A 55378-nucleotide genomic window follows, 5' to 3' on the forward strand; every position below is an offset into this window, starting at 1 on the left:
AGGACCTCAGCGGGTGGTGGTGGAACCGCCCGCGGCCACGATCTTCTGCTCGGCGGAGGCCGAGAACTTGTCGGCGGTCAGGTTGACCGCCACAGTGATCTCGCCGGTGCCCAGCACCTTGACGGGCTGGCCCTTGCGCACCAGACCGGCCTCGACCAGGGAGTCGACGGTGACGTCGCCGCCCTGCGGGAAGTGCGTGGCGATCTGGTCCACGTTCACGACCTGGTAGGTCACCTTGAACGGGTTCTTGAAGCCACGGAGCTTCGGCAGACGCATGTGCATCGGCGTCTGGCCACCCTCGAACCGCTCGGGCACCTGGTAACGAGCCTTCGTTCCCTTGGTACCGCGACCGGCGGTCTTGCCCTTCGAGGCCTCACCACGACCCACGCGGGTCTTGGCCTTCTTGGCACCGGGGGCCGGACGGAGGTCGTGGACCTTCAGCGGCGACTCGGTCGCCTCGGTGGTCTCCACCTCGACAGTGTTCTTGTCGGCCATCGTCAGTTCACCTCCTCCATCGTCACCAGGTGGGTGACGCTCTTGACCATGCCACGGATCTCCGGGCGGTCCTGCTTCTCGACCGTGTGGCCGATCCGCTTCAGGCCCAGGCTGCGCAGCGTCTCACGGTGCTGCGGCTTGGCGCCGATGGCGGAACGGACCTGGGTCACCTTGAGCGTGGCCATCAGGCCCCCTCTCCGGCAGCCGCGGCGCGGGCGCGCAGCAGGGCCGCGGGAGCGACGTCCTCGAGCGGCAGGCCACGGCGCGCGGCCACGGCCTCCGGCTGCTCGAGCTGCTTCAGCGCCTGCACCGTGGCGTGCACGATGTTGATCTGGTTGTCCGAACCCAGCGACTTGGTCAGCACGTCGTGGATGCCGGCGCACTCCAGCACGGCGCGGACCGGGCCACCGGCGATCACACCGGTACCGGGCGCGGCCGGGCGCAGCATGACGATGCCGGCGGCGTCCTCACCCTGGGTCGGGTGCGGGATGGTGCCACCGATGCGCGGGACGCGGAAGAAGTTCTTCTTCGCCTCCTCGACGCCCTTGGAGATCGCCAGCGGCACCTCCTTGGCCTTGCCGTAGCCGACGCCGACGTTGCCGTCGCCGTCACCCACCACGACCAGGGCGGTGAAGCTGAAGCGACGACCACCCTTCACGACCTTGGCGACACGGTTGATGGTGACGACGCGCTCGAGGTACTGGTTGCCCTCGTCGCGACCGCCGTCGCGGCCACCGCGCCCGCGGCCGCCGTCACGGCCACCACGGTCGTTGCGACCCTGACCGCGGCCACCGCGGTTGTTGCGGTCGTTGGACCGCTCGTTGGTGCGGTCACCGGCGGTGGTCTTCTGGGCCTCCGCGCCGGTGAGCTCGCCTCCCTGCTGAGTCTCAGCCATCAGAGGTCCTTTCCCTGGGTTGCACGGGTGTTCTCGGTCATCACAGCGTCAGACCACCCTCACGGGCACCGTCCGCGACGGCGGCGATTCGACCGGCGTAGCGGTTGCCACCACGGTCGAACACGACGGCCTCGACACCAGCGGCCTTGGCACGCTCGGCGACGAGCTCGCCGACCTTGCGGGCCTTGGCGGACTTGTCCATCTCGGCGCCACGCAGCTCGGTCTCCATGGTGGAGGCCGACGCCAGGGTCTTGCCCTGCACGTCGTCGATCACCTGGACGAACATGTGGCGGCTCGAGCGGTGCACGGCCAGGCGCGGACGCTCGGCGGTGCCGGAGACCTTCTTGCGCAGGCGGGCGTGGCGACGGTCGCGCGAGGCGACGGAGCCCTTGGGGCGCTTCACGATCTTTGCCATGGCTTACTTACCAGCCTTTCCGACCTTGCGGCGGATGTGCTCGCCCTCGTAGCGCACACCCTTGGCCTTGTACGGGTCGGGCTTGCGCAGCTTGCGGATGTTGGCGGCGACCTCACCCACGAGCTGCTTGTCGATACCGCTCACGGAGAACTTGGTGGGGCTCTCCACGGCGAAGGTGATGCCCTCGGGGGCCTTCACCAGGATCGGGTGCGAGTAGCCGAGCGCGAACTCCAGGTCCGAGCCCTTGGCCACCACGCGGTAACCGGTGCCGTTGATCTCGAGGGTCTTGGAGTAGCCCTCGGTCACGCCGGTCACCATGTTCTGCACCAGGCTGCGGCTCAGACCGTGACGGGCGCGGGAGTCGCGCTCGTCGTCCGGGCGGGACAGCTCCACAGCACCCTCGTCGTTCTTCGCGGCCGTGATCGGCGCAGGGATCGTGGTGGTCAGCTCGCCCTTCGGGCCCTTGACCTTCACGTCCTGGCCGTCGATGGTCACGTCGACACCACTGGGCACAGTGACGGGAAGACGTCCAATACGAGACATTCTCTAGTTCCTTCCTCGTCCTGGGCTCACCAGACGTAGGCGAGGACTTCCCCGCCCACGCCCTTGGCTGCAGCCTGCTTGTCGGTCAGAAGGCCCGAGGAGGTCGACAGGATCGCGATGCCCAGGCCACCCAGGACCTTCGGCAGGTTCGTCGACTTGGCGTACACACGGAGACCGGGCTTGGACACCCGGCGCACACCCGCGATGGAACGCTCACGGTTCGGGCCGTACTTCAGGGAGATGACGAGGGTCTTGCCGACCTCCGCCTCCTCCTCGCTCCACTCGCCGATGTAACCCTCGGTCTTGAGGATGTCGGCGATGTGGGCCTTCAGCTTCGAGAACGGCATGCGGACCTCGTCGTGCTGCGCCGAGTTGGCGTTGCGCACGCGGGTCAGCATGTCCGCGATCGGATCAGTCATGGTCATGGGCAGTCGCGCCCTTCCTCATCCTGGTTTCGCCGGGTGGAACGGGGGTCCGTTCCCGCGGCGCCGCAGCGCACCCGGGGACCTGTGATGGAGTGGAGTGGATTCAGAACGTGGTCACCAAGAGGACTTGGTGACGCCCGGGAGCTGGCCGGCGTGGGCCATCTCGCGCAGGCAGATGCGGCACAGGCCGAACTTGCGGTACACGGAGTGCGGACGGCCGCACCGCTGGCACCGCGTGTAGGCACGCACGGCGAACTTCTGCTTCTTCGCGGCCTTGTTCTTCAGAGCGGTCTTCGCCACGTCAGTTCTCCTTGAACGGGAAGCCCAGAGCGCGCAGCAGCGCACGGCCCTCGTCGTCGGTCTCGGCGGTGGTCACGACCGTGATGTCCATGCCGCGGACGCGGTCGATCTTGTCCTGGTCGATCTCGTGGAACATGGACTGCTCCGTGAGACCGAAGGTGTAGTTGCCCTTGCCGTCGAACTGCTTCGGGGAGAGGCCGCGGAAGTCACGGATACGGGGCAGGGCCACCGACACCAGACGGTCCAGGAACTCCCACATGCGGTCGCCACGCAGGGTGACGTTCGCACCGATCGGCATGCCCTCACGCAGCTTGAACTGCGCGATGGACTTCTTGGCACGGTTCACGCGCGGCTTCTGACCGGTGATGGTGGTCAGGTCGCGGATGGCGCCGTCGATGAGCTTGGAGTCGCGGGCGGCCTCGCCCACGCCCATGTTCACGACGACCTTGGTGACGCCGGGGATCTGCATCACGTTGGCGTAGCCGAACTCGGACTTCAGCGCGTCGCGGATCTCGGAGCGGTAGCGCTCCTTCAGACGGGGCGCCGGGCGCTCGGCCGCGGTCTGCTCGGTCATCTCGGTGGTCTCACTCATGCCAGGTCCTTGCCCGAGCGCACGGACACGCGGGTCCGGGTGGCCTTGGTGCGGCCGTTGCGCTCGACGTTCTCGACACGCGTGCGGACGCGGGTCGGGGTGTTGGTCTCCGGGTCCACCAGCGCCACGTTGGACACGTGGATGGGGGCCTCGACGGTCTGGATGCCGCCGGCGCCGCCGCCCACACCGGCCTTGGTGTGCTTGGTGACGCGGTTGATGCCCTCCACGAGCACGCGGTTGCGCTCGGGGTAGACCTCGATCACGCGACCGGTCTTGCCGCGGTCACCGCCGTTCTCCTGCTTGCGGCCGGTCACCACCTGGACCAGGTCGTTCTTCTTGATCTTCATCTTCGCCAAGGCTCAGATCACCTCCGGGGCCAGCGACACGATGCGCATGAACTGGTTGTCACGCAGCTCGCGTCCGACCGGACCGAAGATGCGGGTGCCGCGGGGCTCCCCGTCGGCCTTGAGGATGACGGCAGCGTTCTCGTCGAAGGAGATGTAGCTGCCGTCGGGACGACGGCGCTCCTTCGTCGTGCGGACGATGACCGCCTTGACGACATCACCCTTCTTCACGTTGCCGCCGGGAATGGCGTCCTTCACCGACGCGACGATCGTGTCGCCGATGCCGGCGTAGCGACGGCCCGAACCGCCGAGAACACGGATGCAAAGGAGCTCCTTCGCACCGGTGTTGTCGGCGACGCGCAGTCGCGACTCCTGCTGGATCACTGCAAACTCCTGTCGTCGAGCAGGTTCTCACCCCGCCGTACGGGGGTGAGCCTTGCCGAACCGGATGGGCTGAAGGTGGGGCTGGGACCCGAGGTCCCACCGGCCTGGGGCCGGGCGGGACCTCGGGATCGGTCCCCACCATCGATGGGTCTTACTTGGCCTTCTCCACGACCTCGACCAGGCGCCAGCGCTTGGTCGCGGAGGTCGGGCGGGTCTCGGCGATGCGGACGAGATCGCCGACGCCGGCGGTGTTGTTCTCGTCGTGCGCCTTGACCTTCTTGGTCTTGCGGATGACCTTGCCGTACAGCGCGTGCTTCACGTGCTCCTCGAGGGCGACGGTGATGGTCTTCTCCATCTTGTCGCTCACGACGTAGCCGCGACGCTCCTTGCGGAACTGACGGCCACCGGGAGCCAGCAGCTTGCCGGACTCGGACACCTCGGGGGTGGTCTGCTCGGACATCAGGCCTCCTGGGCGGCGCGGCCGATGTTGAGCTCGCGCTCGCGCATCTCGGTGTAGATACGGGCGATGTCCTTGCGCACCGCGCGGAGGCGGCTGCTGTTGGACAGCTGACCCGTGGCGGACTGGAAACGCAGGTTGAACAGCTCCTGCTTCGCCTCGGCCAGGGCGTCACGCAGGGCCTGGTCGTCCAGGCCGCGCAGGTCGGTCATCGTCTTGTCGTCGGAGCCGAGCGCCATCAGGCGTCACCACCCTCACGTGCCACGATGCGGCACTTCATCGGAAGCTTGTGCATGGCCAGGCGGAGCGCCTCGCGAGCGACCTCGTCGCTCACACCCGAGAGCTCGAACATAATGCGGCCCGGCTTGACGTTGGCGACCCAGAACTCGACCGAACCCTTACCGGAACCCATGCGGACCTCGGCAGGCTTCTTGGTCAGCGGACGGTCGGGGTAGATGTTGATCCACACCTTTCCGCCTCGCTTGATGTAACGGGTCATCGCGATACGCGCGGACTCGATCTGGCGGTTGGTGACGTAGGCCGGCGTCAGGCACTGGATGCCGTACTCACCGAAGGCCAGCTGGGTGCCGCCCTTGGACGCGCCACCACGCTTGGGGTGGTGCTGCTTGCGGTGCTTCACACGACGCGGGATCAGCATCAGTTCTCGCCTCCCTCGGGCGCCTTGGTCTCAGCGGCCGGCGCGGACTGCGGGGCGTCGCGACGCGGGCCACGACCGCGGCCACGACCCGGACGGTCGCCACGGCCACGGCGCTGCTGCGGGGCGTTGGCCTGCTCGCGAGCGAGCTCCTTGTCGGTCATGTCGCCCTGGTAGATCCAGACCTTCACGCCGATGCGGCCGAACGTGGTGCGGGCCTCGTAGAAGCCGTAGTCGATGTTCGCGCGGAGGGTGTGCAGCGGCACGCGGCCCTCGCGGTAGAACTCGGTGCGGGACATCTCGGCGCCACCCAGGCGGCCGGAGCACTGGACACGGATGCCCTTGGCGCCGGCGCGCTGCGCGGACTGGATGCCCTTCTTCATGGCGCGACGGGTCGACACACGAGCAGAGAGCTGCTCGGCGATGCCCTGGGCCACGAGCTGGGCCACGGCCTCGGGGTTCTTCACCTCGAGGATGTTGAGCTGCACCTGCTTGCCGGTCAGCTTCTCCAGCTGGCCGCGCAGGCGGTCCGCCTCGGCGCCACGGCGACCGATGACGATGCCCGGGCGAGCGGTGTGGATGTCCACACGCACGCGGTCACGGGTGCGCTCGATCTCGACCTTGGCGATGCCCGCGCGCTCCATGCCGGTGGACAGCAGCCGACGGATGGCCACGTCCTCCTTCACGAAGTCTGCGTAGCGCTGGCCCTCGGCGGTCGAGTCGGCGAACCAACGGGTCTTGTGGTCGGTGGTGATGCCCAGACGGAAGCCGTGCGGGTTGATCTTCTGACCCATCAGCGGGTCCCTCCCTTGGCGTTCTCGTCGGTCTTCTGCGACACGAGCACGGTGATGTGGCTCGTGCGCTTCAGGATCTTGCTCGCCCGCCCCTGCGCACGGGGGCGGAAACGCTTCATGCTCGGACCCTCGTCGACGAAGGCCTCGCTGACGTACAGCGAGTTCTCGTCGAAGGCGGTCGCGTCGCGGTCGGCCATGAAACGGGCGTTCGCAATAGCGCTCTGCAGCACCTTCATCACCGGCTCGCTCGCACCCTGGGGGGCGAACTGCAGCACGGCCAGGGCCTCAGAGGCCTGCTTGCCACGGATCAGGTCCACGACGCGGCGAGCCTTCATGGGCGTCACGCGGACGTACCGCGCCTGCGCCTTGGCTTCCATGTCAGTCCCTCTTCAGTCGTTCTGGTGGTAAGTGGTGTGATCGCCGGTGGCGGTCACGGTGCTGTGGATCAGCGACGGGCCTTGCGGTCGTCCTTGACGTGACCACGGAAGGTCTTCGTCGGGGCGAACTCGCCGAGCTTGTGGCCGACCATCGACTCGGTCACGAAGACCGGGACGTGCTTGCGACCGTCGTGCACGGCCAGGGTGTGACCGAGCATGTCCGGGGTGATCATCGACCGGCGGGACCAGGTCTTGATCACGTTCTTGGTGCCGGCTTCGTTCTGGGCGTCCACCTTCTTGGCAAGGTGGTCGTCGACGAAGGGGCCCTTCTTGAGGCTACGAGGCATCTCAGGTGCTCCTATCAGCGCTTCTTGCCGGTGCGGCGACGGCGGACGATCATCTTGTCGCTGGCCTTGCCCTTCTGGCGGGTGCGGCCCTCCGGCTTGCCCCAGGGGCTGACCGGGTGGCGACCACCAGAGGTGCGTCCCTCACCACCACCGTGCGGGTGGTCGACCGGGTTCATGACCACACCACGCACGGTCGGGCGCTTGCCCTTCCAGCGCATGCGGCCGGCCTTGCCCCAGTTGATGTTGGACTGCTCGGCGTTGCCGACCTCACCGATGGAGGCGCGGCAGCGGGCGTCGACATTGCGGATCTCGCCGGACGGCATGCGCAGCTGCGCGTAGGGGCCGTCCTTGGCGACGAGCTGCACGCGGGTACCCGCCGAACGCGCGATCTTGGCGCCGCCGCCGGGGCGGAGCTCGATCGCGTGGACGACGGTACCGACGGGGATGTTGCGCAGCGGCAGGTTGTTACCCGGCTTGATGTCGGCCGTCGGGCCGGACTCCACCAGGGCGCCCTGCGCCAGGTTCTTCGGCGCGATGATGTAGCGCTTCTCACCGTCGGCGTAGTGCAGCAGCGCGATGCGCGCGGTGCGGTTGGGGTCGTACTCGATGTGGGCGACCTTCGCCGGCACGCCGTCCTTGTCCGCACGACGGAAGTCGATCAGACGGTAGGCGCGCTTGTGGCCACCACCGATGTGGCGGGTGGTGATACGACCGGAGGCGTTGCGGCCACCGGACTTGGTCAGCGGGCGCACCAGGGACTTCTCCGGGGTGCTGCGCGTGACCTCGACGAAGTCCGCGGCGCTCGAGCCGCGGCGGCCCGGGGTCGTGGGCTTGTGCTTGCGGATTGCCATGTTGGGGTCCTAGCTCCGTACTCGTGTCTCGTGTCGACTTCTCAGCGGCTCAGTTGCCCGCGCCGAAGATGTCGATCGAGCCTTCCTTGAGCGTGACGATGGCGCGCTTGGTGTCCTTGCGACGGCCGATGCCGAAGCGAGTACGACGGGCCTTGCCCGGGCGGTTCATCGTGTGGACCGAGTCGACCTTGACGTCGAAGACCTTCTCGACGGCCAGCTTGATCTCGGTCTTGTTGGCACGCGGGTCGACCAGGAAGGTGTACTTGCCCTCGTCCAGCAGGGCATAGGACTTCTCGGAGACGACCGGCGCGAGGAGGACGTCGCGCGGGTCCTTGGCGACCTGGGTGCTCGACTGGTTCATCGGGGTGCTCACTGGGCAACCTCCTGCGTCGCAGCGTTCGTGTCGGCGGTGGCCTTCTGGCCACCGGCGATGAAGGCGTCCAGCGCACCAGCGGTGAAGAACACGTCGTCGGCGCACATGACGTCGTAGGTGTTCAGCTGGTCGGCGAAGAGCACGTGCACGTTCTGCAGGTTGCGCAGGCTGAGCAGGCCCAGCTCGTCGCCGCGCTGCAGCACGACCAGCAGGTTGCGACGGTCGGTGAGACCGCGCAGCAGGCCGTTGACCGCCTTGCTGGAGGGCTTGTCACCCTCGAGCACGGCGCTCAGCACGTGGATGCGGCCGTGACGCGCACGGTCGGACAGCGCACCGCGCAGGGCGGCGGCCTTCATCTTCTTGGGGGTCCGCTGGGCGTAGTCGCGCGGCTGCGGGCCGTGCACGACGCCACCACCGGCGAACTGCGGGGCGCGGGTCGAACCCTGGCGGGCGCGGCCGGTGCCCTTCTGGCGGTAGGGCTTGCGGCCACCACCGCGCACGTCGGCGCGGGTCTTGGTGGCGTGCGTGCCCTGGCGCGCAGCGGCCAACTGGGCCACCACGACCTGGTGGATCAGCGGCACGTTGGCGTCCACGTCGAAGATCTCGGCGGGCAGCTCGACGGAACCGTCGGCCTTGCCAGCGGGGCTGATGATGTCGATCGTCGGCATGTCAGGCTCCCTTCGCGGCGGAGCGGACGAGGACCAGACCGCCACGGGCGCCGGGGACGGCACCCTTGATCAGCAGCAGACCCTTGTCGGCGTCCACGGCGTGGATGGTGAGGTTCTGGGTGGTCTGACGCTCGCCGCCCATGCGACCCGCCATGCGGGTGCCGCGGAAGACGCGACCGGGGGTGGCGCAGCCACCGATGGAACCGGGCTTGCGGTGGTTGCGGTGGGCACCGTGGGAGGCGCTCACACCGGCGAAGCCGTGACGCTTCATGACGCCCGCGAAGCCCTTGCCCTTGGTGGTGCCGGTGACGTCCACGACGGCGCCGGCCTCGAAGGTCTCCACGGTGAGCTCCTGGCCCAGCTCGTAGGAGGCCGCGTCAGCGGTGCGCAGCTCGGTCACGTGACGACGCGGGGTGACCCCGGCCTTCTCGAAGTGACCGCGCAGGGGCTTGCTGACCTTGCGGGGGTCGATGTCGCCGGTGGCGATCTGCACGGCCCCGTAGCCGTCGGTGTCCTGGGTGCGGACCTGCGTCACCACGTTCGGGGCGATCTGCACGACGGTCACCGGAACGAGGCGGTTCTCCGCGTCCCAGACCTGGGTCATGCCGAGCTTGGTGCCCAGAACGCCGGCGACGGTGCGCTGCATGGTGTTCTCAGTCATGGTGGCGCTCACAGCTTGATCTCGATGTTCACGTCAGCCGGCAGGTCGAGACGCATCAGGGAGTCCACGGCCTTGGGGGTCGGGTCCACGATGTCGATCAGACGCTTGTGCGTCCGCATCTCGAAGTGCTCTCGGCTGTCCTTGTACTTGTGCGGGGACCGGATGACGCAGAAGACATTCTTCTCCGTCGGCAGGGGCACAGGGCCCACAACGGTCGCGCCCGCACGGGTCACGGTGTCCACGATCTTCCGCGCCGAGGAGTCGATGACCTCGTGGTCATACGACTTCAGCCGGATGCGGATCTTCTGTCCCGCCATCGGTTCGTTGACTCTCTCTCGTCGTACCGCTAATGGTCTTGGCGGTCATTCCCCGACCCACGCACTCGGGTGTGTCGCCCTTGCGGGCCGCACCACGGCTGCGTCAGCCGTTCCTGGGAGGGGGACCGGAGTTCCGTTCCCCGCATGACCGGGTTCGTGCTCCGGACGGGCAGTGACCTCCACACCGGGTGTGGAAGTGGAGCACGACTCCACGGTCGGACCTGCCTCGTCCAGAAAGGCGATGTCCTGCGTCCGCGTCGGCGTCCCGCGGTTCCGGAGACCCGGCCTGGGGGACACTCGGTGGGGACACGCAGTGCCATCGCCCAACAAGCAACTTCCCAAGTGTGGCACACAGTGCCCCGGCAGCCAAATCGGCTCAGTCGGCCGCCAGCAGCCAGGCCCCCACCGGGGTCAGCACGAGGGCCGGCAGCAGGTCACCGACCGGCAGGCTCCGGATGCGCAGGAGGCCCAGCGCGATGCCCACGAGGAGCAGTCCGCCCACCGCCGTCATCGCGTCCACGGCGTAGACGGGGACCACTTCCCCGAGGGTCGCCCCCAGCAGGGTCAGCAGGCCCTGCACCACCAGCACCGAGACCGCCGAGAGCAGCACCCCCACCCCGAACGCCGACGCGAGGGCGAGGGCGGCAAAGAGGTCGAGCGCCGACGTCAGGGCCAGCTGGTCGATGCCGTTGCCCAAGCCGTCGTTCAACGGCCCCGGGCCTCCCCCGTGCCCACGCGCCTGCCGGGCCTGCATCCCCCCCGGCCAGCACCTCGAGCCGCGCCTCGAGGCGCAACAGGGAGCCCGATACGCCCCCGAGGAGCAGGGCCCCCAGCACCAGCAGGATCGGCACCCCCTCCCCCACGGCTGCCTCCAGCGCGCTCGACCCGACGGCGACCGCGGAGAGTCCCGCCATGAGCAGCGTCACCAGACCGAGCGCGTCGGTGACCAGGTCGTGCACGCGTTGCGGCAGCCGCGCCCCGAAGGCCATGCCGCAGGTCGCCCCCACGAGCACGGCCACGACGTTGATGAGGGTGCCCGCGCCCGGGAAGAGTCCATCCACGCGCAGAGGACACGTCCCCGTCGACGACTGCCCCGGCACGCACGAGACCCCCTGGTCCCGGTGGGGATCAGGGGGTCTCGGTGACGTGGCGGGCCACGTCGGCGATCAGTGCCCGAGTGGGCGCTGGATCAGTCCAGGATCTTGGTGACCTGGCCGGCGCCGACGGTGCGACCACCCTCACGGATGGCGAACTTCAGGCCCTCCTCCATGGCGACGGGCTGGATCAGCTCGACGCTCATCTCGGTGTTGTCACCAGGCATGACCATCTCGGTGCCCTCCGGCAGGTTCACCACACCGGTCACGTCGGTGGTGCGGAAGTAGAACTGCGGACGGTAGTTGTCGTAGAACGGGGTGTGACGGCCGCCCTCGTCCTTGGACAGGATGTAGACCGAGCCCTCGAACTTCTTGTGCGGGGTGATGGAGCCCGGCTTGCAGATGACCTGGCCGCGCTCGATGTCCTCGCGCTTGGTACCACGGAGCAGCAGACCGACGTTCTCACCGGCGCGGCCCTCGTCGAGCAGCTTGCGGAACATCTCGATGCCGGTGACGGTGGTCGTCTGCTTGTCGTCGCGGATACCGACGATCTCGACCTCGTCGTTCACGGCAAGCACACCGCGCTCGATGCGGCCGGTGGCCACGGTGCCGCGACCGGTGATGGTGAAGACGTCCTCCACCGGCATCAGGAACGGCTTGTCGATGTCGCGCTCCGGGTCCGGGATGGCCTCGTCGACGGCGGACATGAGCTCCATGAGCTTGTCGCCCCACTCCTGGTCGCCCTCGAGCGCCTTGAGAGCGGACACCTGGACCACCGGCACGTCGTCGCCAGGGAAGTCGTAGGAGGACAGCAGCTCGCGGACCTCCATCTCGACGAGCTCCATGATCTCCTCGTCGTCCACCATGTCGGCCTTGTTCAGGGCCACCACGATGTAGGGCACGCCGACCTGGCGGGCCAGGAGCACGTGCTCCTTGGTCTGCGGCATCGGACCGTCGGTCGCCGCGACCACGAGGATGGCGCCGTCCATCTGGGCAGCACCGGTGATCATGTTCTTCACGTAGTCAGCGTGACCGGGGCAGTCGACGTGGGCGTAGTGACGCGCCTCCGTCTGGTACTCGATGTGCGCGATCGAGATGGTGATACCGCGCTGCTTCTCCTCGGGCGCCTTGTCGATGGTGTCGAACGGCGACGCCTCGTTCAGCTCCGGGAAACGGTCGTGCAGAACCTTGGAGATGGCAGCCGTCAGCGTGGTCTTTCCGTGGTCGATGTGACCGATGGTGCCGATGTTGACGTGCGGCTTGCTCCGCTCGAACTTTGCCTTCGCCACTGGGGTCCTCCTGTTGGACTGTGGTGTTGTCACGCTGGGGTCACCGCGGGATTGCGGTGGTCAGTGCGTGAGTATTGCTGATTTTAGGGAACTGTTGCGAATCAGGCTGGAAGAGTCTACCCGCGAGGGTCACTCACCACGAACCTTCTTCACGATCTCCTCGGCGACGTTCTTGGGAACCTCACCGTAGGAGTCGAACTGCATCGAGTAGTTGGCGCGACCCTGGGTCTTGGACCGCAGGTCACCCACGTACCCGAACATCTCCGACAGCGGCACGGTGCCGCGGACGACCTTGGAGCCCGAGACGTCCTCCATGGACTGGATGGTGCCTCGACGCGAGTTGATGTCGCCGATGACGTCGCCCATGTACTCCTCGGGCGTACGCACCTCGACGGCCATCATCGGCTCGAGCAGGACCGGGTCGGCCTTGCGGACGGCCTCCTTGAGCGCCATCGAACCGGCGATCTTGAACGCCATCTCGCTGGAGTCGACGTCGTGGTAGGCGCCGTCCAGCAGCGTGGCCTTGATGCCCACCAGCGGGTAGCCGGCGAGCACACCCAGCTGCATGGCCTCCTGGATGCCCTGGTCCACGGACGGGATGTACTCCTTGGGCACGCGACCACCGGTGACGGCGTTCTCGAACTCGTAGAGCGCGGCCTCGCCGTCCTCGTCGGTGCCGGTCAGCGGCTCGAAGGACAGCTGCACCTTGGCGAACTGACCCGAACCACCGGTCTGCTTCTTGTGGGTGTAGTCGAGCTTCTCCACCGGGCGGCGGATGGTCTCGCGGTAGGCCACCTGCGGGGCGCCGACGTTGGCCTCGACCTTGAACTCGCGCTTCATGCGGTCCACGAGGATGTCCAGGTGGAGCTCGCCCATGCCGCCGATGACGGTCTGGCCGGTCTCCTCGTCCAGGTTGACCGTGAAGGTGGGGTCCTCCTCGGCCAGCTTCTGGATGGCGGTGGACAGCTTCTCCTGGTCGCCCTTGGTCTTCGGCTCGATGGCCACGTGGATCACCGGCGCCGGGAAGGTCATGGACTCCAGCACGACCGGGGACTCCGGCGCGCACAGGGTGTCACCGGTGGTGGTGTCCTTGAGGCCGATCACGGCGTAGATGTGACCAGCGGTCACCTTCTCCACCGGGTTCTCCTTGTTGGCGTGCATCTGGAACAGCTTGCCCAGACGCTCCTTCTTGCCCTTGGTGGCGTTCAGGACGGCAGCACCGGAGGCGATCTCACCGGAGTACACGCGGATGTAGGTCAGCGTGCCGAAGAAGGGGTGCGTGGCGATCTTGAAGGCCAGGGCCGCGAAGGGCTCGTCGGCCGACGGCGCGCGGGAGACGGTGGTCTCCTCGTCGTTCGGCAGGTGGCCATCGATCGGGGGCAGGTCCACCGGGGACGGCAGGTAGGCCACGATCGCGTCGAGCAGGGGCTGCACACCCTTGTTCTTGAACGCGGTACCGCAGAACACCGGGTTCACCTCGCCCGCGAGGGTCAGGGTGCGCACGCCGGCGTGGATCTCGTCCTCGGTCAGCTCCTCGCCACCCAGGTACTTCTCCATGAGCTCCTCGGAGCTCTCGGCGACGGTCTCGATGAGCTGGGTGCGGTACTCCTCGGCCTTGTCCTGCAGGTCGGCCGGGATCTCCTCGATCTCGTAGGCCTCGCCCAGCGGGGTCTCCTTGGACCAGGTGAAGGCCTTCATGGTGACCAGGTCGACCATGCCGATGAAGTCGGACTCGGCACCGATGGGCAGCTGCATGACCAGCGGGGTCGCGCCGAGGCGGTCCACCATGGTCTGCACGGAGTAGTAGAAGTCCGCGCCCATCTTGTCCATCTTGTTGATGAAGCACATGCGCGGGACGCCGTACTTGTCGGCCTGGCGCCACACGGTCTCGGACTGCGGCTCCACACCCTCCTTGCCGTCGAAGACGGCGACGGCGCCGTCCAGGACGCGGAGGTTGCGCTCGACCTCGACCGTGAAGTCGACGTGGCCGGGCGTGTCGATCAGGTTGATCTGGGTGCCCTTCCAGAAGGAGGTCACGGCGGCGGAGGTGATGGTGATACCACGCTCCTTCTCCTGCTCCATCCAGTCGGTCGTCGACGCACCGTCGTGGGTCTCACCCATCTTGTGGTTCACACCCGTGTAGAACAGGATGCGCTCGGTGGTCGTGGTCTTGCCGGCATCGATGTGCGCCATGATGCCGATGTTGCGGACCTGCTTGAGGTCCGTGAGGACGTCCTGTGCCACGGTCTCTCTTCTCGCTCGAGGGTGTGCTCTTCAGGGTGTGCTGCGGGTACCTGCCGGAACGGCAGACGGTCACCGATGGTGGCATGGGGCCACCACCGGTGACCAGTACATCACCAGCGGTAGTGGGCGAACGCCTTGTTGGCCTCGGCCATCTTGTGGGTGTCCTCGCGGCGCTTCACCGCGGCACCCAGGCCGTTGGAGGCGTCGAGGATCTCGTTCATGAGGCGCTCGGTCATGGTCTTCTCACGACGCTGGCGGGCGTAGCCCACGAGCCAGCGCAGGGAGAGGGTGGTCGCGCGGGCCGGCTTGACCTCGATCGGCACCTGGTAGGTCGCGCCACCGACACGGCGGGACTTGACCTCGAGGGCCGGACGGATGTTGTCCAGCGCACGCTTGAGGGTCTGGACGGGGTCGGTGCCGGTCTTCTCCTGGACGCCCTCGAGGGCGCCGTAGACGATGGACTCGGCGACGGACTTCTTGCCGTCCAGCAGGATCTTGTTCACCAGCTGGGTCACCAGCTGCGACCCGTGCACCGGGTCGACGGCCAGGGGGCGCTTGGGAGCGGGGCCCTTACGAGGCATTACTTCTTCTCCTTCTTGGCGCCGTAGTGGGAACGAGCCTGGTTGCGGTCCTTGACGCCCTGGGCGTCGAGGGCACCGCGGATGATCTTGTAGCGGACACCGGGGAGGTCCTTCACGCCGCCGCCACGCACGAGCACGATGGAGTGCTCCTGCAGGTTGTGGCCGACGCCGGGGATGTACGCGGTGACCTCGATGCCGCTGGTCAGGCGCACACGCGCGACCTTGCGGAGGGCCGAGTTCGGCTTCTTGGGGGTGGTGGTGTACACGCGGGTGCACACGCCACGACGCTGGGGCGAGCCCTTGAGGGCCGGGGCGTCAAACTTCTTGACCTTGTCCCGGCGGCCCTTGCGGACCAGCTGGTTGATGGTAGGCACTGATGAAACTCCGTGTTTCGTCGTTGTCGCCGCGGTGGCGGCTCCTGGATGAGTCGCGTGGCCCGTCCCGGGACCCGGCGGGGTGGGAACCCCCGCGGAGCCGGCGGCCGATGGCCACACGCTCCCCCACCTGCACTTCCGATCCACACCCGTGGCCGACTGCCGGCATCGATGGGATGTCGAGCACCGCCGGCGGCCTCGTGGAGGTCGACTGCCCGGTGGAGGGCGGCGCGGGCGAGCCCACGCCAATCGGCAACTTTATGGCAGATGCGGCGTGGCTCCAAATCCAGAAGGGGCGGACGGGGTACGGAACGCAGCGAGGGCCCCTCCCGGCGGGAGGGGCCCTCGCAGGACCGCACCGGTCACGGGGACCGGGTCAGCAGGTCACCAGCGGTACTCGCCGGTGTCCACCTCGTCGAGGGGCACGGCCTGGCCGGTGCCCTCGCCGAACTGGGCGAAGTCGAAGCCCTCGAAGTCGGTCATGGCGTACGCGGCCGCCTTGGCCTCCTCGGTGGGCTCCACCGTCACGTTGCGGTAGCGCTGCAGCCCGGTACCGGCCGGGATGAGCTTTCCGAGGATGACGTTCTCCTTGAGGCCCAGCAGCGGGTCGCCCTTGCCGTGCATCGCGGCCTCGGTGAGGACGCGGGTCGTCTCCTGGAAGGAGGCGGCCGACAGCCAGGACTCCGTGGCCAGCGAGGCCTTGGTGATGCCCATCAGCTCGGGACGACCGGAGGCGGGCTTGCTGCCCTCGGCCACCACACGGCGGTTCTCGGTCTCGAAACGGGAACGCTCCACCAGGTCACCGGCCAGGAGGGAGGTGTCCCCCTCCTCGATGATCGTGATGCGGCGCAGCATCTGCCGCACGATGACCTCGATGTGCTTCTGGTGGATGGACACACCCTGCTGGCGGTACACGCCCTGCACCTCGTCCACGAGGTGCTGCTGCACCGCGCGCGGGCCGAGGATGCGCAGGACCTGCTTGGGGTCGACGGCGCCGACCACGAGCTGCTCACCGGCCGGGACCGACTGGCCCTCCTCGACGAGCAGGCGCGTGCGCTTGCCGACCAGGTAGGCGTGCTCCTCCGTGCCGTCGTCCGGCACCAGGATGATGCGGCGCTGCTTGTCCGCGTCCTCGATGCGGATGCGGCCGGCGGCCTCGGCGATCGGGGCCACACCCTTGGGGGTGCGGGCCTCGAACAGCTCGACCACACGCGGCAGACCCTGCGTGATGTCGTCACCGGCCACACCACCGGTGTGGAAGGTACGCATCGTCAGCTGGGTACCGGGCTCACCGATCGACTGCGCGGCGACGATGCCGACGGCCTCGCCGATGTCGACCAGCTGGCCGGTGGCCAGCGAGCGGCCGTAGCACTTGGCGCAGGTGCCGACCGAGGACTCGCAGGTGAGCACGGAGCGCACCTTGACGGTCTCGACACCGGCGGCCACGAGCTCCTCGATGAGCACGTCACCCAGGTCGTCACCCGCGGTGGCGACCGTGGTGCCGTCCACGACGACGTCCTCGGCCACGGTGCGGGCGTAGGCGCTGGACTCGACCTCGTCGTCCACGACCACGGTGCCGTCGGCGCCGCGCTGGCCGATGGTGACCTTCACGCCACGACCGGTGCCGCAGTCGGACTCGCGGACGATGACGTCCTGCGACACGTCCACCAGACGACGGGTCAGGTAACCCGAGTCGGCGGTACGCAGGGCGGTGTCGGCCAGACCCTTGCGGGCACCGTGCGTCGAGATGAAGAACTCCAGCACCGTCAGGCCCTCGCGGAACGAGGCCTTGATCGGGCGCGGGATGATCTCGCCCTTCGGGTTGGCCATGAGGCCACGCATGCCGGCGATCTGACGCAGCTGGAACCAGTTACCACGGGCACCGGAGGTGACCATGCGGTAGATCGGGTTGTCGGCCGGGAAGTTGGCCTCCATCGCCTTGGCGACCTCGTTGGTGGCCTGCGTCCAGATCTCGATGAGCTCCTGACGGCGCTCGTCGTCGGTGATCAGACCGCGCTCGTACTGCACCTGGACCTTGGCGGCCTTGCTCTCGTAGGCCTCGAGCAGCTCGGACTTGTTGTCCGGCACCACCACGTCGGAGATGGCCACCGTGGTGCCCGAGCGGGACGCCCAGTAGAAGCCGTTCTCCTTCAGCGCGTCCAGCGAGGCGGCGACGTCGACCTTGTCGTAGCGCTCGGCCAGGGCGTTGATGATGTTGGACAGGACCTTCTTGTCCACCGGGTTGTTGACGAACGGGAAGTTCTCCGGCAGGGACTCGTTGAAGATCGCCCGACCCAGCGTGGTCTGCAGCGTGAGCACCGGGGCGTAGCCCTTCTCGTCGAGCTCCACCTCGCCCTCGAAGTCGGCCGGCGGCACGACGTGCGGCAGGCGCATGACGACGGGGGTGCCCAGCTTGATCTCACCGCGGTCGAAGGCCATGCGGGCCTCGGCCTGGCTGGTGAAGTGGCGCATCTCCTCCACCGGCGTGTCCTCGGTGCCGAGCACCTGGGAGGTCAGGTGGTACAGGCCGATGATCATGTCCTGGGTGGGCATGGTCACCGGGCGACCGTCCGCCGGCTTGAGGATGTTGTTGCTCGAGAGCATCAGGATGCGCGCCTCGGCCTGGGCCTCGGCGGACAGCGGCACGTGCACGGCCATCTGGTCACCGTCGAAGTCGGCGTTGAAGGCGGTGCAGACCAGCGGGTGGATCTGGATGGCCTTGCCCTCGACGAGCTGCGGCTCGAAGGCCTGGATGCCCAGACGGTGCAGCGTGGGTGCACGGTTCAGCAGCACCGGGTGCTCGGTGATGACCTCCTCGAGCACGTCCCACACCATCGGGTTGTGGCGCTCGACCATGCGCTTGGCCGACTTGATGTTCTGCGCGTGGTCGAGGTCGACCAGGCGCTTCATCACGAACGGCTTGAAGAGCTCCAGGGCCATCTGCTTGGGCAGACCGCACTGGTGCAGCTTGAGGGTCGGGCCGACCACGATGACCGAACGGCCCGAGTAGTCGACGCGCTTGCCGAGCAGGTTCTGGCGGAAGCGACCCTGCTTGCCCTTGAGCATGTCGGAGAGCGACTTCAGCGGGCGGTTGCCCGGACCGGTGACCGGACGACCGCGACGACCGTTGTCGAACAGGGAGTCCACGGACTCCTGCAGCATGCGCTTCTCGTTGTTGATGATGATCTCGGGGGCACCGAGGTCGAGCAGGCGCTTGAGGCGGTTGTTGCGGTTGATGACGCGGCGGTACAGGTCGTTGAGGTCGGAGGTCGCGAAGCGGCCACCGTCCAGCTGCACCATCGGACGCAGGTCCGGCGGGATCACCGGGACGGCATCCAGGACCATGCCCTGCGGCTCGTTGTCGGTGGTCAGGAAGGCCGTGACCACCTTGAGGCGCTTGAGGGCACGGGTCTTCTTCTGGCCCTTGCCGGTGGCGATGATCTCGCGGAGCTTCTCGGCCTCGGCCTCGAGGTCGAAGTCCTGCAGCAGCTTCTGCAGGGCCGCGGCACCCATGCCGCCCTCGAAGTACATGCCGAAGCGGTCGCGCATCTCGCGGAACAGCATCTCGTCGCCCTCGAGGTCCTGGACCTTGAGGTTCTTGAAGCGGTCCCACACCTGCTCCACGCGCTCGACCTGCTGGTCGGCACGCTTGCGGATCTGGTTCATCTCGCGCTCGGCGGAGTCGCGGACCTTGCGCTTGGCGTCGGACTTGGCGCCCTCGGCCTCGAGCGCGGCGATGTCCTGCTCCAGCTTCTTGGCGCGGGCCTCCACGTCGGCGTCGCGACGGTTCTCGGTGGCCTTGATCTCGGACTGGATCTCGGCCTCGAGGGACGGCAGGTCGTTGTGGCGACCCTCCTCGTCCACCGAGGTGATGACGTACGCGGCGAAGTAGATGACCTTCTCGAGGTCCTTCGGCGCCAGGTCCAGCAGGTAGCCCAGACGGCTGGGCACGCCCTTGAAGTACCAGATGTGCGTCACCGGGGCGGCCAGCTCGATGTGGCCCATGCGCTCACGGCGCACGGCCGAGCGGGTCACCTCGACGCCGCAGCGCTCACAGATGATGCCCTTGAAGCGCACGCGCTTGTACTTGCCGCAGTAGCACTCCCAGTCGCGGGTCGGACCGAAGATCTTCTCGCAGAAGAGTCCGTCCTTCTCGGGCTTCAGGGTGCGGTAGTTGATGGTCTCCGGCTTCTTGACCTCGCCGTGGCTCCACTGGCGGATGTCGTCGGCCGTGGCCTGGCCGATGCGAAGCTCGTCGAAGAAGTTGACGTCGAGCACAGGTGTCCTTCTCTCGTGTTCCGGGGGCTAGAGGGTTCGCTCGGGTCTTCTCAGACCTCTTCGACCGAGCTCGGCTCACGCCGGCTCAGGTCGATGCCGAGCTCCTCCGCCGCGCGGAAGACCTCCTGGTCCTGCTCTCGCAGGTCGATGTTCTGGCCGTCGGTCGAGAGGACCTCGACGTTCAGGCACAGGGACTGCATCTCCTTGATGAGCACCTTGAAGGACTCGGGGATGCCGGGCTCGGGGACGTTGTCGCCCTTGACGATGGACTCGTACACCTTGACGCGGCCGGTGACATCGTCGGACTTGATCGTCAGCAGCTCCTGCAGTGCGTAAGCGGCGCCGTAGGCCTCGAGGGCCCACACCTCCATCTCACCGAAGCGCTGACCACCGAACTGCGCCTTACCACCCAGCGGCTGCTGCGTGATCATCGAGTACGGGCCGGTGGAGCGGGCGTGGATCTTCTCGTCCACCAGGTGGTGGAGCTTGAGGATGTACATGTAGCCCACGGACACCGGGTCCGGGTACGGCTCACCGGTGCGGCCGTCGAACAGCTGCGCCTTGCCCGAACCGTCGATGAGGCGCTGGCCGTCGCGCGAGGGCAGCGTCGAGTCGAGCAGACCCGTGATCTCCTCCTCGCGGGCACCGTCGAACACCGGGGTGGCCACGCGGGTCCACGGACCGGCCTCCTGGTGCTCCTCGGCAAGGTTCTCGGCCCACTCCGGGGTGCCCTCGATCTTCCAGCCGTTGGCCGCGGCCCAGCCGAGGTGCAGCTCGAGCACCTGGCCGACGTTCATGCGGCTGGGCACACCCAGCGGGTTGAGCACGACGTCCACCGGGGTGCCGTCGGGCAGGAAGGGCATGTCCTCGACCGGCAGGATCTTGGAGATGACGCCCTTGTTGCCGTGACGGCCGGCGAGCTTGTCACCGTCAGTGATCTTGCGCTTGTTCGCCACGTGGACGCGCACCATCTGGTTCACGCCCGGGGGCAGCTCGTCGCCCTCCTCGCGGTCGAACACCTTGACGCCGATGACCGTGCCGGTCTCACCGTGGGGCACCTTCATGGAGGTGTCGCGCACCTCGCGGGCCTTCTCGCCGAAGATGGCGCGCAGCAGGCGCTCCTCCGGGGTCAGCTCGGTCTCACCCTTGGGGGTCACCTTGCCGACCAGCACGTCGCCGTCGCGGACCTCGGCACCGATGCGGATGATGCCGCGCTCGTCCAGGTCGGCCAGCACGTCGTCGGAGACGTTCGGGATGTCCCGGGTGATCTCCTCCGGGCCCAGCTTGGTGTCGCGGGCGTCGATCTCGTGCTCCTCGATGTGGATCGAGGAGAGGGTGTCGTCCTGCACGAGGCGCTGCGACAGGATGATCGCGTCCTCGTAGTTGTAGCCCTCCCACGGCATGAAGGCCACGAGCAGGTTCTTGCCCAGGGCCATCTCGCCATTGTCGGTCGACGGACCGTCGGCGATGAGGTCGCCCTTCTCCACACGGTCGCCCGCCGAGACCACGACCCGCTGGTTGTAGCAGGTGCCCTGGTTGGAGCGGTTGAACTTGTCGATGGCGTAGTTCAGGTAGGTGCCGTCGTCGTTCGTGACCTGCACCAGGTCGGCCGAGACGGACTGCACCACACCGGCCTTGTCGGCGCGGACCACGTCACCGGTGTCCAGCGCGGCTCGGTGCTCGATGCCGGTGCCCACCAGCGGGGCCTCGGCCTGCACCAGCGGCACGCCCTGGCGCTGCATGTTGGCACCCATGAGCGCGCGGTTGGCGTCGTCGTGCTCGAGGAAGGGGATCATCGCGGTGGCCGCGGACACCATCTGGCGCGGGGAGACGTCCATGTAGTGGACCTCGTCGCGCGGCACGAACTCGACCTCGCCGCCCTTCGAGCGCACGAGCACGCGCTCCCCGGCGAACTGGCCATCCTCGGTGAGGGGCGCGTTCGCCTGGGCGATCACGTAGTCGTCCTCCTCGTCCGCGGTCAGGTACTCCACGTCATCGGTGACGTAGCCCTCCTTGACCTTGCGGTAGGGGGTCTCGACGAAGCCGAAGGGGTTGATGCGGCCGTAGGACGCCAGCGCACCGATCAGACCGATGTTCGGGCCTTCCGGCGTCTCGATGGGGCACATGCGGCCGTAGTGCGACGGGTGGACGTCGCGGACCTCCATGCCGGCGCGGTCACGGGACAGACCACCGGGGCCCAGCGCGGACAGGCGACGCTTGTGCGTCAGACCGGCCAGCGGGTTGTTCTGGTCCATGAACTGCGAGAGCTGGCTGGTGCCGAAGAACTCGCGGATCGCGGCGACCACCGGGCGGATGTTGATGAGCGTCTGCGGCGTGATGGCCTCGACGTCCTGGGTGGTCATGCGCTCACGGACGACGCGCTCCATGCGCGACAGGCCGGTGCGGACCTGGTTCTGGATCAGCTCGCCGACCGTGCGCAGGCGGCGGTTGCCGAAGTGGTCGATGTCATCGGTCTCGACGCGCAGGTCGACCGCCTCGCCGTGGCGCACGCCCTCCATCGTGGTCTCGCCGGCGTGCAGCGCGACGATGTACTTGATGGTGCGGACGATGTCGTCCACGCCCAGGGTGGAGTCGGTGAGCTCGGCGTCGATGCCCAGCTTCTTGTTGATCTTGTAGCGGCCGACCTTGGCCAGGTCGTAGCGCTTGCCGTTGAAGTAGAGGTTGTCCAGGAGGTTCTGGGCGGCCTCGACCGTCGGGGGCTCCCCCGGACGCAGCTTGCGGTAGATGTCCAGCAGGGCCTCGTCCTGGTTGGCCGTGTGGTCCTTCTCCAGCGTCGCGCGGATGGACTCGTACTGGCCGAACTCCTCGAGGATCTGCGCCTCGGTCCACCCCAGCGCCTTGAGCAGCACGGTCACGGACTGCTTGCGCTTGCGGTCGACACGGACACCGACCATGTCCTTCTTGTCGACCTCGAACTCCAGCCACGCACCACGGCTGGGGATGATCTTGGCGGAGTAGATCTCCTTGTCGGTCGCGCGGTCGAAGGAGCGCTCGAAGTAGACGCCCGGCGAACGCACGATCTGGGAGACGACGACACGCTCGGTGCCGTTGATGATGAAGGTGCCGCGCTTGGTCATGAGCGGGAAGTCGCCCATGAACACGGTCTGCGACTTGATCTCACCGGTCTCGCCGTTCATGAACTCGGCGGTGACGAACAGGGGCGCCGAGTAGGTCATGTCCCGCTCGATGCACTCGTCCTCGGTGTACTTGATCTCCTCGAAGCGGTGCTCGGAGAAGCTCAGCGACATGGTCTCCGAGAAGTCCTCGATGGGGGAGATCTCCTCGAAGATGTCCTCCAAGCCCGAGGTCAGGGAGATGTCGGTGCGGCCGGCGGCCTTCGCCTCGGCCACCCGCTCCTGCCATGCCTCGTTGCCGAGGAGCCAGTCGAAGCTCTCGGTCTGGAGCGCCAGGAGGTCCGGCACCTCCAGGGGCTCGTGGATGCGGGAGAACGACAGACGCCCGGAAGCGGTGCGTGCGGTCGAGACGTTCTGGTCAGCAGTGCGCGAGGCAGCCAAGGAGTGTCCTTCCTCAAGGCCGTGCATGTTCGGTGCGGTCACGCCACCGCGGGAACTCCTCCCCCGCACCGGTCGGCCTGCGCCCCCGCCGGGCGGTCACGGATCCCCACACGCGAGGCGGAGGTGTCGGCGGACGTCTGGCGCGCGGGCGTCGGGGGTGGGGTTGGAGACAAAGGGGCAGCGCAACGAGTCACAGTACACCCCTGTCAAGGGCCCGTCAAACGCCGACGACGTGCCGCCGCCTTCCCCCGGCGTCGGTCCGCGTCGTGGGACCGCCCCCGCCCCGACGAGCGGTTGAACTGTGCCCCACACCACCGGCCCCGGTCAATCCCGACACGCACCCGGGGCCTGGGTCCGGACCGCCCTGCCCGGCCCGGCCCGGACCCAGGTGCTCACCCCGCGAGGTGCCCCCACTGGCGCTCGAGCTCGCTCCACGGGCCGGTGGCCACCACGCGCCCGCCGCGGAGCACCGCCACCCGGTCCGCCCGCTGGAGGGCCGACCGCTTGGACGTGGCACCCACCACCGTGGTGCCCCCCGCGCGCAGGGCCTCCCAGAGCTCCACCTCGGTGCGGGCGTCCAGCGCCGACGAGACGTCGTCGGCCAGCACCAGCTGCGCGTCCGCCGCCAGTGCACGGGCCAGCGCCAGGCGCTGCACCTGGCCGCCGGAGAGGCGCACCCCGCGGTGGCCCACGAGGGCCTCGGAGCCGCCGGCCGCGGTGAGATCCGGGCCAAGGCGGGCCACGTCCACGGCCGCCTCGACCGCACGCTCGTGGTCGAGCCGGAGGTTCTCGGCGAAGCTGCCCGAGAGGACCCGCGGGACCTGCGCGACCCACGCCACCTGACCGGGGCGCAGGAAGGTCTCGGGGTCGTCGACGGCCCGGTCGTTCCAGCGCAGCGTGCCGCGGGTGTGCTCCAGGCCGGCCAGGCCCCGCAGGAGGCTGGACTTGCCGGAACCCACCGGTCCCACGAGGAGCACGAGCTCGCCGGCGTGCACCGTGAGGTCCACGCCCTCCACACCGACCGTGCCGTCGTCGTGGACGACGTCCAGCCCCTGGAGCGTCAGCGCCCGCAGCGGCTCCACCTCCACGGGTGCGGGACCGGGTGCCCGTCCGGACACGAGGTCCACGCCCTCGGGGAGGGACACCAGGTCGCGGCCACCGGCCATGCCGTGGGTGGCCTGCTGCCACGAGCGCACACCGGGGGCCTCGGTGATCACCGCACCGGCCACCTGCCCGAACCAGACGAACCCGAGCACGGTGCTGGCCACGAGCAGGGTGGTGGAGAGGTCCCAGTACCCCTGCTGGTGGGCCCACCAGGCGCCCACGGCGGCCAGCTGGAGCAGGATCGGCGGCAGGCCCTTGAGGCCTGCGGCCACGCGGTGCTCCAGGACCGCGGCCTCCACGCGGCGCCGGTCGAGTGACAGCAGGTGGCGGCGCACCTGGGGCATCCGCCCGGAGAGCTTCACCGTGCGCGCGGACTCCAGGGCGGAGCCGACCGCACGCCCGAACTCGGCCCGCAGGGCGGAGGCCGCCGTGGCCGACCGGCCGGCCAGGGGCCGCCCGAGGGCGGAGACCAGGGCCGATCCAGCGAGCACGGCCAGCAGCACCAGGCCGCTCGTGGCGTGCCCGGAGACGAGGGCGGTGAACAGCGCGATGAGCAGACCGTTGACGAGGTCCACCCACCGGTCGGTGTAGCGAATGTACCGCTCGCCGTCCATGGCCCGGGCCACCACCTCGCCGGGCGGCAGCTTCTCCGTGCGTCGTTGCTCGGTCTGCCCCACGAGCACGGCCATGCGGATGCGCAGCATGAGCTCCACCCACCACCGGGGGTAGCGCAGGATCGCCGCCCCCAGCAGCAGCGGGGCCGAGACCAGCAACACCACGATCGCCGTCACCCACCCCCACGGGGAGCCCCCGGAGGCGAGCACCTCGACGAGCCGACCCCAGGCCCAGGCCGTCCCCGCTCCGACGGCGCCGCTGAGCGAGAGCGCGAGGAACAGCGGGATGGACACCAGGCCCCAGGCCGGCCGCGCCGTGATGGCGCGCCAGACCGCACGGGCCAGCGACGGTGCGCGGCCGGCGTCGCGGGTGGGGGGCGGCGTGGTGAGGCGACGGGCCGTACCCACCGCGTGCTGGGTGGCCTCGTCCTCGGTGGGGTCGGGCTCCTCCTGCGCGGCGTGGTCCCCGGCGGTGGCCGCGCGCAGGAGGTCGCGGAAGGCGCCGTCGTCGGCGGACAGCTGCGCGTGGGTGCCGTGCTGGAGCACGCGACCGTCCTGGAGCACGGCCACGAGGTCGGCCCGCTCGATCGTCCCGAGCCGGTGGGCCACGAGCACGCCGGTGCGCCCCGAGAGCAGGCGCTCGGAGGCGCGCACCACGCGTTGCTCGGTGACCGGGTCCATCCGGGCGGTGGCCTCGTCGAGCACCACCACCTGCACGTCACGGGCCAGCAAGCGCGCGAAGGCGAGCAGCTGCTCCTCCCCCGCCGAGAGCGTCAGGCCGCCCGGGCCGAGCAGGGTGTGCAGGCCGTCGGGCAGCGCGGCCACCCAGTCGGTGAGACCCAGCTCGTCGACGACGGCCTGCACGTGCTCGTCGCCGAGGTCCTCGAAGAGCGTGATGTTCTGCGCCAGCGTGCCGGCGAGCACCTCGGTGCGCTGGGTGACCGTGCCCACGCCCCCGCGGAGGGCCGCGAGGTCGGTGGTGCCCACGTCCTGCCCGCCGAGCAGCACGGTGCCGGCCGGGGGCTCGATGGCGCGCGTCACCATCGAGGCGAGGGTGGACTTGCCCGACCCGGTGCGCCCCACCAGGGCCAGCGTCTGGCCGGCCGGCACGTGGAGGTCGATGCCCCGCAGCGCGAAGGTGCCCTGCCCGTAGGAGAAGTCCAGGTCGGCGAAGCGCAGGTCGAGCGGCCCCTCGGGCAGCGGGTCACCCCCGACGGGCTCGGCCTCGGAGGCGATGGCCTGCCGCACGCGGATGACTGCTCCCATACCGGCCTGGAGCTCCGGCAGCTGTTGGGACAGCTGCGACATGACGCCGACGAAGCGGCTGCTCACGAGGAAGAGGGTGACCAGCGCGGAGATGCCCAGGTGCCCGCCCTCCACGGCCCAGGCACCCCCGACCACGAGCACCACCATGAGCAGCTGCAGCACCAGCCCGCTACGGAGGATGACCGCGACCTCCTGGCCCAGCACCGCCCGGAAGCGGCGGTGGACCTCGGCGGAGAGCTCGGCCAGGCGGCGCACGGCGAACGGCTGGCCGAGGCTGGTGCGCAGGTCGTCCCGGGCGGCGATGCCCTCCTCGAGGGCCGCGGCGTGCGCGGTGAACGCGGCCTCCTCGTGCACCTTGAGCTCGGCGATCCGGGGCAGCAACGGGCGCACCACGAGCAGGGTGGCGGCGCCGACCACCGGGAAGAGGAACCAGGCGGGCCACCAGGTGAGCCCGGCCACGACCCACATCGGCACGACGGCCACCAGGGTGGACAGGACGTTCCACAGCATGTCCCGGCTCAGCGAGCCGATCTCCGTGGCGTCGTCGTCGATGCGGTCGAGCAGCTCACCGACCGCCTGGTCGCCCAGGGCCGCCACCGGTTGCGCGGTCACGGCGGTCAACACGTCGCGGCGCAGCTCGCCCTCGGCGCGGTCGACCTCCCCCACCCACAGCAGGCGGCCCACGGCATCGAGCACCACGCCACCCACGAGGGCCAGGGCGAGCCACCCCACGAGGGGCGCCTGCGGGTCCTGAGCGAGGCGACCGGCCAGGACGGCCCCCACGGACTGGCCCACGCCGCCCACGGTCAGCACGGCCAGCGCCACGGCGGACACCGGCGTGAGCAGGCGTCGCCAGGTGACGGGGCGGGGGGTGGCGCCGGCCCGTCCGGCAGCGTGGACGGCGGTGGGGCGCGAGGGGTGGGGCATGGGGTCAACCTATGCCCCGGCACCGACGAGCTCACCTGGTTTTCCGCACCCTCCGGACATGCGACAGCGGGCCCCACCGTGACGGTGGGGCCCGCTGTGACCGCAGTGCGGCGAGGGGGTCAGTGACCCCCGGAGATCACTTGATCTCGACGGTGGCGCCGGCGCCCTCGAGGGCCTCCTTGGCCTTGTCGGCCTCCTCCTTGGAGACACCCTCCAGGACGGGCTTGGGGGCGCCGTCCACGAGGTCCTTGGCCTCCTTCAGACCCAGGGAGGTCAGACCGCGCACCTCCTTGATGACGCCGATCTTCTTGTCACCGGCGGCAGCCAGGATGACGTCGAACTCGGTCTTCTCCTCGGCGGCGGCGCCGGCGTCGCCGCCAGCGGCCGGGGCCGCACCGGCAACCGCGACGGGGGCGGCGGCGGTGACCTCGAAGACCTCCTCGAACTGCTTCACGAACTCGGAGAGCTCGATCAGCGTCATCTCCTTGAACTGCTCGATGAGCTCGTCGTTGCTGAGCTTGGCCATGGTGGCTTCCTTTCGTTACTGCCGTGAGTGGCGTGCCCGGCGGGCCGGGCGAGTTGTGGTGGCTGGTCGCTGGGCGGGAGCCCGGGCGATCAGTTGTCGTCGCCACCCTCGGCGACGTCGGTGGTGGACTCCTCGGAGTCCGCGGCAGCGTCCTCGGCGGGCGCGTCCGCAGCGGCCGGGGCGCCGGACACCGGGCCCTCGGTCTCGACCTTCTGACGCAGGGCCTCGGCCAGACGTGCCATCTGGGCCGGGGCGCCGTTGAGCAGAGCGGCGGTGTTGGCCATCGGAGCCTTCATCGCACCGGCCAGCTTGGCCAGCAGCGTCTCGCGGCTCTCCAGGCTGGCGAGCTTCTCGATGTCGGCGGCGCTGAACGCCTGGCCGTCGACGAGACCAGCCTTGAGGACCAGGGCCTCGTTCTCCTTGGCGAAGTCACGCAGGCCCTTGGCCACCTCGACCGGGTCACCGGTGACGAAGGCGATGGCGGTGGGGCCGGACAGGTGACCGTCGAACGCGTCGACGCCCACCTCGGCCGCCGCACGGGCGGTCAGCGTGTTCTTCACCACGGAGTACGTCGCGTTGCCGCGCAGCTTGGAGCGGAGCTCCGCCATCTGCGCGACGGTCAGGCCGCGGTACTCGGTCAGCACGGCCGCGTTCGAGTCGCGAAGCTGAGCCGCGATCTCGGCGATGACGGCATCCTTCTCGGGATTCGCCATGTGGGCCTCCTTACAGTGGTGGTGCCGGGCCCCACGAACGAAAAAACCCCGTGCGCAGGCACGGGGCAAACTCCTCGACACCCCGCGTCGACACCCTCACGGGCGGACGCAGCGGTCCGGGAACTCGTCTCACACCTACGCGGGCCGTCCGTCGAGCGGAACCTTCGGTGGTGCTCCCACTCCGTCTCCGGCGTGCGGGCACCAACGACCGGCGGTCATTGGTCAGGCAAGAGTAGCGGAGGCCCACGCCGCGCACCAACTCGGCAACGGTGAGGCCGCTCACCCCGTCCCATGACGGATGTCATGCCCCACGAGCCCGCCCCCGCTCAAGACTGGGGCCATGCGAACCCCGCTCCTCTGGACCCTGACCCTCGGAACCGTGCTCACCCTCGGCCTGGCCGTCCACCGTGTCGACGCCCTGACCGTCGAGTCGGCCCTGCCCGCACTGCTCGTGAGCGCGCTCAGCAGCCTGGCGCTCATGGTGGCCGCGTGGTTCGCGCCGCTGAAGGGCGCCCGCAGCACCGCCGGCACGCCGCTCGCCCCGTGGGACACCCGCTGGAACGAGCGCAAGGTGCAGCAGCTCGGCGCCGCGACCGCCGCGACGCTCGGCCTCACCTGGCTCAACGTCCTCGACCCCGGCATGGCGCTGGTGACGGGGATCGTCGTCGCCCTGCTGTTCGGGTTCATGACGGGGCGTTCCGAGGAGGAGCCCCAGCACGAGGCCGACACCCCGGACGGACAGGGCGCCTGACACGGCCCGCCACCACCGGACACCCCGGGACCGACGACGCCGAAGGGCCCCTCCCGAGCGGGAGGGGCCCTTCGCGGTGCTCACGGCCGCGGCGAGACCGTCACGGGGTGGCTCAGGCGTCGGCCTTGGCACCCAGGTCCAGCGGGATGCCGGGACCCATCGTGGTGGAGAGCACCGAACGGGTGATGTAGCGACCCTTGGCGGCGTTCGGCTTCAGGCGCATGACCTCGTCCATCGCGGCGTTGAAGTTCTCCACCAGCTGGTCGGTCGAGAACGACGCCTTGCCGATGATGAACTGCACGTTGGCGTGCTTGTCGTTGCGGAACTCGATCTTGCCGCCCTTGATGTCGGTGACGGCCTTGGCCACGTCCATGGTCACGGTGCCGGTCTTCGGGTTCGGCATGAGGCCACGCGGACCCAGCACCTTGCCCAGACGGCCGACCTTGCCCATGAGGTCCGGGGTGGCGACGACGGCGTCGAAGTCGAGCCAGCCGCCGGCGATCTTCTCGACGAGCTCGTCGGAGCCGACGTGGTCGGCACCCGCCTCGCGAGCGGCCTCGGCCTTGTCACCGTTGGCCAGCACGACCACGCGGGCGGTCTTACCGGTGCCGTTCGGCAGGTTCACGGTGCCGCGGACCATCTGGTCGGCCTTGCGCGGGTCGATGCCCAGACGCAGGGAGACGTCGACGGTGGAGTCCCACTTGGTGGTGGCGATCTCCTGGGCCAGGGCGATGGCCTCACGGGGGGTGTAGGCCTTGCCGGCCTCGATCTTCTCCGCTGCGGCGCGGTAGTTCTTGCTGCGCTTCATGGTTCTCTCCTCGGGAAAGGGGTGGGAGTCGTGGTCGTGCGGGCCAGCGCCGGCCCTACCACTGGGGCGCGGTGACGGCGGGTGCCGTCACCGCAGGGGGCCTCAGCCCTCGACGGTGATGCCCATGGAACGGGCGGTGCCGGCGATGATGCGCTTGGCCATGTCGAGGTCGTTGGCGTTGAGGTCCTTCATCTTGGTCTCGGCGATCTCGGCCACCTGGGCGTCCGTGATCTTGCCGACCTTGTTCACGTGCGGCTCGCCGGAACCCTTGGGCACGCCGGCAGCCTTCTTGATGAGCTGGGCGGCCGGCGGGGTCTTGGTGATGAAGGTGAAGGAGCGGTCCTCGTAGACCGTGATCTCCACCGGGATGATGTTGCCGCGCTGCGACTCCGTGGCGGCGTTGTACGCCTTGACGAAGTCCATGATGTTGACACCGGCGGCACCGAGCGCGGGACCGACCGGGGGCGCCGGGGTGGCGGCGCCGGCCTCGATCTGCAGCTTGATGAAGCTGGCGACCTTCTTCTTGGGGGCCATGTTGTTGCTCCTTGGTCGTGGGCCGACGCCGTGGGCGATGACCCGGTTGCATCGCCACCGCCGGGCGGTGGCAGGTCAGGACCCCGAGGGGTCCGGGTGCGGGGCCGCGGCCCCGCCGCGCATCAGATCTTGGAGACCTGGTTGAACGCGAGCTCGACCGGGGTCTCCCGGCCGAAGATCGAGACCAGCACCTGCACCTTGCGGGCTTCGACGTTGATCTCGGAGATCGTGGCAGGAAGGGTCTCGAACGGACCCTCCATGACGGTGACGGCCTCGCCGACCTCGAAGTCGACGAGCGGCATCTGCGGGGTGCCTGCCTGCGGCTCGACCGTGGTGGCGCCCTCCTGCGAGCCGGCGGCCGCCTCGGCCTGGGACTCGAAGTCGGGGGCCATCATGTCGAAGACCTCGTCCAGGCTCAGCGGCACCGGGTCGGTGGCGTTGCCCACGAAGCCGGTGACGCCCGGGGTGTTGCGGACGGTGCCCCAGGAGGCGTTGGTGAGGTCCATGCGCACCAGGCAGTAGCCGGGCATGCGCACGCGCTCGACCGTCTTCTTCTGGTTGTTCTTGATCTCGGTGACCGTCTCCATGGGCACCTCGGCCTGGAAGATGTAGTCCTCCATGTTCATGGAGACCGCACGCTGCTCCAGGTTGGCCTTCACGCGCTTCTCGTAGCCGGCGTAGGTGTGGAGCACGTACCAGTCACCGAACTGGCCGCGCAGCATGGCGCGGAACTCCTCGGCCTGGTCCTCGGCGGTGGGGGCGGCGTCCTCCTCGGACACCTCGGCGGCGTCGTCCGCGGCCTCGGCCTGCTCACCCTCGACGGTGGCGTCGGCCTCCGGGGCCTCGACCTCGTCGGCCACAGCGGACTCCTCGACGGCCTGGTCGGCCTCGAGCTCGGTCGCCTGGTCGGGCGTCTCCTCGGACATGCTCTGGTTCCTCCACGTGTGCTGGTTGCCGGTGCTGGGGCGGGCCTCGTCGGCCACGGGCGCGGGGCCCGTCGGCATCGACCCCGGGGGTCCTGCGCCGGGCCTCAGCCGAAGACGAGGTCGATCAGGCGCGAGAACAGCTGGTCGAGTCCGAAGACGAAGGCCATCATCGCCCCCACGAAGACGAGCACCACCAGCGTGTAGCTGACGAGCTCCTCGCGCGTGGGACGCACGACCTTGCTCAACTCGTCCGCGATCTGCTGCAGGAACAGCACGATGGAGTTGAAGAAGCGGGAGACCGGGTTGCTCCCCTGGGCCTTCCGCTCACGCAGGGGGACCTCGGAGTGGTCGGCCGGGGCCGTGCTGCGCTCGGCTGCTGCCGCGCTGGGCTCGGTCACGCTCACTCCTTCACGTGCTGGTTCCGCGGGGACGGACTGCGCAGGGCATGAGGGACTCGAACCCCCAACCCCCGGTTTTGGAGACCGGTGCTCTACCAATTGAGCTAATGCCCTTCGGCGGCCGGTGGGTCGACCGCCGTGGTCGGCGCACGGTGGTGCACCGACCGGGCACTCTACTGCAGGGCGGCACCTGATTTCCACCCGAGGCCCCTGCCGCCCCCTCGGCGGTGGTTCCGCGCCCCGGCCGGCACCCCCACGGGGCCCCGGCCGTGCGGGGCCGGCTGCCAGAATGGCGGGCATGACAAGCGACCAGTCCCCCGCCCAGCAGCCCGCCCGAGTGTCCCGCCGCCTGGCCGCGATCGCCGAGTCCGCGACCCTGGCCGTCACCGCGAAGGCCAAGGAGCTCAAGGCCCAGGGCCGACCGGTCATCGGCTTCGGCGCCGGCGAGCCGGACTTCCCGACCCCCGCCCACGTGGTGGAGGCCGCCGCGGCCGCCTGCCACGACCCGGCCAACCACCGGTACACCGCCGCCGGCGGCCTGCCCGAGCTCAAGCAGGCCATCGTGGAGGCCACCGCCCGCCACACGGGCCTGGAGCTGACCCCCCAGCAGGTGCTCGTGACCAACGGTGGCAAGCAGGCCGTGTACAACACCTTCGCCGCCCTGCTCGACCCGGGCGACGAGGTGCTCCTGCCCGCCCCCTACTGGACCACCTACCCCGAGGCCATCGCCCTGGCCGGCGGCACGTCCGTGGAGGTCTTCGCCGACGAGACCCAGGAGTACAAGGTCACCGTCGAGCAGCTCGAGGCCGCCCGCACCGAGCGCACCAAGGTGCTGCTCTTCGTCTCCCCCTCCAACCCCACCGGCGCGGTCTACTCCCGCGACGAGGTCGAGGCCATCGGCCGCTGGGCGGTGGAGCACGGCATCTGGGTGGTCACCGACGAGATCTACGAGTACCTCGTGTACGGCGACGCGGAGTTCCACTCGATGCCGGTGGTGGTCCCGGAGCTGGCCGACACCTGCGTGGTGCTCAACGGCGTGGCCAAGACGTACGCCATGACCGGCTGGCGCGTGGGCTGGATGGCCGGCCCCGTGGACGTCATCAAGGCCGCCACCAACCTGCAGTCGCACGCCACCTCCAACGTGGCCAACGTCTCGCAGCGCGCCGCCGTCGCGGCCCTGAACGGTGGCATGGAGGACGTGGAGCGCATGCACGAGGCGTTCGACCGCCGCCGCCGGACCATCGTGAGGATGCTCAACGAGATCGAGGGCGTGGAGTGCCCGATGCCGGAGGGCGCGTTCTACGCCTACCCCTCGGTCAAGGGCGTGCTCGGCAAGGAGATCCGCGGGAAGCGCCCGCAGACCTCCCTGGAGCTGGCCGCGCTCATCCTCGAGGAGGCCGAGGTGGCCGTGGTGCCCGGTGAGGCCTTCGGCCCCTCGGGCTACCTGCGCCTCTCCTACGCCCTGGGCGACGAGGACCTGGAGGAGGGCGTGGGCCGCATCCAGAAGCTGCTGGCCGAGGCCCGCGACTGACACGGCACCGCACCGATGCCGCAGGGGCCGCCCACCACGCACGTGGTGGGCGGCCCCGCCGCGTGGCGCGACGGACCCCGCCGGGTGGACGACCGCCGGGCACGGGCGGAGACTGGGCCTGACGCCCCGCCCGCAGCGGGCCGACCCGGTGGACACGACCCAGGAGACCCCCATGAGCCAGGACTTCCCCCGCACCGCCTCCGATCTCGACGCCGTGGACGACCTCGTGGACCCCGACCAGGAGTTCAGCGGGGACGGCACGCTCAGCTATGACGACGAGCCGGACGGCCCCGCCGAGGAGGTGGACGCCCAGCAGGAGTACGGCGAGGTGACCGCCGAGGACCTGGGCACCGACGACCTCGTGCAGGACGGCAGCGAGGTGGTCGAGGACGCGGGGCGGGAGGCCGACGGGGCGCTGGCCGGCATCGACCCTGCCCAGCCCGCGACCGACCGCCTGGCCCGCGAGCAGGACACCAACGGCATCGAGGACGAGGGCGAGGGGGCGATGAGCGACCCGGCCGTGGACCACGTGGTCGACGCCGACGACGCCTGAGGAGGCAGCTCGAGCCCGGGTGGCAGACTCCGGACATGGACGCCGGCACCGCCACCCCCCGCACCGACGACCTCGTCACGGGCGCCCTGCTCCAGCCCGGTGACAGGGTCGTGGACCTGCCCAAGGCGCACCTGCACCTGCACTTCACGGGGTCGATGCGGATCAGCACCCTGCGCGAGCTGGCCGCGCAGAAGGGCCTGCGGCTGCCGAGCGCGCTCGTGGACGACTGGCCGCCGGTGCTGCGTGCCACCGACGAGCGCGGCTGGTTCCGCTTCCAGCGCCTCTACGACGCCGCCAGGGCGTGCGTGACGACCGAGACCGACATGCGCCGCATCGTGCGCGAGGCCGCGCAGGACGACGCCGCCGAGGGGTCGCGCTGGCTGGAGATCCAGGTGGACCCCACGAGCTACGCCCCGCACGTCGGGGGCATCACGCCCGCGCTGGAGATCGTCCTCGACGAGGCGCGCCGGGCATCGGCCGAGGAGGGCATCGGCGTGGCCGTGGTGGTGGCGGCGAGCCGCACCCGGCACCCCTACGACGCCCGCGCCCTGGCCCGTCTGGCCGCCCAGCACGCCGGGGACGGCCCGGGGACGGTGGTGGGCTTCGGACTCTCCAACGACGAGCGCCGCGGGGACACCGCGGAGTTCGCCAAGGCGTTCTCCATCGCGCGTCGGGCGGGGCTCGCCTCGGTGCCGCACGCCGGGGAGCTGCTCGGTCCCCGCCACGTGGCCGACGCACTGGACGCCCTGGCACCGGACCGGCTGGGCCACGGGGTGCGGGCCAGCGAGGACCCCGAGCTGCTGGCGGAGGTGGTGCGCCGCGGCATCGCGCTGGAGGTGTGCCCGGGCAGCAACGTGGCCCTGGGCGTGTACTCCGCCCTGGACCAGGTGCCCCTGCGGGCCCTGCTCGACGCCGGGGCGACGGTGGCGCTCGGCGCGGACGACCCGCTGCTCTTCGGCTCCCGGCTGGCCGACCAGTACGTGGCCGCACGCGACGTGCACGGGCTGGACGCCGCCGCCCTCGGGGACCTCGCGCGGGCCTCCTTCGCCGCGAGCCGGGCCCCGCGCGAGGTGGTCGAGGCCGCCGAGCGGGACATCGCCGCGTGGGTGGCCGCCGGCTGAGCGCCACCGGGCCGTCACCCGGCGGCCACCCCGGGGTCACCCGCGAGGGCCACGGTGGGGCCATGCACACACGCACCCCCCTGACCCTGTCCCTGTCCGCGTCCGTCGCCGCCCTGGCCGCCCTCGCCGTCGGGGCACCGGCCACGGCCTCGGCCCCCGACGACGTGGCCCACGTGGCCGTGCTCGGCGACACCCCCTACGGCCCCGAGCAGACCGAGCAGTTCCCCGCCCTCGTGGACGACGTCAACGCCCACGGGTTCGACTGGGTCCTCCACGCCGGCGACGTGAAGAGCGGGTCCACCCCCTGCTCCGACGAGCTGCTGGCCACCTCCCGCGCGCTGTACGACACCTTCGAGGCGCCGTTCGTGCTCACCCCGGGCGACAACGAGTGGACCGACTGCCACCGCGAGAAGGCCGGGCAGTACCTGCCCACCGAGCGCCTGGAGCACACCCGCGCGCTCTTCTACCCGAACCCCCGCGGCACCATCGGGGGGCGGTCGATGGAGGTGGTTCCCCAGTCGGCCGAGCAGCCCGAGCACGCACAGTCGGTGGAGAACGTGCGCTTCCACGCCGCCGGCACCACCTTCGCCACCGTGCACGTGGTGGGCAGCCAGAACGGCGAGGCCCCCTGGGACGAGCTGGCCGAGGGCGACCACCCGGCCGAGCGGATGGCCGAGGTGCGCCAGCGCCGCGCGGCGAACCTGGACTGGATCGACGCCGCCTTCGACACCGCGCAGGAGCGGGGCGACGCCGCCGTGGCGATCATGATGCAGGCCGAGCCGGTGGCCGACGAGCCCGGCTACGCCGCCGAGCGAGCGCTGCTGCTGGAGCGCGCCGCCGCCTTCGACGGCCCGGTGCTCCTGCTGCACGGCGACGAGCACCAGCACGAGGAGGAGGCGCACTACGGCGGGGTGCAGAACCTGACGCGCGTGGAGACCTTCGGCGACACGGCCACGCAGTGGCTGAGCATGACCGTGGACCCCTCCACCGAGGAGGTCTTCTCGTTCCGGACCCACGAGGTGGGCCAGGACGGGCCGATCGTGGACACCGGTGTGGCGAGCGGCCCGGACGCCTCGCCCTGGGCCGGCCTGGCGGGGCTGGGCCTGGTGGCGGCCGGTGGCACGCTCGTGGCCCGCAGCCGCCGCGCCTGAGCCACCGCACGCCCGAAGGGACCCCGTCCGTCGGACGGGGTCCCTTCGGCGTCGGCGCGGCCGGGCCGCGGGCACGTCCTCAGAGCTGGTGGCCGACGAAGACGGGCTCGTTGACCAGGCGCACCCCGAAGGCCTCCTCGACCCCGAGGCGCACCTCGCGGGCCAGCGCGGCCACGTCGGCCGCCGTCGCCGAGCCCCGGTTGGTGATGGCCAGCGGGTGCTTGGTGGACAGCGCGGCCGGCCCCGGCATCGCGTAGCCCTTGCCGTACCCGGCCTTGTCGATGAGCCAGGCCGCACTCGTCTTGACCATCCCGTCGCCCGCCGGGAACTCCGGCGGCTCCGGGGCGGTGGGGCCGAAGCGCTCCACCACGTGGGCCCGCACCTCGTCCATCTGGGCGGCGGTGATGATCGGGTTGGTGAAGAAGGACCCGCACGACCAGGTGTCGTGGTCGTCGGCGTCCCAGACCATGCCGCGCTGCCGGCGCTGGGCCAGGACGGCCTCGCGGGCGTCGGCCAGGGCGACGCGCTCCCCCATCTCCACGCCGAGGCCCTGTGCGAGGGCGGCGTAGCCCACCGGCTGGGAGCGGTCGGTGGCCTCCAGCAGGAAGGTCACCGCGAGCACGACGTAGCGGCCCGTGGAGCCCTTCTGGGTGCGCTTGAACAGCGAGTCCCGGTAGGCGAAGGCGCACTCGGCGGCGGACATCTCCTGCACCTCGCCGGTCTCACGGTCGAGCACGCGCACGGACTCCACCGTCTGCGAGACGTCCTGCCCGTAGGCGCCCACGTTCTGGATGGGGGTGGAGCCCACGCACCCGGGGATGCCCGACAGGGCCTCGATGCCGCTCCAGCCGTTCTGCACGGCGTGGGCGACGAAGGCGTCCCAGGGCTCGCCGGCGGCGGCGCGCACGCGCACCCGCCCGTCCCCGGCGTCCTCGACCTCGATGCCGCGCGTGGCCACCTGCACGACGGTGCCGGGGAACCCCGCATCGCTGATGACGAGGTTGGAGCCGCCGGAGACCAGCAGGAGGTCCTCCCCCGCGGCGTCGGCGGCGCGCACGGCGGCCACGAGGTCGTCGGTGGTGGCGGCACGCACGAGGGTCCGGGCGGGGCCGCCGACGCGCAGCGTGGTGAGCGGGGCCAGCGGGGCGTCGTGCTCGGTGCGGGAGGCCTCGGAGAGCGGAGGGGTGCTCACGCGTCCTCCCCGGAGAGGTCGACCGTGGCGGTGGCCCGGCCGAGCACCGGCTTGGGGGCGCCCTCCTGGGTGACCGCCAGCGCCAGGGTGACGGTGTCGCCCTCGACCTGCTTGACGGTGCCGGTCACCGTGAGCACGGCCTCACCCGGGTCGGGCACCACGACCGGCGCGGAGAAGCGGGTGGAGAGGCCCAGGACGCGGGCGGGGTCGCCGGCCCAGTCCCCGACGCAGGTGGCCGCGCGCCCCATCGTGAGCATGCCGTGGGCCAGCACGCCGGGCAGGCCCACCTCAGCGGCGACGCGGTCGCTCCAGTGGATGGGGTTGTGGTCGCCGGAGGCGCCGGCGTAGGAGACGAGGTCGGCGCGGGTGAGGCGGACCTCGCGCTCGAAGGCGACGTCGCCGATGGTGAGCGACGCGACGTCGGGGGCGGCGGTGGGCTGCTGCGGGGTCTGGTCGGACATCAGGCCTCCTGCGCCGGGGCGGTCGAGATGACGAGGGTGGAGGTGCCGGTGGCCACGAGGTCCTCGGACTCGTCCAGCACCGTGGTGCGCAGCGCGAGCATGCACGTGGAGCCCATCATCTTGGCGCTGGTGACCTCGGTGGTGGCGGTGAGCTCGTCACCGGCCACCACGGGGCGCTCGTGGGTGAAGGACTGCTCGCCGTGCACGACGTTCTGCAGCGCGATGCCCAGGTCCGGGTCGGACAGCAGGAGGAAGTCGGCCGCCTGCGTGACCTTGACGACGAAGGTGGGGGGTGCCACGAGGTCGGCGTACCCGGCCTCGGCGGCAACCGCCACGTCGTGGTGCACGGGGTGCTCCGCGCCGACCGCGCGGGCGAACTCGCGCACGGCGGGGCGGGCCACCTGGTAGGGCTCCTGCAGGGTCCAGTTGCGGCCGGTGACCCGCTCGGCGAGCGTGCCGGCGGCGGCCTGGGTGTCGGCGGACGTCATGCCGCGAGCCTATGCGACACCCCGCACGCACGGAGGAGGGCCGCCCCGTGCGGGGCGGCCCTCCTCGTGGTCTGGTGTGCGGACCTCAGCGGGTCTCGCGGTGCGCGGTGTGGGACTGGCAGCGCGCGCAGAACTTCTTCAGCTCAAGACGGTCGGGGTTGTTCCGACGGTTCTTCTTGGTGATGTAGTTGCGCTCCTTGCAGTCCGTGCACGCCAGAGTGATCTTCGGGCGGACGTCAGCGCTCTTGCTGGCCATGGGGCAACCTGCTCTCGGACGGATTGTTCGTGGTGCGCCCCGATGGGGCACGGCGGCGGGTCCACTGGGTGGACCGTCTGCCAGTAGCGGGGAGGGGGCTCGATCCCCTGACCTCACGATTATGAGTCGTGCGCTCTAACCAGCTGAGCTACCCCGCCTCGGCGGGTGGGCCGACCCGAAGGCCGGCCACCACCAGAGCCCCCAAGCGGAATCGAACCGCTGACCTTCTCCTTACCATGGAGACGCTCTACCGACTGAGCTATAGGGGCGTCGCGGCCGTGACCGCTCGGAGAACAATACACACAGCTTCTGGAATGTGCAAAAACGGCGCGGTGGCGCGGATTCCCGGCCTCGGTGGAACCCGCGCCACCTGCCTCAGAGGGCCCTCAGCGTCCCCGTCATGTGCACGACCGAGGGGTCCGTGGCCCGGACGGCGACCTGCTGCACACCCCGGCGGCCCGACGGGTCGGCGCCGCCACCCGCCCGGCCCGTGGCCAGGACCACGGTGGACGGCAGGTGGAGCGGCTTGGCGAAGGCCACGTCGTAGGCGTACGCGTCCGGGACGTGCGGCTCCAGGGCGGCCAACGACCGCGCGGCGGTGTACATGCCGTGGGCGATGGCGCGCTTGAACCCGAAGGCCCGGGCCGTCAGGGCCGAGAGGTGGATGGGGTTGGCGTCGCCCGCCACCGCGGCGTAGCGCCGGCCGGTGTCGGCCGCCAGACGCCACCGGGCACGCTCCGGCAGGGCCGCGGCGTCCACGGCGGACGCGGGACCGGCAGCCTCAGCGGGGTCGCGGGAACCACCGGAGGGCGCGCCCTCCGTGGCACCGGTGACCTCCACGCCACGGGCCAGGTACTCGCTCCAGCCCTCCCAGACCCGTTGACCGTCCACCTCGGCCGTGGCCGCCAGCGTCACCAGGGCGCCCTTGGGGTGGGGCACGAGGCGGTCTGCCCAGAGCGTCACGGCCGGCACCGCATCGGGCGCCACCGGGGCGTGGACACGCCACCGGTTGGCCAGGTGCACCAGGCCGAGCACCTTCAGCGGGAAGTCCGGGGCGGTCATGAGCTGCATCTGCAGGCCGAAGGTGCGCACGTGGAGCCAGGTGGCCGACACCGGCGCGCCGTAGCGGAAGCCACAGAGGCGGGAGTAGGCGGCGAGCTCCCCGGGGGTCCACCCGGCCTCGGCCACCACGAGGCGGCGGGAGGGCAGGTCGTCCGCGCAGACGGTGGAGCGTCCGCGGGCCCGCACGGCGCGCCCGAAGAGCGACACGGGGCTGGGCACCGCGTCGAGGAGCTCGACGTCGACGTCCGGGACCGCCTGCTCGCCGACGGCCGGGGGCGACGAGGGGGTCGGCAGGTTCATGCGCGTGGCCACCTCATGCCCCCAGCTGGCTCTGGCCGCAGACGCGCAGCACCTGGCCGGTGACGCCGCCGATGGCGGGACGGGCGAGGAAGGCGATGGCCTCGGCGACGTCCACCGGCAGCCCGCCCTGCGCCATCGCGTTGATGCGGCGCCCCACCTCGCGGGTGAGGGCCGGCATGCGGCCGGTCATCTCGGTCTCGATGAAGCCCGGTGCCACGGCGTTGACCGTGATGCCGCGCCCGGCCAGCTGCGGGGCGAGCGAACGCACCGCGCCGATGACGCCGGCCTTGGAGGCCGCGTAGTTGGACTGGCCGCGGTTGCCGCCGATGCCGGAGGTGGAGGCCACCCCCACGACGGAACTGCCCTCGCCGAGGCCGCCCGGGACGCCGGAGAGCAGCACCTCGTTGATGCGCAGCTGGGCCACGAGGTTCACCTCGAGCACCGAGCGCCACCGGTCGGCATCGGTGTTGACGAGCAGCTTGTCGCGGGTGATGCCGGCGTTGTGGACCACCGCGTGCAGCTGCTCGGCGCCCGTGGCGGCCACGGCGGCGGCGATGCGCTGCCCGGCGTCCGGCGTGGTGATGTCGAGCTGCAGGGCCACGCCCCCGACCTCGTTGGCCACGGCGGCCAGGGACTCGCCCGCCTGCGGCACGTCCACGGCGACGACCCGTGCGCCGTCGCGGGCGAAGGTGCGGGCGATGTCGGCCCCGATGCCGCGGGCTGCCCCGGTGACCACCACGGTGGTGCCGGCGAACGCGCACTCCTGGGCCTCGACGGGGTGGAGCCAGCCGAGGGACTCCTCGGCCCGGCTGCGGTCGGCCTCGCGGACGCGCAGCGGCTGGCCGGACACGTAGGCGGAGCGGGCCGAGAGCAGGAAGGTGAGCGGCTCCACGAGCTCGGGCGCGACGGCGGCCCCGGTGGCGGCGACCTCGCGGTCCCGGCCCACGGCGGGGTCGAGCCAGAGCAGGTTGGCCGTGGCCCCGCGGCGCAGCTCCTTGCCGATGGAGCGCACCACGCCCTCGAGCGCCTGCGCGGCGGCCACCTGCTCGGTGGGGGCGCCAGCGGCCACGAGGACCTCCGGGGTGGTGCCGAGCACGACCACCCGGCCGCTGGGGGCCAGCCGCCTGAGCGTGGCCCGGGCGGCCCGGCGCAGCAGGTCGAGATCCGCCAGCGTGGTGGCGGCGGTCATGTCCACCACGAGGGCGGAGGCGGCGAGGTCACCGGCCTCGTCCGGGGTCAGCGGCAGCTCCGGGCGCTCCGACGCGATGCCGTGGCCCACGAGGAGCGCCTCGACCTGGCCGAGGACCGGGGCGGCCCCGGCACCGGCGAGCGCGACGGGGCCCTCCAGCATCGGCTGACCGGGGGTGTAGCGGCGCAGCGGGACCGGCCGGGGCAGGCCGAGCGAGCCGGCCAGGCGGGCGCCCAGCGGGGTGTTCACGAAGCCGAGCCAGCCGTCCTGCGACCGCGTGCTCGCCGCGGGGCGCTTCTCGCCAGTGGTCGGGGCGGCCTGGTCAGTGGGGTTCGGGGTGGGGTGGTTCATCACACGGCCTCCAGGATCGCGACGACGCCCTGCCCGCCGGCAGCGCAGATGGAGATGAGGCCCCGGCCGCTGCCCTTCCGGTGCAGCAGCGAGGCGAGGGTTCCGACGATGCGCCCACCGGTGGCGGCGAACGGGTGACCGGCGGCCAGCGAGGAACCCTTGACGTTGAGGCGCTCGCGGTCGACGGGGCCGAGCGCACCCCGCAGCCCCAGACGGGTGCGGCAGAACTCCTCGTCCTCCCAGGCCTTCAGCGTGACCTCCACGGTGGAGGCGAATGCCTCGTGGATCTCGTAGAAGTCGAAGTCCTGCAGCGAGAGGCCGTGGCGCTCCAGCAGGCGGGGCACGGCGAAGACCGGTGCGGTGAGCAGGCCCTCCCCGGCGTGGACGTGGTCCACCGCGGCCACCTCGGCGTCGACGAAACGCGCCAGCGGGGTGAGGTGGTGCGCGGCCGCCCACTCCGGCGAGGAGAGCAGCACCGCCGACGCGCCGTCGGTGAGCGGGGTGGAGTTGCCGGCGGTGAGGGTGCCCGGCTGGCCGGCCCAGCCGTCCTTGCCGAAGACGACCTTGAGGCCGGCGAGCTTCTCCTCGGAGGTGTCGGGACGGAGGAACTCGTCCCGGGTCAGGCCGAGGAAGGGGGTGACGAGGTCGTCGAAGAAGCCCTCGTCCCAGGCGGCCGCCAGGCGGTGGTGGCTGCGGGCGGCCAGCGCGTCCTGGGCCTCGCGGGAGATCCTCCACTCGGCAGCCGTGCGGGCCATGTGCTCCCCCATCGACAGACCGGTGCGGGGCTCGGCGTTCTGCGGGGCCTCGGGCGCGAGGTCACCGGGGCGGATGCGGGCGAGGGCCCGGAGGCGGGCCGGGGCGGACCTGGCGCGCGAGGCCTCCAGCAGCGCGCGGCGCAGCCCGTCACCGAGGGCCAGCGGCGCGTCCGAGGCCGTGTCGACCCCGGCCCCGATGCCGGCCTCGACCTGCCCGAGGGCGATCTTGTTGGCCACCTGGACGACGGTCTCCAGCCCCGTCCCACAGGCCTGCTGCAGGTCGTAGGCAGGGGTGCGAGCGTCCAGCGCGGAGCCGAGGACGGCCTCACGCGTGAGGTTGAAGTCGCGGGCGTGCTTGAGCACGGCACCGGCCGCCACCTCGCCCAGGCGCTCGCCCTGCAGCCCGTGGCGGGCGACGAGGCCGTCCAGGGTGGCGGTGAGCATGTCCTGGTTGGAGGCCTGCGCGTAGCGGCCGCCGGCCCTGGCGAAGGGGATGCGGTTGGCGCCCACCACCAGGGCGCTGCGGGGGCGGGGGGAACGCGGGTCGGCCATGGAGCCCTCCTGGGTGCGGACCGCGGGGTCCGTCTCGGTCTGGCGGGGTCCGGGGCCGTGGCACCGGGTGGAGCCGGCCCCGAAGTTACAGGTACGCAGTGTTCCACATACTGTCGATCCGGTCTACAGTGTGGCCATGGATCCCGTGCAGCAGATCGCAGGCCGCCGCGTGGACGGGCGCACGACCCGCTGGGAGGCGCACCGGGCCCGCCGCCGCGCCGAGCTCACGCAAGCAGCCCTGCGCGCCCTGCGCAAGCACGGCCCCGGCATCGGCATGGAGGAGATCGCCGCCGAGGCCGGCACCTCCCGCACGGTGCTCTACCGCCACCTGGGCGACCGCGCCGGCGCCTGGCGCGCCGTCATCGAGTCCGTGGACGCCAACATCTGGGGCGACCTGGCCCGCGCCAGCGAGAAGACCGCGCAGACCACGCCCCGCACCGTCATCGCCGCCGTCACCGACTCCTACCTGGCCCTCGTGGAGCGCGACCCGGAGATCTACCGCTTCGTGGTGACCCGCCCGCTCAACGACACCGACGGGGAGGACCCCGTGGCCGGCATGACCAACCGGATGGGCGAGCGCCTCACCCCCGTGCTGGAGCACCTGTTGCGCACCGCCGCCCGCACCGGCAGCGAGCCCGCCGCCGGCACCGCCGAGGCCGCCCGCACCCTGGCCCACGGGCTCGTGGGGTGCGTCCGCTTCATCGCCGAGGACTGGGTGGCCCGGGGCGACGACCGCCCGCCGCGCTCCCAGCTGGTGCAGGAGGTGGCCGAGCTCTACGGCGCCCGGTTCGACGCCCTCGCCGCGGAGACCACCCGATGACCCGCCCGGCACCCGACCCCGTGCACGACGGCCCCGCGACGACGGCGGACGAGCTCCGCACGGCGCTGGGCGCCCTGCTCGACGGCCCGTGGGCCGACGTGCGCCGGCGCCTGCGCGAGGGGGTGGACGCCGCCGACGTCCTGCTGGACCCGCAGGCCACCCTCGAGGAGCAGCGCGCCACCACCACCGCCGCCCTGCTGCAGCTCACGCGGCAGGGCCTGGTGGGGCTGCGTGCCCCCGGGCCCGACGCCGGACCGGCGGACGTCGGCGGCACCGTTGCCGCCTTCGAGACCGTGGCCGCCCTGGACCTCTCGCTCGCGGTGAAGATGGGCGTGCAGTTCGGGCTGTTCGGCGGGGCCATCGCCAACCTCGGGTCCGACGCCCAGCACGCCACGTGGCTGCCCGCCGCCTCCGCCGGGGAGCTGCTCGGCTGCTTCGCGATGACGGAGGTGGGCCACGGCTCGGACGTGCAGTCGCTGGAGACCACGGCCACCTACGACGCGGCGGCCGGCGAGTTCGTGGTGCACTCACCCACCCGCTCGGCCACCAAGACCTACATCGGCAACGCCGCCCGCGACGGGCGCATGGCCGTGGTCTTCGCCCAGCTGGTGACGCCGGACGACTCCTCCCTGCCCGAGGGGGTGGACGCCGAGGAGCCGACGCACCGGGGCATCCACGCCCTCGTGGTGCCGATCCGCGACGCGGCCGGTGCGCCCCTGCCGGGCGTGACCATCGGCGACAACGGGGCCAAGGGCGGGCTGCCGGGCGTGGACAACGGCACCCTGCGCTTCGACTCCGTGCGCGTGCCCCGGGAGAACCTGCTGGACCGGTTCGGCGCCGTGGACGCCGCGGGACGCTACTCCTCCCCCATCGACTCCCCCGGGCGCCGTTTCTTCACGATGCTGGGCACCCTGGTCCGGGGCCGGGTCTCGGTGGGCGGGGGCGCCAGCGCCGCGGCCCGCTCCGCGCTGACCATCGCCACCCGCTACGCCGACCGGCGCACGCAGTTCGCCGGCCCCGACGGGGAGGTGACCCTGCTGGACTACCGCGCCCACCAGCGGCGGCTGCTTCCCGCCATCGCCCGCAGCTACGCGCTGCAGTTCGCGCAGAACGAGCTGGTGGACACCCTCCACGCGGTGCAGCGGACCAGCCCGCTGGAGCGCGACGAGCGGGCCCAGCGCGCCCTGGAGTCCCACGCCGCAGGGCTCAAGGCCCTGCAGACCGAGGAGGCCAACCGGGTGCTGCAGACCTGCCGCGAGGCGTGCGGCGGGGCGGGCTACATGGCGACCTCCGGCATCACGCAGCGTCGCCACGACGCCGACGTGTTCGCCACCTTCGAGGGCGACAACACGGTGCTGCTGCAGCTGGTGGCCAAGGGCCTGCTCACCAACTACGGCAAGGCGCTCGGCTCGCTCAACATGACCGGGATGCTGCGCTACGGGGCCACGCAGTTCTCCGGCGTGGTGGTGGAGCGCACCGCGGCCAAGGGCTTCGTGAACCGGATGGTGGAGCTGGCTCGGCGGCGAGACATCGAGGACGTGGTGATGGACCGCGCCTGGCAGGTGGAGTGCTTCCAGTACCGCGAGCAGCACACCCTGGAGACGGCGGCGGCCCGGATGCGCCGGTCGCGCAGGGGCAGCGAGGCCGAGCAGTTCGCCGCGTTCAACGACGTGCAGGACCACCTGCTGCTGGCCGCCCGCGCGCACATCGACCGGGTGGTGCTGGACGCCTTCGCCGAGGTGGTGCAGGGCGTCCGGGATCCCGACCTGGCCACGTTGCTGGACCAGGTGTGCGACCTCTACGCGCTGAGCGTCATCGAGGAGAACGCGGCCTGGTTCCTGGAGCACGAGCACCTGCGCGGGGCCAAGTCCAAGGCGGTGACGGCCACGGTCAACGCCCTGTGCGCGCAGCTGCGGCCGGTGGCGGGCGTGCTGGTGGACGCCTTCGGCATCCCGGACGCCTGGCTGGCCAGCAGCCTGCTCGACGGGCAGGACGACGCCGGCCTCACCGCCTGAGGGGTCAGCCCAGCGCGGTCTGCACCAGGGTCAGCACGGCCACGGCCACGAGGAGCAGGGCGAACGCGCTCTGCAGCCGGTGGGCGGGCACGGCCTGGCCGATGCGGCCGCCGACGAGGCTCGCCGCCATCGCGACGCCGGCGAAGGTGAGGGTCAGCGGCCAGTCGAGCTGCAACCCGCTGCCGGCCCGCACCCCCAGGGCCACGGTGGCGCTGAGGATCATCACGAGCAGCGAGGTGCCCACCGCGCGCCGCATCGGCAGGCCGAGCACGAGCGTGAGGGCAGGGACCACGGCGAACCCGCCGCCCACCCCGAAGAAGCCGGTGAGGAACCCGACCGCACTGGCCGCCAGCAGCACCGGCAGCACCCGCGAGGGGTCCACGCGGAACGGTCGCAGCGTGAGCAGGGGCGGCACGGCCTCGAGGTCATCGGCGTCCGCGCGGCGGGCCCCGGAGCGGGCCCTGCGCCACATGGTGCGGGCCACGAACAGCAGGAGCAGCCCGAACGCGGTCATGAGCACCGCCTCAGGCACCCGTTGGGAGGCCACGGAGCCGCCGGCCGCGCCTGCGGCTCCCAGGAGCCCGAAGACCATTCCCTCACCCCAGGCGACGCGCCCGGCGCGCCCGTGCTGGAGCACGCCCACCACGCTCGTGAGGCCGACGACCACGAGCGACGTGGTGGACGCCTCGAGCGGGGACTGGCCCACCAGGTAGATGAGCGCCGGGACGGCGATGATGGCCCCGCCACCACCGAGGGAGCCCATGAGCAGCCCCACGAGGACGCCGACGAGGACGGGGACCAGCAGGCTCGCGGACAGCACGTCCCGATGGTAGGGCTCCCTCCCGACCCCCGGACACGCCGATGGGGCCGCTCCGCTGCTGCGGAACGGCCCCCATCGTCACGGGGTGCGCCGGATCAGGCGTCGGCGCCCAGGGCCTTGCGCACGGCCTCGACGATGGCGTCGATGTCCTCGGCCGTCGCGGTCAGCGGCGGGGCCAGGCGGATGGTGGAGCCGTGGGTGTCCTTGGCCAGCACGCCGTTCTCCATGAGCTTCTCGCAGGCCTCGCGACCGGTCATCAGCTCGGGGTCGATGTCCAGACCGGCCCACAGGCCGCGGGTCCGCACGGCCACCAGGCCCTTGCCCACCAGGGCCTCCAGACCCTCGGCCAGCTGCTTGCCGCGCTCGGCGGCGGCCTTCTGGTGCTCGCCGGTGGCCAGCATCTTGACCACCTGGTGGCCGACGGCGCAGGCCAGCGGGTTGCCACCGAAGGTGGAGCCGTGGGTGCCCTTGGTGATGACGCCCATGACGTCCTCATTGGCCACGACCGCGGACACCGGCACGATGCCGCCGCCCAGGGCCTTGCCCAGGGTGTACATGTCGGCCTCGACGCCCTCGTACTGGGAGGCCAGCGTGGTGCCGGTGCGGCCCAGGCCGGACTGGATCTCGTCGCAGATCATGAGCACGTTGTTCTCGCGGGTGATCTCGCGGACCTCGGCCAGGTAGCCCTCCGGCGGGATCACGACGCCGCCCTCGCCCTGGATGGGCTCGAGCAGCACGGCGACGGTGTCCGGGGTGATGGCCTCGCGCACGGCCTGCGCGTTGCCGTACTCCACGACGGAGAAGCCGGGCGCGTACGGGCCGAAGCCGGCGCGGGCCTCCTCGTCGGTGGAGAAGCTGATGATGGTGGTGGTGCGGCCGTGGAAGTTGCCGTCCATCACGATGATGTGCTGCTTGCCGTTCTCGACGCCCTTGACGTCGGCGCCCCACTTGCGGGCGATCTTCAGGGCGGTCTCCACGGCCTCGGCGCCGGTGTTCATCGGCAGGACCATGTCCTTGCCGGTGAGGGCGGCCAGGTCGCGGGTGAACGGCCCCAGGCGGTCGGAGTGGAAGGCGCGGGAGGTGAGCGTCATCTTGTCCAGCTGCTCCTTGGCAGCGGCGATGAGCTCCTCGTTGCCGTGGCCGAAGTTCAGCGCGGAGTAGCCAGCCAGGGCGTCGATGTAGGTCTTGCCGGCGACGTCGGTGACCCGGGCGTTCTTGCCCTCGGCGAGGACGACGGGCAGCGGGCCGTAGTTGTGGGCCGCGTGCTCGTCCTCCATCTGGATGTACCAGCTGGGGTCGGTGGAGCTGTTCTCGGAGGGAAGGTCAACGGTCTTCACGGTCTCGGTCATGCCACCACGGTACGACCGGCGAGGTTCGCGCGGCCAATCCACCCGGGTCGTCGGGCCGCGACGTGACACGGGCCACAAGGGCGAGGGATCGGGACGGCGTTGCTACGGTCGCGCCGTGCACCCAGCCCTCGTCCGCGCCGTGACCCACCTGCGCCGGGTGGCCGGTCCGGACCGCACCGCGGCCGACAACCGCCACCTCGCCGCCGGTCTGGCGTTCACCGCGGGCATGCTCAACTCGGTGGGCTTCCTGGCGGTGGCGGTCTACACCTCGCACATGACCGGGCTCACCGCCACCCTGGCCGACCAGTTGGTGCTCGGCGACCACCGCCTGGCCCTGCTCGCGGCCCTGGGCATCGCGTCCTTCGTGGTGGGTGCGGCCAGCTGCGCCCTGCTGTTCAATGCGTTGCGCCGCCGGCAGGTGGCCAGCCGGTTCGCGGTGGTGCTCGTGGTGGAGGCCCTGGCGATGCTGTTCGTGGGGCTGCTCGCCGACAGCGTCACCGCGTGGGGCCACGGCTGGGCGGCGGTGGCGGTGCTCTGCTGGACGATGGGCCTGCAGAACGCGCTGGTCACCAAGGTCACCGGGGCCACCATCCGCACCACGCACGTCACCGGGATGGTCACCGACCTCGGCATCGAGCTGGGCAAGTGGCTCTACCGCAACCCGCCCGGCGACCCCGACCCGGTGCGGGCCGACCGGCAGCGGATGGCGCTGCACGCCACCCTGGTCGGCGCCTTCGTGCTCGGGGGCGTGGCCGGGGCGCTGGCCGGGGTGGCCGTGGGCTACCGGGCGGTGGTGGTCCCCGCCGCACTGCTGCTGGTGCTGGCCCTGTTCCCCATCGTGGACGACCTGCGCGGCACCCGGCCCGGCCGCGTCTGAGCCGGCGGCCCACCCCTCGATCCGCGGGGGCCCGGGTACGGGACGACCCCCGAGGAACGGTTCCTCGGGGGTCGTGTGCGTGGCAGGTGCAGGATTCGAACCTGCGTAGGCTTTCGCCGACGGATTTACAGTCCGCTTCCATTGGCCGCTCGGACAACCTGCCAAACTGCGGGCTGGATACTAGCCGCCCTACCCTTGATCGGACAAACCGAGCCGCCCCGGGGCGGCTCCACCCCCTCGATGACAGGAGCACCCATGGCCAGTGAGTCCTCGTTCGACGTCGTGAGCAAGGTCGACCGCCAGGAGGTGGACAACGCCGTCAACCAGGCCGCCAAGGAGATCGGCACCCGCTACGACTTCCGCAACGTGGGCGCCGAGGTGGTGCTCAAGGGCGACGCCCTGACCCTGCGCGCCAACACCGCCGAGCGCTGCCTGGCCGTGCTCGACGTGCTGCAGACCAAGCTGGTCAAGCGCGGGGTGAGCCTGAAGTCCGTGGACTTCGGCGACGACGCCGAGCCCAAGCCGTCCGGCAAGGAGTACCGCCTGGAGGGGGTGCTCAAGGAGGGCCTGAGCCAGGAGGTCGCCAAGAAGATCTCCAAGCAGATCCGCGACGAGTTCGGCAAGAGCGTCAAGGCCGTCATCCAGGGCGACGAGGTGCGCGTGAGCTCCAAGAGCCGCGACGACCTTCAGGCCGTGCAGCGCGCGCTCAAGGCCAACGACGACATCGACGCCGCGCTGACCTTCACCAACTACCGCTGACGCGGCACGACGCGGGCCTCGCGGGCCCGGCGTCCCCCGCGCGAGGGCGGGTCCACCACGGTGGGCCCGCCCTCGCGCGTACCCGGACCCGGTACCCGGACCCGGTGCCCTGACCCCGGCCGGACGTGACACCCGCCACCCTGCACCCCGAGCGCGTGGGCGGGCGCCGGACGTGTTGTACCGTGCTGCGCACATCCATCACGACCGGCTGAGGGATCAGGACCGATGACGCCGGGGCAACCGCCTCGTGGGCGACCACGAGGAACGGTGCCACCTCCTGCGGGGAGCCTCGGCTCGCCGGAAGATGGGACCGACGGGCGAGCTCCTCCCCGCGGGTCTTCCTCCGGCACACCGTCGCACCCCGAGAGATGGTCACCGCGGTGCCGGACCCCTGAGGAAGGCCCCAGCATGAGCACGCTCACCCGCACCTCCCTCTCCCGCACCACCCGCGCGCTGCGCACCGGCATCGACACCGACCCGGCGCACGGCGCGGTGATCCCCCCGCTGCACCTCTCGAGCAACTTCGCCTTCGAGGGCCTCGGCCGGCCGCGCCGGTACGACTACACCCGCTCGGGCAATCCCACCCGCGACCTGCTCGCCGAGGCGCTCACCACCCTCGAGGGGGGCGCCGGCGCCGCGGTGACCTGCACCGGCATGGCTGCCGTCACCCTGGTGGCCACCGGCTTCGCCCGGCCCGGCCAGCGCGTGGTGATCCCGCACGACGCCTACGGCGGCACCTGGCGGCTGTTCGACGAGCTGCACCGCCGGGGCGTGCTCGAGGTGGTGGCCGTGGACCAGTCCGATGCCGCCGCCCTGGCCGAGGCCCTCGCCCCCGGCGCCGCCCTGGTGTGGGTGGAGACGCCCTCGAACCCGCTGCTGCGCGTCACCGACGTGCGCGCCGTGGCCGACGCCGCACACCGCGCCGGGGCCCTGGTGGCCGCGGACAACACCTTCTGCACCCCGCTGTGGCAGCAGCCGCTGGAGCTCGGCGCCGACCTGGTGGTGCACTCCACCACCAAGTACCTCAACGGCCACTCCGACGTGGTGGGCGGCGCGGTGGTGGCCGGCACCGACGAGCTGGCCGAGCAGCTGGCGTACTGGTCCAACGTGCTGGGCATCACCGGCGCGCCCTTCGACAGCTACCTGACCCTCCGCGGCCTGCGCACGCTGCCCACCCGCCTGCGCGCCCACGCCGAGGGGACCGCCGCCGTGCTGGACGCCCTGGTGGGCCACCCGGCCGTGGCCGCGGTGCACCACCCGGGCCTGCCCGACCACCCCGGTCACGCGGTGGCCGCTCGCCAGCAGCAGGGCTTCGGGGCGATGGTGAGCCTGGAGCTGGCCGGCGGGCGCGAGGCGGTGGCGCGCTTCCTCGACGGGCTGCAGTGCTTCACCCTCGCGGAGTCCCTCGGCGGCACCGAGTCGCTCGTGGCGCACCCGCCCACCATGACCCACGCCTCGATGACGCCCGAGGCGCGCGAGGTGGCCGGGATCGGCGAGGGGCTGCTGCGCCTCTCGGTGGGTCTGGAGGACCCGGCCGACCTAGCCGCCGACGTCGCCGCAGGGCTCGAGCGGGCCGGGGGTGGGTGTCGATGAGCGCCGCGCCCCTCGTCACCGCACCCACCGCCGGCACCGCCGCCGCCGAGCCCCTCGCCCCCTCCCCCGCGGCCGCGGCGCTGCACGCCGCCGCCCGCGAGCGCATCCTCGTGCTCGACGGCGCGTGGGGCTCGATGTTCCAGCGGATGGAGCTCACCGAGGCCGACTTCCACGCCGACGACACGCCCGACGACCGTGCGCTGGCCGGCAACTTCGACCTGCTCAACCTGGGCCGCCCCGACCTGGTGGCCGGCGTGCACCGCGCCTACCTGGAGGCCGGCGCGGACATCACCACCACCAACACCTTCAGCTCCACCGCCATCGGGCAGGCCGAGTACGGCTGCGAGCACCTGGTGGCCGCCCTCAACGAGGCCGCCGCCCGCACCGCCCGGCAGGTGGCCGACGCGGTGCAGGCCGCCGACGGACGTCCCCGCTGGGTGGCCGGTGCGGTGGGGCCCACCAACCGCACCGCCTCGCTCTCCCCGGACGTCGAACGCCCCGAGCTGCGCACCGTCACGCACGCCACCCTGCGCGCCGCCTACCGCGAGCAGGTGGCCGCCCTGGTGCGCGGCGGCGCCGACCTGGTGCTGGTGGAGACCGTCTTCGACACGCTCAACGCCAAGGCCGCCCTGCACGCCGTGGGCGACGTGGAGCGCGAGACCGGCCGCCGCATCCCGGTGATGCTCTCGGGCACCGTCACCGACGCCTCGGGCCGCACGCTCTCGGGCCAGACGCCCACCGCCTTCGCCATCAGCACCGAGCACGCCGACCTGCTCAGCCTGGGCCTCAACTGCGCCCTGGGCGCCGAGGCGCTGCGCCCCCACCTGCGCGAGCTCTCCGCCGCCACCCCGGCGCTTCTCTCGACGCACCCGAACGCCGGCCTGCCCAACGCCTTCGGGGAGTACGAGGAGACGCCCGAGCACATGGCCGCCGTGCTCGGCGACCTGGCTGCCGAGGGGGTGCTCAACATCGTGGGCGGGTGCTGCGGAACCACCCCGGAGCACGTGCGCGCCATCGCCGAGGCGGTGGCCGGCCACGCCCCGCGCGTGCCCGCCGAGCCCGAGCCCCGGCTGCGCGCCAGCGGGCTGGAGCCGTTCGTGCTCACCGACGAGACGAACTTCGTGAACATCGGCGAGCGCACCAACATCACCGGCTCGCCGAGGTTCGCCCGCGCGGTGGCCGAGGGCGACTGGGACGCCGCAGTCTCCATCGCCCGGCAGCAGGTGGAGAACGGCGCCCAGCTGGTGGACGTCAACGTGGACGAGGGCATGACCGACGGCCCCGCCACGATGGTGCACTTCCTCAACCTGCTGGCCGCCGAGCCCGACGTGGCCCGCGTGCCGGTCATGCTGGACTCCAGCCGGTGGGAGGTGCTCGAGGCGGGCCTGGAGTGCCTGCAGGGCCGCGGGATCGTGAACTCGCTCTCGCTCAAGGACGGCGAGGAGGCCTTCCTGGAGCGGGCCGAGGTGGTGCGCCGCCACGGCGCGGCCGCCGTGGTGATGGCCTTCGACGAGCAGGGCCAGGCCGATACCTTCGAGCGCCGCATCGAGGTCTGCCAGCGCGCCCACGACCTGCTGGTGGGCGCCGGGTGGCGGCCGCAGGACATCGTGTTCGACCCCAACGTGCTCACCGTGGCCACCGGCATGCCCGAGCACGACCGGTACGCGCTGGACTTCATCGAGGCCACCCGGTGGATCAAGCAGAACCTGCCCGGCACCCTGGTGAGCGGCGGCATCTCCAACGTGTCCTTCTCGTTCCGCGGCAACAACGTGGTCCGCGAGGCGATGCACTCTGTCTTCCTCTTCCACGCCGTGGCCGCCGGGCTGGACATGGGCATCGTCAACGCCGGGATGCTGGGGGTCTACGAGGAGATCGACCCGCCCCTGCGCGAGGCCGTGGAGGACGTGGTGCTGGCCCGCCGCGATGACGCCACCGAGCGGCTGCTGGAGCTGGCCGGGTCGTACCGCCACGAGTCCGGCGAGAAGGCCCCCGCGCAGGAAGCCGCGTGGCGCGCCGAGCCGGTGGCCGAGCGGCTGCGGCACTCACTGGTGCACGGCATCGCGGAGTTCGCCGAGGAAGACGCCGAGGAGGCGCGCCTCGAGCTGGGCTCGCCGCTGGCCGTCATCGAGGGGCCGCTCATGGCCGGCATGGACGTGGTGGGCGACCTGTTCGGCAGCGGGCGCATGTTCCTGCCGCAGGTGGTGAAGTCCGCGCGCGTCATGAAGCGCGCCGTGGCCCACCTGACCCCCTACCTGGAGGCCGCCGCGCAGGACACCGGCGGGCACGCCAAGGGACGGGTGCTCATGGCCACCGTCAAGGGCGACGTGCACGACATCGGCAAGAACATCGTGGGCGTGGTGCTCTCGTGCAACGGCTACGAGGTGGAGGACCTGGGCGTCATGGTGCCGGCCGAGCAGCTGCTGGACCGGGCCGCCGAGACCGGGGCGGACGTCATCGGCGTCTCCGGGCTCATCACCCCCAGCCTCGACGAGATGGTGTCCCTGGCCGCCGAGATGGAGCGACGCGGGCTGGCCACGCCGCTGCTCGTGGGCGGGGCCACCACCTCCGCGGCGCACACCGCGGTGAAGATCGACCCGGCGTACTCCGGCACCGTCGTGCACGTCACCGACGCCTCGCGCGCCGTGCCGGTGGTCAACGAGGCGCTGCACCGCCCGGCGGACCTGGCCGAGCGCACCGCCGCCACCCACGCCGGGCTGCGGGAGCGCTACGGGCGCAAGGAGGTGCGGCTGGTGCCGTGGGGCGAGGCCTGCGCCGACACCCGGGCGGTCACCGAGCCCTCGCCCGCCCCCGCGCACCTGGGCGTGCACCGCCTCGAGCCGACCGTCGCCGAGCTGGCCGAGGTGGTGGACTGGACGCCCTTCTTCAGCGCCTGGGAGCTGCGCGGCAGCTACCCGCGCATCCTGCAGGACCCGCGAGTGGGCGAGCAGGCCCGCACCACCTTCGCCGACGGGCAGGCGTGGCTGCGGCGCATCGTGGACGAGGGGCTGCTCACCGCCCGCGGCGTGGTGGGCCTGTGGCCCGCGCACCGCGGCGCCGACGGGCAGGACGTGGTGGTGGACCCCCGCGTGCCCGGGGCCCCGGACGGGGTCGGCGGGACGGACGGAGCGCCGGCCACCTTCCACGGGCTGCGCCAGCAGAAGCACCGCGGCTCCGGCGGGTACGCCTCGCTGGCGGACTTCGTGGCCCCCGCCGACGACCACCTGGGCGGCTTCGCCGTGGGCGTGCACGGGGCCGAGGAGCTGGCCGCCGCGCTGCGCGCCGAGCAGGACGACTACGGCGCGATCATGGTGCAGGTGCTGGCCGACCGGCTGGCCGAGGCCTTCGCCGAGTGGGCCCACCGCGAGGTGCGCACCCGGCTGTGGGGGTACGCCCCCGACGAGGACCTGCCCGTGCCGGACCTCATCCGCGAGCGCTACACCGGCATCCGCCCCGCGCCCGGCTACCCGGCCCAGCCGGACCACACCGAGAAGCGCACCCTGTGGCGCCTCCTCGGGGCCGAGGGGGTGGGGCTGCGGCTCACCGAGCACTGCGCCGTGACACCCGTGAGTGCCGTGAGCGGCCTCTACCTGGCGCACCCGGACGCGCAGTACTTCTCCATCGGCCGCATCGACGACGAGCAGCTGGCGGACTACGCGCGCCGCAAGGGGTGGGGCACCGAGGAGGCCCGCACCCACCTGGCGCCGCTGCTGCGCTGACGCACCCCCGCGACCACCCACCCCACCGACCACCCGCACATCCCCGGGAGGACCCCATGACCCGCATCTCCGTCGAGCTCGTCCCCCGCAGCGAGGAGTCGCTGCTCACCGAGGCCGCCAGCCTGTCCGAGGTGGCGCCCTGGGCCGACACCATCAACGTCCCCGACCTCGTGAAGTTCGGCCTGCGCCCGTGGGTGGGCTGCCGCAAGGTGCGGGAGGCCACGCGCCGCCCCGACGGCAGCCCCTACGGCGTGATCCCCCACGTGCGCGCCTGCGACGTGGACCCCGACGCCCCGCTGCCGATGGCGGCCGAGTTCCGCGCCGCCGGCATCACCGAGGTGCTGGTGGTCAGCGGCGACGACGCCGACTACTTCAGCCAGCACACCTACCCGGTGGACGCCGTGGACGTGATCCGCCGCTTCCGTCAGGAGCTGCCCGGGGTGCGGGTCTACGCCGCCCTCGACCCCTACCGCACCGGCATGAGCGCCGAGCTGCGGCAGGTGGAGCGCAAGCTGGTGGCCGGCGCCTCGGGCGTGTTCACCCAGCCCTTCTTCGACGTCGACCACCTGCGCTCCTGGCGGCGGGTGCTGCCGGACGAGGTGGAGGTGTGG

General features: G+C 71.2%; 56 protein-coding genes, 4 tRNA genes, 1 pseudogene and 1 riboswitch (1 of these 62 running past the window's edge). Of the genes and pseudogenes, 12 read left to right on the forward strand and 49 right to left on the reverse strand.

All coding sequences use genetic code 11. The annotated features are described in order from the left end of the window. Positions 1-6: 6 nt before the first annotated feature. From rplO to rplJ, 32 genes and pseudogenes are all read right to left on the reverse strand, one after another. Positions 7-495: a 50S ribosomal protein L15 gene (rplO, locus tag ACFFHC_RS10320; protein ID WP_070705875.1), complete on the reverse strand. Its 489-nt coding sequence runs from the start codon at positions 493-495 to the stop codon at positions 7-9. A gap of 2 nt (positions 496-497) precedes the next feature. Beyond that, positions 498-680 carry a 50S ribosomal protein L30 gene (gene rpmD, locus ACFFHC_RS10325; RefSeq protein WP_070705874.1) on the reverse strand — a complete coding sequence of 61 codons (183 nt, stop codon included), beginning with the start codon at positions 678-680 and terminating at the stop codon, positions 498-500. Then, complete coding sequence (gene rpsE, locus ACFFHC_RS10330) at positions 680-1390, reverse strand: 30S ribosomal protein S5 (RefSeq protein ID WP_070705873.1); 711 nt, start codon at positions 1388-1390, stop codon at positions 680-682. Before rpsE ends, rpmD begins: the two co-directional genes overlap by 1 nt. Before the next feature lie 40 nt (positions 1391-1430). Then, complete coding sequence (gene rplR, locus ACFFHC_RS10335; protein ID WP_070705872.1) at positions 1431-1805, reverse strand: 50S ribosomal protein L18; 375 nt, start codon at positions 1803-1805, stop codon at positions 1431-1433. A gap of 3 nt (positions 1806-1808) precedes the next feature. Then, entirely contained in the window at positions 1809-2348 is a 540-nt protein-coding gene (rplF, locus tag ACFFHC_RS10340; protein ID WP_070705871.1) for a 50S ribosomal protein L6, read from the reverse strand. 26 nt (positions 2349-2374) lie between these two features. Then, the gene (gene rpsH / locus ACFFHC_RS10345) at positions 2375-2773 is read right to left on the reverse strand and encodes a 30S ribosomal protein S8 (RefSeq protein ID WP_070705870.1); all 399 of its coding nucleotides are present in this window, start codon (positions 2771-2773) and stop codon (positions 2375-2377) included. Between the two features lie 114 nt (positions 2774-2887). Then, entirely contained in the window at positions 2888-3073 is a 186-nt protein-coding gene (locus ACFFHC_RS10350; protein ID WP_015780006.1) for a type Z 30S ribosomal protein S14, read from the reverse strand. Between the two features lies 1 nt (position 3074). Beyond that, a complete protein-coding gene (gene rplE / locus ACFFHC_RS10355) occupies positions 3075-3647 on the reverse strand; it encodes a 50S ribosomal protein L5 (RefSeq protein WP_070705882.1) in 573 nt (190 codons plus the stop codon). 14 nt (positions 3648-3661) lie between these two features. Beyond that, on the reverse strand, positions 3662-4021 hold the full coding sequence (gene rplX, locus ACFFHC_RS10360; RefSeq protein ID WP_015780008.1) for a 50S ribosomal protein L24: 360 nt from the start codon (positions 4019-4021) through the stop codon (positions 3662-3664). A 3-nt stretch (positions 4022-4024) separates the two neighbouring features. Next, the gene (gene rplN / locus ACFFHC_RS10365) at positions 4025-4393 is read right to left on the reverse strand and encodes a 50S ribosomal protein L14 (protein ID WP_070705868.1); all 369 of its coding nucleotides are present in this window, start codon (positions 4391-4393) and stop codon (positions 4025-4027) included. A 151-nt stretch (positions 4394-4544) separates the two neighbouring features. Then, positions 4545-4853 (reverse strand): 30S ribosomal protein S17, encoded by a 309-nt coding sequence (gene rpsQ / locus ACFFHC_RS10370; RefSeq protein ID WP_070705867.1) that lies wholly within the window; start codon positions 4851-4853, stop codon positions 4545-4547. Further along, a complete protein-coding gene (gene rpmC / locus ACFFHC_RS10375; protein ID WP_070705866.1) occupies positions 4853-5089 on the reverse strand; it encodes a 50S ribosomal protein L29 in 237 nt (78 codons plus the stop codon). Before rpmC ends, rpsQ begins: the two co-directional genes overlap by 1 nt. Continuing rightward, positions 5089-5508 (reverse strand): 50S ribosomal protein L16, encoded by a 420-nt coding sequence (gene rplP / locus ACFFHC_RS10380; RefSeq protein WP_070705865.1) that lies wholly within the window; start codon positions 5506-5508, stop codon positions 5089-5091. Before rplP ends, rpmC begins: the two co-directional genes overlap by 1 nt. Beyond that, positions 5508-6299, reverse strand: a complete 792-nt coding sequence (gene rpsC / locus ACFFHC_RS10385; RefSeq protein WP_070705864.1) for a 30S ribosomal protein S3 — start codon at positions 6297-6299, stop codon at positions 5508-5510. The genes rplP and rpsC overlap by 1 nt, the downstream gene beginning before the upstream one ends. Next, complete coding sequence (rplV, locus tag ACFFHC_RS10390) at positions 6299-6676, reverse strand: 50S ribosomal protein L22 (RefSeq protein ID WP_070705863.1); 378 nt, start codon at positions 6674-6676, stop codon at positions 6299-6301. The genes rpsC and rplV overlap by 1 nt, the downstream gene beginning before the upstream one ends. 68 nt (positions 6677-6744) lie before the next feature. Then, positions 6745-7023 (reverse strand): 30S ribosomal protein S19, encoded by a 279-nt coding sequence (gene rpsS, locus ACFFHC_RS10395; protein ID WP_070705862.1) that lies wholly within the window; start codon positions 7021-7023, stop codon positions 6745-6747. A gap of 14 nt (positions 7024-7037) precedes the next feature. Continuing rightward, complete coding sequence (rplB, locus tag ACFFHC_RS10400) at positions 7038-7874, reverse strand: 50S ribosomal protein L2 (RefSeq protein WP_070705861.1); 837 nt, start codon at positions 7872-7874, stop codon at positions 7038-7040. 49 nt (positions 7875-7923) lie between these two features. Next, positions 7924-8235 (reverse strand): 50S ribosomal protein L23, encoded by a 312-nt coding sequence (gene rplW, locus ACFFHC_RS10405; protein ID WP_070705881.1) that lies wholly within the window; start codon positions 8233-8235, stop codon positions 7924-7926. Positions 8236-8243: 8 nt separating this feature from the next. Next, complete coding sequence (gene rplD, locus ACFFHC_RS10410) at positions 8244-8915, reverse strand: 50S ribosomal protein L4 (RefSeq protein WP_070705860.1); 672 nt, start codon at positions 8913-8915, stop codon at positions 8244-8246. A gap of 1 nt (position 8916) precedes the next feature. Continuing rightward, a complete protein-coding gene (rplC, locus tag ACFFHC_RS10415; RefSeq protein ID WP_083323708.1) occupies positions 8917-9576 on the reverse strand; it encodes a 50S ribosomal protein L3 in 660 nt (219 codons plus the stop codon). Positions 9577-9584: 8 nt separating this feature from the next. Next, complete coding sequence (gene rpsJ, locus ACFFHC_RS10420; protein ID WP_006946210.1) at positions 9585-9893, reverse strand: 30S ribosomal protein S10; 309 nt, start codon at positions 9891-9893, stop codon at positions 9585-9587. 376 nt (positions 9894-10269) lie between these two features. After that, positions 10270-10602, reverse strand: a complete 333-nt coding sequence (locus ACFFHC_RS10425; RefSeq protein WP_379805236.1) for a DUF554 family protein — start codon at positions 10600-10602, stop codon at positions 10270-10272. Positions 10603-10714: 112 nt separating this feature from the next. Next, positions 10715-10882: pseudogene (locus ACFFHC_RS10430) on the reverse strand (DUF554 domain-containing protein); the annotation flags it as partial. Positions 10883-11082: 200 nt separating this feature from the next. After that, the gene (gene tuf / locus ACFFHC_RS10435) at positions 11083-12276 is read right to left on the reverse strand and encodes an elongation factor Tu (RefSeq protein ID WP_070705859.1); all 1194 of its coding nucleotides are present in this window, start codon (positions 12274-12276) and stop codon (positions 11083-11085) included. A gap of 129 nt (positions 12277-12405) precedes the next feature. Beyond that, the gene (gene fusA / locus ACFFHC_RS10440; protein ID WP_070705858.1) at positions 12406-14520 is read right to left on the reverse strand and encodes an elongation factor G; all 2115 of its coding nucleotides are present in this window, start codon (positions 14518-14520) and stop codon (positions 12406-12408) included. A gap of 110 nt (positions 14521-14630) precedes the next feature. Further along, positions 14631-15101, reverse strand: a complete 471-nt coding sequence (gene rpsG, locus ACFFHC_RS10445; protein ID WP_070705857.1) for a 30S ribosomal protein S7 — start codon at positions 15099-15101, stop codon at positions 14631-14633. Then, complete coding sequence (gene rpsL, locus ACFFHC_RS10450; RefSeq protein ID WP_070705856.1) at positions 15101-15475, reverse strand: 30S ribosomal protein S12; 375 nt, start codon at positions 15473-15475, stop codon at positions 15101-15103. Before rpsL ends, rpsG begins: the two co-directional genes overlap by 1 nt. A 384-nt stretch (positions 15476-15859) precedes the next feature. Then, positions 15860-19753 carry a DNA-directed RNA polymerase subunit beta' gene (locus ACFFHC_RS10455; RefSeq protein ID WP_070705855.1) on the reverse strand — a complete coding sequence of 1298 codons (3894 nt, stop codon included), beginning with the start codon at positions 19751-19753 and terminating at the stop codon, positions 15860-15862. Between the two features lie 50 nt (positions 19754-19803). After that, a complete protein-coding gene (rpoB, locus tag ACFFHC_RS10460) occupies positions 19804-23289 on the reverse strand; it encodes a DNA-directed RNA polymerase subunit beta (protein WP_379805243.1) in 3486 nt (1161 codons plus the stop codon). Between the two features lie 392 nt (positions 23290-23681). Further along, entirely contained in the window at positions 23682-27200 is a 3519-nt protein-coding gene (locus ACFFHC_RS10465; protein WP_379805246.1) for an ATP-binding cassette domain-containing protein, read from the reverse strand. Positions 27201-27336: 136 nt separating this feature from the next. Then, positions 27337-27726: a 50S ribosomal protein L7/L12 gene (gene rplL, locus ACFFHC_RS10470; protein ID WP_070705852.1), complete on the reverse strand. Its 390-nt coding sequence runs from the start codon at positions 27724-27726 to the stop codon at positions 27337-27339. Positions 27727-27815: 89 nt separating this feature from the next. After that, a complete protein-coding gene (gene rplJ / locus ACFFHC_RS10475; protein ID WP_070705851.1) occupies positions 27816-28439 on the reverse strand; it encodes a 50S ribosomal protein L10 in 624 nt (207 codons plus the stop codon). A gap of 340 nt (positions 28440-28779) precedes the next feature. Here rplJ and ACFFHC_RS10480 point away from each other — a divergent pair, with 340 nt between their 5' ends. Then, positions 28780-29190, forward strand: a complete 411-nt coding sequence (locus ACFFHC_RS10480; protein ID WP_070705850.1) for a hypothetical protein — start codon at positions 28780-28782, stop codon at positions 29188-29190. 112 nt (positions 29191-29302) lie between these two features. Here the strand turns inward: ACFFHC_RS10480 and rplA are convergent, their stop codons facing one another. From rplA to ACFFHC_RS10505, 5 genes are all read right to left on the reverse strand, one after another. Then, entirely contained in the window at positions 29303-29998 is a 696-nt protein-coding gene (gene rplA, locus ACFFHC_RS10485; RefSeq protein ID WP_070705849.1) for a 50S ribosomal protein L1, read from the reverse strand. A 102-nt stretch (positions 29999-30100) separates the two neighbouring features. Continuing rightward, the gene (rplK, locus tag ACFFHC_RS10490) at positions 30101-30532 is read right to left on the reverse strand and encodes a 50S ribosomal protein L11 (RefSeq protein ID WP_070705848.1); all 432 of its coding nucleotides are present in this window, start codon (positions 30530-30532) and stop codon (positions 30101-30103) included. A gap of 122 nt (positions 30533-30654) precedes the next feature. Continuing rightward, entirely contained in the window at positions 30655-31458 is an 804-nt protein-coding gene (gene nusG / locus ACFFHC_RS10495) for a transcription termination/antitermination protein NusG (protein WP_379805419.1), read from the reverse strand. A gap of 104 nt (positions 31459-31562) precedes the next feature. Beyond that, entirely contained in the window at positions 31563-31856 is a 294-nt protein-coding gene (gene secE / locus ACFFHC_RS10500; RefSeq protein ID WP_168168518.1) for a preprotein translocase subunit SecE, read from the reverse strand. A 41-nt stretch (positions 31857-31897) separates the two neighbouring features. Beyond that, positions 31898-31970, reverse strand: a tRNA-Trp gene (locus ACFFHC_RS10505). A 184-nt stretch (positions 31971-32154) separates the two neighbouring features. On the opposite strand from ACFFHC_RS10505, the gene ACFFHC_RS10510 reads away from it, so the two are divergent. The 4 genes from ACFFHC_RS10510 (at position 32155) to ACFFHC_RS10525 (ending at position 36212) form a co-directional block, all read left to right on the forward strand. Continuing rightward, positions 32155-33387, forward strand: coding sequence for a pyridoxal phosphate-dependent aminotransferase (locus ACFFHC_RS10510; protein ID WP_070705876.1), 1233 nt, complete (start codon positions 32155-32157; stop codon positions 33385-33387). Between the two features lie 172 nt (positions 33388-33559). Continuing rightward, positions 33560-33940 carry a hypothetical protein gene (locus ACFFHC_RS10515; RefSeq protein WP_070705824.1) on the forward strand — a complete coding sequence of 127 codons (381 nt, stop codon included), beginning with the start codon at positions 33560-33562 and terminating at the stop codon, positions 33938-33940. Positions 33941-34095: 155 nt separating this feature from the next. Then, positions 34096-35061, forward strand: coding sequence for an adenosine deaminase (locus ACFFHC_RS10520; RefSeq protein ID WP_238329943.1), 966 nt, complete (start codon positions 34096-34098; stop codon positions 35059-35061). Between the two features lie 62 nt (positions 35062-35123). Continuing rightward, positions 35124-36212, forward strand: coding sequence for a metallophosphoesterase (locus ACFFHC_RS10525; protein ID WP_379805255.1), 1089 nt, complete (start codon positions 35124-35126; stop codon positions 36210-36212). 79 nt (positions 36213-36291) lie between these two features. On the opposite strand, the gene ACFFHC_RS10530 is transcribed toward ACFFHC_RS10525, so the two are convergent. The 9 genes from ACFFHC_RS10530 to ACFFHC_RS10570 all read right to left on the reverse strand — a co-directional run bounded on the left by ACFFHC_RS10530 (position 36292) and on the right by ACFFHC_RS10570 (position 42818). Next, positions 36292-37404 carry a UDP-N-acetylmuramate dehydrogenase gene (locus ACFFHC_RS10530; RefSeq protein ID WP_101849226.1) on the reverse strand — a complete coding sequence of 371 codons (1113 nt, stop codon included), beginning with the start codon at positions 37402-37404 and terminating at the stop codon, positions 36292-36294. After that, entirely contained in the window at positions 37401-37865 is a 465-nt protein-coding gene (locus tag ACFFHC_RS10535) for a MaoC/PaaZ C-terminal domain-containing protein (protein WP_070705318.1), read from the reverse strand. The genes ACFFHC_RS10530 and ACFFHC_RS10535 overlap by 4 nt, the downstream gene beginning before the upstream one ends. Then, positions 37865-38353 carry an FAS1-like dehydratase domain-containing protein gene (locus ACFFHC_RS10540; RefSeq protein WP_083323585.1) on the reverse strand — a complete coding sequence of 163 codons (489 nt, stop codon included), beginning with the start codon at positions 38351-38353 and terminating at the stop codon, positions 37865-37867. The genes ACFFHC_RS10535 and ACFFHC_RS10540 overlap by 1 nt, the downstream gene beginning before the upstream one ends. An 85-nt stretch (positions 38354-38438) precedes the next feature. Then, entirely contained in the window at positions 38439-38609 is a 171-nt protein-coding gene (rpmG, locus tag ACFFHC_RS10545) for a 50S ribosomal protein L33 (RefSeq protein ID WP_015780047.1), read from the reverse strand. 84 nt (positions 38610-38693) lie between these two features. Continuing rightward, a tRNA-Met gene (locus tag ACFFHC_RS10550) sits at positions 38694-38767 on the reverse strand. Between the two features lie 38 nt (positions 38768-38805). Continuing rightward, positions 38806-38878, reverse strand: a tRNA-Thr gene (locus tag ACFFHC_RS10555). Between the two features lie 106 nt (positions 38879-38984). Then, on the reverse strand, positions 38985-39971 hold the full coding sequence (locus ACFFHC_RS10560; protein WP_083323606.1) for a MaoC family dehydratase: 987 nt from the start codon (positions 39969-39971) through the stop codon (positions 38985-38987). Between the two features lie 13 nt (positions 39972-39984). After that, positions 39985-41511, reverse strand: coding sequence for a 3-oxoacyl-ACP reductase (locus ACFFHC_RS10565; RefSeq protein WP_379805262.1), 1527 nt, complete (start codon positions 41509-41511; stop codon positions 39985-39987). Further along, positions 41511-42818, reverse strand: coding sequence for an acetyl-CoA C-acetyltransferase (locus tag ACFFHC_RS10570; protein ID WP_379805265.1), 1308 nt, complete (start codon positions 42816-42818; stop codon positions 41511-41513). Before ACFFHC_RS10570 ends, ACFFHC_RS10565 begins: the two co-directional genes overlap by 1 nt. Positions 42819-42954: 136 nt before the next feature. Here ACFFHC_RS10570 and ACFFHC_RS10575 point away from each other — a divergent pair, with 136 nt between their 5' ends. Together ACFFHC_RS10575 and ACFFHC_RS10580 are read left to right on the forward strand one after the other, a co-directional pair. Next, on the forward strand, positions 42955-43638 hold the full coding sequence (locus ACFFHC_RS10575; protein WP_070706032.1) for a TetR/AcrR family transcriptional regulator: 684 nt from the start codon (positions 42955-42957) through the stop codon (positions 43636-43638). After that, complete coding sequence (locus tag ACFFHC_RS10580; RefSeq protein ID WP_379805268.1) at positions 43635-45653, forward strand: acyl-CoA dehydrogenase family protein; 2019 nt, start codon at positions 43635-43637, stop codon at positions 45651-45653. The genes ACFFHC_RS10575 and ACFFHC_RS10580 overlap by 4 nt, the downstream gene beginning before the upstream one ends. A gap of 4 nt (positions 45654-45657) precedes the next feature. Here ACFFHC_RS10580 and ACFFHC_RS10585 read toward each other — a convergent pair whose 3' ends face one another. Together ACFFHC_RS10585 and rocD are read right to left on the reverse strand one after the other, a co-directional pair. Continuing rightward, positions 45658-46473 carry a sulfite exporter TauE/SafE family protein gene (locus tag ACFFHC_RS10585; RefSeq protein ID WP_379805271.1) on the reverse strand — a complete coding sequence of 272 codons (816 nt, stop codon included), beginning with the start codon at positions 46471-46473 and terminating at the stop codon, positions 45658-45660. 95 nt (positions 46474-46568) lie between these two features. Continuing rightward, positions 46569-47822: an ornithine--oxo-acid transaminase gene (gene rocD, locus ACFFHC_RS10590; protein WP_070706022.1), complete on the reverse strand. Its 1254-nt coding sequence runs from the start codon at positions 47820-47822 to the stop codon at positions 46569-46571. A 115-nt stretch (positions 47823-47937) separates the two neighbouring features. Between rocD and ACFFHC_RS10595 the strand changes: the two genes are divergently transcribed. Continuing rightward, positions 47938-48699 (forward strand): YoaK family protein, encoded by a 762-nt coding sequence (locus tag ACFFHC_RS10595; protein WP_237769844.1) that lies wholly within the window; start codon positions 47938-47940, stop codon positions 48697-48699. A gap of 80 nt (positions 48700-48779) precedes the next feature. Here the strand turns inward: ACFFHC_RS10595 and ACFFHC_RS10600 are convergent. Next, positions 48780-48862: transfer RNA gene (locus ACFFHC_RS10600), tRNA-Tyr, on the reverse strand. Positions 48863-48954: 92 nt separating this feature from the next. On the opposite strand from ACFFHC_RS10600, the gene ACFFHC_RS10605 reads away from it, so the two are divergent. The 4 genes from ACFFHC_RS10605 to ACFFHC_RS10620 form a co-directional block, all read left to right on the forward strand. Continuing rightward, on the forward strand, positions 48955-49458 hold the full coding sequence (locus ACFFHC_RS10605; protein ID WP_070706020.1) for a YajQ family cyclic di-GMP-binding protein: 504 nt from the start codon (positions 48955-48957) through the stop codon (positions 49456-49458). A 192-nt stretch (positions 49459-49650) separates the two neighbouring features. Then, a riboswitch (SAM riboswitch) is annotated at positions 49651-49769 on the forward strand. Positions 49770-49866: 97 nt separating this feature from the next. After that, on the forward strand, positions 49867-51051 hold the full coding sequence (gene metB, locus ACFFHC_RS10610; RefSeq protein WP_101849220.1) for a cystathionine gamma-synthase: 1185 nt from the start codon (positions 49867-49869) through the stop codon (positions 51049-51051). After that, a complete protein-coding gene (gene metH, locus ACFFHC_RS10615; protein ID WP_101849219.1) occupies positions 51048-54767 on the forward strand; it encodes a methionine synthase in 3720 nt (1239 codons plus the stop codon). Before metB ends, metH begins: the two co-directional genes overlap by 4 nt. A 56-nt stretch (positions 54768-54823) precedes the next feature. Continuing rightward, a protein-coding gene (locus tag ACFFHC_RS10620) for a methylenetetrahydrofolate reductase (protein ID WP_379805278.1) crosses the window boundary here: on the forward strand, positions 54824-55378 show its 5' portion. 225 nt of this gene lie beyond the right edge of the window; 555 of the gene's 780 nt are visible here — the first part of the coding sequence; the start codon lies at positions 54824-54826; the stop codon falls past the right edge of the window.

It is taken from the genome of Kytococcus schroeteri, from assembly GCF_042433515.1.
Lineage (GTDB): Bacteria > Actinomycetota > Actinomycetes > Actinomycetales > Dermatophilaceae > Kytococcus > Kytococcus schroeteri.

Bases quoted from the DNA above. Each gene is read 5' to 3' on its own strand.
- metH (WP_101849219.1), top strand. From the start codon at position 51,048: ATGAGCGCCGCGCCCCTCGTCACCGCACCCACCGCCGGCACCGCCGCC.
- nusG (WP_379805419.1), bottom strand. From the start codon at position 31,458: ATGTCCGAGGAGACGCCCGACCAGGCGACCGAGCTCGAGGCCGACCAG.
- ACFFHC_RS10605 (WP_070706020.1), top strand. From the start codon at position 48,955: ATGGCCAGTGAGTCCTCGTTCGACGTCGTGAGCAAGGTCGACCGCCAG.
- metB (WP_101849220.1), top strand. From the start codon at position 49,867: ATGAGCACGCTCACCCGCACCTCCCTCTCCCGCACCACCCGCGCGCTG.
- rplV (WP_070705863.1), bottom strand. From the start codon at position 6,676: ATGGAAGCCAAGGCGCAGGCGCGGTACGTCCGCGTGACGCCCATGAAG.
- rpsQ (WP_070705867.1), bottom strand. From the start codon at position 4,853: ATGTCCGAGCAGACCACCCCCGAGGTGTCCGAGTCCGGCAAGCTGCTG.
- rpsH (WP_070705870.1), bottom strand. From the start codon at position 2,773: ATGACCATGACTGATCCGATCGCGGACATGCTGACCCGCGTGCGCAAC.
- rplC (WP_083323708.1), bottom strand. From the start codon at position 9,576: ATGACTGAGAACACCATGCAGCGCACCGTCGCCGGCGTTCTGGGCACC.
- rplP (WP_070705865.1), bottom strand. From the start codon at position 5,508: ATGCTGATCCCGCGTCGTGTGAAGCACCGCAAGCAGCACCACCCCAAG.
- ACFFHC_RS10560 (WP_083323606.1), bottom strand. From the start codon at position 39,971: ATGAACCTGCCGACCCCCTCGTCGCCCCCGGCCGTCGGCGAGCAGGCG.
- ACFFHC_RS10515 (WP_070705824.1), top strand. From the start codon at position 33,560: ATGAGCCAGGACTTCCCCCGCACCGCCTCCGATCTCGACGCCGTGGAC.
- rpsS (WP_070705862.1), bottom strand. From the start codon at position 7,023: ATGCCTCGTAGCCTCAAGAAGGGCCCCTTCGTCGACGACCACCTTGCC.
- rplK (WP_070705848.1), bottom strand. From the start codon at position 30,532: ATGGCCCCCAAGAAGAAGGTCGCCAGCTTCATCAAGCTGCAGATCGAG.
- rplJ (WP_070705851.1), bottom strand. From the start codon at position 28,439: ATGGCGAATCCCGAGAAGGATGCCGTCATCGCCGAGATCGCGGCTCAG.
- ACFFHC_RS10535 (WP_070705318.1), bottom strand. From the start codon at position 37,865: ATGTCCGACCAGACCCCGCAGCAGCCCACCGCCGCCCCCGACGTCGCG.
- ACFFHC_RS10525 (WP_379805255.1), top strand. From the start codon at position 35,124: ATGCACACACGCACCCCCCTGACCCTGTCCCTGTCCGCGTCCGTCGCC.
- rplL (WP_070705852.1), bottom strand. From the start codon at position 27,726: ATGGCCAAGCTCAGCAACGACGAGCTCATCGAGCAGTTCAAGGAGATG.
- rpmD (WP_070705874.1), bottom strand. From the start codon at position 680: ATGGCCACGCTCAAGGTGACCCAGGTCCGTTCCGCCATCGGCGCCAAG.
- rpsJ (WP_006946210.1), bottom strand. From the start codon at position 9,893: ATGGCGGGACAGAAGATCCGCATCCGGCTGAAGTCGTATGACCACGAG.
- rplD (WP_070705860.1), bottom strand. From the start codon at position 8,915: ATGCCGACGATCGACATCATCAGCCCCGCTGGCAAGGCCGACGGTTCC.
- rplR (WP_070705872.1), bottom strand. From the start codon at position 1,805: ATGGCAAAGATCGTGAAGCGCCCCAAGGGCTCCGTCGCCTCGCGCGAC.
- ACFFHC_RS10480 (WP_070705850.1), top strand. From the start codon at position 28,780: ATGCGAACCCCGCTCCTCTGGACCCTGACCCTCGGAACCGTGCTCACC.
- rplB (WP_070705861.1), bottom strand. From the start codon at position 7,874: ATGGCAATCCGCAAGCACAAGCCCACGACCCCGGGCCGCCGCGGCTCG.
- rpmC (WP_070705866.1), bottom strand. From the start codon at position 5,089: ATGGCGCTCGGCTCCGACGACAAGACGATGACCGACCTGCGCGGCCTG.
- ACFFHC_RS10565 (WP_379805262.1), bottom strand. From the start codon at position 41,511: ATGAACCACCCCACCCCGAACCCCACTGACCAGGCCGCCCCGACCACT.
- rpsC (WP_070705864.1), bottom strand. From the start codon at position 6,299: ATGGGTCAGAAGATCAACCCGCACGGCTTCCGTCTGGGCATCACCACC.
- ACFFHC_RS10540 (WP_083323585.1), bottom strand. From the start codon at position 38,353: ATGACGTCCGCCGACACCCAGGCCGCCGCCGGCACGCTCGCCGAGCGG.
- ACFFHC_RS10510 (WP_070705876.1), top strand. From the start codon at position 32,155: ATGACAAGCGACCAGTCCCCCGCCCAGCAGCCCGCCCGAGTGTCCCGC.
- rocD (WP_070706022.1), bottom strand. From the start codon at position 47,822: ATGACCGAGACCGTGAAGACCGTTGACCTTCCCTCCGAGAACAGCTCC.
- ACFFHC_RS10580 (WP_379805268.1), top strand. From the start codon at position 43,635: ATGACCCGCCCGGCACCCGACCCCGTGCACGACGGCCCCGCGACGACG.
- ACFFHC_RS10570 (WP_379805265.1), bottom strand. From the start codon at position 42,818: ATGGCCGACCCGCGTTCCCCCCGCCCCCGCAGCGCCCTGGTGGTGGGC.
- rpsG (WP_070705857.1), bottom strand. From the start codon at position 15,101: ATGCCTCGTAAGGGCCCCGCTCCCAAGCGCCCCCTGGCCGTCGACCCG.
- rplE (WP_070705882.1), bottom strand. From the start codon at position 3,647: ATGACCGAGCAGACCGCGGCCGAGCGCCCGGCGCCCCGTCTGAAGGAG.
- rplA (WP_070705849.1), bottom strand. From the start codon at position 29,998: ATGAAGCGCAGCAAGAACTACCGCGCCGCAGCGGAGAAGATCGAGGCC.
- ACFFHC_RS10465 (WP_379805246.1), bottom strand. From the start codon at position 27,200: ATGCCCCACCCCTCGCGCCCCACCGCCGTCCACGCTGCCGGACGGGCC.
- rpmG (WP_015780047.1), bottom strand. From the start codon at position 38,609: ATGGCCAGCAAGAGCGCTGACGTCCGCCCGAAGATCACTCTGGCGTGC.
- rplF (WP_070705871.1), bottom strand. From the start codon at position 2,348: ATGTCTCGTATTGGACGTCTTCCCGTCACTGTGCCCAGTGGTGTCGAC.
- ACFFHC_RS10520 (WP_238329943.1), top strand. From the start codon at position 34,096: ATGCGGATCAGCACCCTGCGCGAGCTGGCCGCGCAGAAGGGCCTGCGG.
- ACFFHC_RS10575 (WP_070706032.1), top strand. From the start codon at position 42,955: ATGGATCCCGTGCAGCAGATCGCAGGCCGCCGCGTGGACGGGCGCACG.
- rpsE (WP_070705873.1), bottom strand. From the start codon at position 1,390: ATGGCTGAGACTCAGCAGGGAGGCGAGCTCACCGGCGCGGAGGCCCAG.
- rplO (WP_070705875.1), bottom strand. From the start codon at position 495: ATGGCCGACAAGAACACTGTCGAGGTGGAGACCACCGAGGCGACCGAG.
- rplW (WP_070705881.1), bottom strand. From the start codon at position 8,235: ATGAACCAGTCGAGCACCCAGGTCGCCAAGGACCCGCGCGACGTCCTC.